At 69.0% G+C, this 56,916-nt stretch carries 51 protein-coding genes (1 of these 51 only partly in view); 26 read left to right on the forward strand and 25 right to left on the reverse strand.

What is annotated here, in order from left to right:
* The first annotated feature begins 176 nt into the window (after positions 1-176).
* The 4 genes from KBI44_07660 (at position 177) to KBI44_07675 (ending at position 5,209) form a co-directional block, all read left to right on the forward strand.
* Positions 177-545: a DUF423 domain-containing protein gene (locus tag KBI44_07660; protein MBP9144342.1), complete on the forward strand. Its 369-nt coding sequence runs from the start codon at positions 177-179 to the stop codon at positions 543-545.
* 14 nt (positions 546-559) lie between these two features.
* Entirely contained in the window at positions 560-1,384 is an 825-nt protein-coding gene (locus tag KBI44_07665; protein MBP9144343.1) for an ion transporter, read from the forward strand.
* 50 nt (positions 1,385-1,434) lie between these two features.
* On the forward strand, positions 1,435-2,871 hold the full coding sequence (locus KBI44_07670) for an aminopeptidase P N-terminal domain-containing protein (protein ID MBP9144344.1): 1,437 nt from the start codon (positions 1,435-1,437) through the stop codon (positions 2,869-2,871).
* An 82-nt stretch (positions 2,872-2,953) separates the two neighbouring features.
* Positions 2,954-5,209 carry a VCBS repeat-containing protein gene (locus tag KBI44_07675; GenBank protein MBP9144345.1) on the forward strand — a complete coding sequence of 752 codons (2,256 nt, stop codon included), beginning with the start codon at positions 2,954-2,956 and terminating at the stop codon, positions 5,207-5,209.
* On the opposite strand, the gene KBI44_07680 is transcribed toward KBI44_07675, so the two are convergent.
* Positions 5,206-6,942 (reverse strand): hypothetical protein, encoded by a 1,737-nt coding sequence (locus KBI44_07680; GenBank protein ID MBP9144346.1) that lies wholly within the window; start codon positions 6,940-6,942, stop codon positions 5,206-5,208. The genes KBI44_07675 and KBI44_07680 overlap by 4 nt on opposite strands.
* 85 nt (positions 6,943-7,027) lie before the next feature.
* On the opposite strand from KBI44_07680, the gene KBI44_07685 reads away from it, so the two are divergent.
* Positions 7,028-8,422, forward strand: a complete 1,395-nt coding sequence (locus KBI44_07685) for a VCBS repeat-containing protein (GenBank protein MBP9144347.1) — start codon at positions 7,028-7,030, stop codon at positions 8,420-8,422.
* A gap of 7 nt (positions 8,423-8,429) precedes the next feature.
* On the opposite strand, the gene KBI44_07690 is transcribed toward KBI44_07685, so the two are convergent.
* The 5 genes from KBI44_07690 to KBI44_07710 are packed head-to-tail and all read right to left on the reverse strand — an operon-like array spanning position 8,430 to position 12,648.
* Positions 8,430-9,215 (reverse strand): hypothetical protein, encoded by a 786-nt coding sequence (locus KBI44_07690; protein MBP9144348.1) that lies wholly within the window; start codon positions 9,213-9,215, stop codon positions 8,430-8,432.
* Positions 9,212-9,676, reverse strand: a complete 465-nt coding sequence (locus tag KBI44_07695; GenBank protein ID MBP9144349.1) for a hypothetical protein — start codon at positions 9,674-9,676, stop codon at positions 9,212-9,214. The genes KBI44_07690 and KBI44_07695 overlap by 4 nt, the downstream gene beginning before the upstream one ends.
* A 20-nt stretch (positions 9,677-9,696) precedes the next feature.
* Positions 9,697-10,440, reverse strand: coding sequence for a DUF4388 domain-containing protein (locus KBI44_07700; protein ID MBP9144350.1), 744 nt, complete (start codon positions 10,438-10,440; stop codon positions 9,697-9,699).
* Positions 10,427-10,804 (reverse strand): response regulator, encoded by a 378-nt coding sequence (locus KBI44_07705; GenBank protein ID MBP9144351.1) that lies wholly within the window; start codon positions 10,802-10,804, stop codon positions 10,427-10,429. The genes KBI44_07700 and KBI44_07705 overlap by 14 nt, the downstream gene beginning before the upstream one ends.
* Positions 10,801-12,648 (reverse strand): Hpt domain-containing protein, encoded by a 1,848-nt coding sequence (locus tag KBI44_07710; protein ID MBP9144352.1) that lies wholly within the window; start codon positions 12,646-12,648, stop codon positions 10,801-10,803. Before KBI44_07710 ends, KBI44_07705 begins: the two co-directional genes overlap by 4 nt.
* A 285-nt stretch (positions 12,649-12,933) precedes the next feature.
* Between KBI44_07710 and KBI44_07715 the strand changes: the two genes are divergently transcribed.
* Positions 12,934-14,169, forward strand: a complete 1,236-nt coding sequence (locus tag KBI44_07715) for a cysteine desulfurase-like protein (GenBank protein ID MBP9144353.1) — start codon at positions 12,934-12,936, stop codon at positions 14,167-14,169.
* Here the strand turns inward: KBI44_07715 and KBI44_07720 are convergent.
* The 3 genes from KBI44_07720 to KBI44_07730 all read right to left on the reverse strand — a co-directional run bounded on the left by KBI44_07720 (position 14,166) and on the right by KBI44_07730 (position 18,314).
* Entirely contained in the window at positions 14,166-14,909 is a 744-nt protein-coding gene (locus tag KBI44_07720) for an isoprenylcysteine carboxylmethyltransferase family protein (protein MBP9144354.1), read from the reverse strand. The two genes, KBI44_07715 and KBI44_07720, sit on opposite strands and share 4 nt — an antisense overlap.
* Positions 14,909-15,481 carry a YceI family protein gene (locus tag KBI44_07725; protein ID MBP9144355.1) on the reverse strand — a complete coding sequence of 191 codons (573 nt, stop codon included), beginning with the start codon at positions 15,479-15,481 and terminating at the stop codon, positions 14,909-14,911. The genes KBI44_07720 and KBI44_07725 overlap by 1 nt, the downstream gene beginning before the upstream one ends.
* Positions 15,482-15,629: 148 nt before the next feature.
* On the reverse strand, positions 15,630-18,314 hold the full coding sequence (locus tag KBI44_07730; protein MBP9144356.1) for a tryptophanase: 2,685 nt from the start codon (positions 18,312-18,314) through the stop codon (positions 15,630-15,632).
* Between the two features lie 111 nt (positions 18,315-18,425).
* On the opposite strand from KBI44_07730, the gene KBI44_07735 reads away from it, so the two are divergent.
* The gene (locus tag KBI44_07735; protein MBP9144357.1) at positions 18,426-18,938 is read left to right on the forward strand and encodes an Lrp/AsnC family transcriptional regulator; all 513 of its coding nucleotides are present in this window, start codon (positions 18,426-18,428) and stop codon (positions 18,936-18,938) included.
* A 133-nt stretch (positions 18,939-19,071) separates the two neighbouring features.
* Positions 19,072-21,489: a serine/threonine protein kinase gene (locus tag KBI44_07740; GenBank protein ID MBP9144358.1), complete on the forward strand. Its 2,418-nt coding sequence runs from the start codon at positions 19,072-19,074 to the stop codon at positions 21,487-21,489.
* A gap of 11 nt (positions 21,490-21,500) precedes the next feature.
* On the opposite strand, the gene KBI44_07745 is transcribed toward KBI44_07740, so the two are convergent.
* The 5 genes from KBI44_07745 to KBI44_07765 form a co-directional block, all read right to left on the reverse strand.
* A complete protein-coding gene (locus tag KBI44_07745) occupies positions 21,501-22,247 on the reverse strand; it encodes an MBL fold metallo-hydrolase (GenBank protein MBP9144359.1) in 747 nt (248 codons plus the stop codon).
* Positions 22,238-22,474, reverse strand: coding sequence for a hypothetical protein (locus tag KBI44_07750; GenBank protein ID MBP9144360.1), 237 nt, complete (start codon positions 22,472-22,474; stop codon positions 22,238-22,240). The genes KBI44_07745 and KBI44_07750 overlap by 10 nt, the downstream gene beginning before the upstream one ends.
* Positions 22,475-22,493: 19 nt before the next feature.
* Positions 22,494-22,715: a hypothetical protein gene (locus KBI44_07755; GenBank protein ID MBP9144361.1), complete on the reverse strand. Its 222-nt coding sequence runs from the start codon at positions 22,713-22,715 to the stop codon at positions 22,494-22,496.
* Entirely contained in the window at positions 22,712-22,912 is a 201-nt protein-coding gene (locus KBI44_07760) for a helix-turn-helix transcriptional regulator (protein MBP9144362.1), read from the reverse strand. The genes KBI44_07755 and KBI44_07760 overlap by 4 nt, the downstream gene beginning before the upstream one ends.
* Before the next feature lie 174 nt (positions 22,913-23,086).
* Positions 23,087-24,901 carry an SLC13 family permease gene (locus KBI44_07765; GenBank protein ID MBP9144363.1) on the reverse strand — a complete coding sequence of 605 codons (1,815 nt, stop codon included), beginning with the start codon at positions 24,899-24,901 and terminating at the stop codon, positions 23,087-23,089.
* A gap of 125 nt (positions 24,902-25,026) precedes the next feature.
* Between KBI44_07765 and KBI44_07770 the strand changes: the two genes are divergently transcribed.
* The 3 genes from KBI44_07770 (at position 25,027) to KBI44_07780 (ending at position 27,982) form a co-directional block, all read left to right on the forward strand.
* Positions 25,027-25,626, forward strand: coding sequence for an isochorismatase family protein (locus KBI44_07770; protein MBP9144364.1), 600 nt, complete (start codon positions 25,027-25,029; stop codon positions 25,624-25,626).
* Positions 25,627-25,845: 219 nt separating this feature from the next.
* Positions 25,846-26,850, forward strand: coding sequence for a cytochrome-c peroxidase (locus tag KBI44_07775; protein ID MBP9144365.1), 1,005 nt, complete (start codon positions 25,846-25,848; stop codon positions 26,848-26,850).
* 94 nt (positions 26,851-26,944) lie between these two features.
* Positions 26,945-27,982, forward strand: a complete 1,038-nt coding sequence (locus KBI44_07780) for a hypothetical protein (protein ID MBP9144366.1) — start codon at positions 26,945-26,947, stop codon at positions 27,980-27,982.
* A gap of 111 nt (positions 27,983-28,093) precedes the next feature.
* Here KBI44_07780 and KBI44_07785 read toward each other — a convergent pair whose 3' ends face one another.
* On the reverse strand, positions 28,094-28,489 hold the full coding sequence (locus tag KBI44_07785; protein ID MBP9144367.1) for a DUF3224 domain-containing protein: 396 nt from the start codon (positions 28,487-28,489) through the stop codon (positions 28,094-28,096).
* 156 nt (positions 28,490-28,645) lie between these two features.
* On the opposite strand from KBI44_07785, the gene KBI44_07790 reads away from it, so the two are divergent.
* The 4 genes from KBI44_07790 to KBI44_07805 all read left to right on the forward strand — a co-directional run bounded on the left by KBI44_07790 (position 28,646) and on the right by KBI44_07805 (position 33,011).
* The gene (locus KBI44_07790; GenBank protein MBP9144368.1) at positions 28,646-29,461 is read left to right on the forward strand and encodes a helix-turn-helix domain-containing protein; all 816 of its coding nucleotides are present in this window, start codon (positions 28,646-28,648) and stop codon (positions 29,459-29,461) included.
* A gap of 142 nt (positions 29,462-29,603) precedes the next feature.
* On the forward strand, positions 29,604-31,049 hold the full coding sequence (locus KBI44_07795) for a cyclic nucleotide-binding domain-containing protein (protein ID MBP9144369.1): 1,446 nt from the start codon (positions 29,604-29,606) through the stop codon (positions 31,047-31,049).
* Positions 31,046-31,324, forward strand: coding sequence for a hypothetical protein (locus tag KBI44_07800; GenBank protein MBP9144370.1), 279 nt, complete (start codon positions 31,046-31,048; stop codon positions 31,322-31,324). Before KBI44_07795 ends, KBI44_07800 begins: the two co-directional genes overlap by 4 nt.
* Before the next feature lie 25 nt (positions 31,325-31,349).
* Entirely contained in the window at positions 31,350-33,011 is a 1,662-nt protein-coding gene (locus KBI44_07805; GenBank protein MBP9144371.1) for an FAD-dependent oxidoreductase, read from the forward strand.
* A gap of 99 nt (positions 33,012-33,110) precedes the next feature.
* On the opposite strand, the gene KBI44_07810 is transcribed toward KBI44_07805, so the two are convergent.
* Positions 33,111-34,721, reverse strand: coding sequence for an amidase (locus KBI44_07810; GenBank protein ID MBP9144372.1), 1,611 nt, complete (start codon positions 34,719-34,721; stop codon positions 33,111-33,113).
* A 221-nt stretch (positions 34,722-34,942) separates the two neighbouring features.
* Here KBI44_07810 and KBI44_07815 point away from each other — a divergent pair, with 221 nt between their 5' ends.
* The 3 genes from KBI44_07815 (at position 34,943) to KBI44_07825 (ending at position 40,139) form a co-directional block, all read left to right on the forward strand.
* Positions 34,943-35,512, forward strand: coding sequence for a sigma-70 family RNA polymerase sigma factor (locus KBI44_07815; protein ID MBP9144373.1), 570 nt, complete (start codon positions 34,943-34,945; stop codon positions 35,510-35,512).
* Positions 35,509-38,190 (forward strand): serine/threonine protein kinase, encoded by a 2,682-nt coding sequence (locus KBI44_07820; GenBank protein ID MBP9144374.1) that lies wholly within the window; start codon positions 35,509-35,511, stop codon positions 38,188-38,190. Before KBI44_07815 ends, KBI44_07820 begins: the two co-directional genes overlap by 4 nt.
* Positions 38,191-38,348: 158 nt before the next feature.
* Entirely contained in the window at positions 38,349-40,139 is a 1,791-nt protein-coding gene (locus KBI44_07825) for a hypothetical protein (GenBank protein MBP9144375.1), read from the forward strand.
* 94 nt (positions 40,140-40,233) lie between these two features.
* Here the strand turns inward: KBI44_07825 and KBI44_07830 are convergent, their stop codons facing one another.
* Together KBI44_07830 and KBI44_07835 are read right to left on the reverse strand one after the other, a co-directional pair.
* Positions 40,234-42,492 carry a hypothetical protein gene (locus tag KBI44_07830; GenBank protein ID MBP9144376.1) on the reverse strand — a complete coding sequence of 753 codons (2,259 nt, stop codon included), beginning with the start codon at positions 42,490-42,492 and terminating at the stop codon, positions 40,234-40,236.
* 105 nt (positions 42,493-42,597) lie between these two features.
* Positions 42,598-42,804 (reverse strand): hypothetical protein, encoded by a 207-nt coding sequence (locus KBI44_07835; protein MBP9144377.1) that lies wholly within the window; start codon positions 42,802-42,804, stop codon positions 42,598-42,600.
* 213 nt (positions 42,805-43,017) lie between these two features.
* On the opposite strand from KBI44_07835, the gene KBI44_07840 reads away from it, so the two are divergent.
* Positions 43,018-43,443, forward strand: coding sequence for a response regulator transcription factor (locus KBI44_07840; protein ID MBP9144378.1), 426 nt, complete (start codon positions 43,018-43,020; stop codon positions 43,441-43,443).
* 191 nt (positions 43,444-43,634) lie between these two features.
* Entirely contained in the window at positions 43,635-44,168 is a 534-nt protein-coding gene (locus KBI44_07845) for a DUF4333 domain-containing protein (GenBank protein MBP9144379.1), read from the forward strand.
* A 7-nt stretch (positions 44,169-44,175) separates the two neighbouring features.
* Here KBI44_07845 and KBI44_07850 read toward each other — a convergent pair whose 3' ends face one another.
* Complete coding sequence (locus KBI44_07850) at positions 44,176-45,516, reverse strand: PQQ-dependent sugar dehydrogenase (GenBank protein MBP9144380.1); 1,341 nt, start codon at positions 45,514-45,516, stop codon at positions 44,176-44,178.
* Positions 45,517-45,621: 105 nt separating this feature from the next.
* Complete coding sequence (locus KBI44_07855; GenBank protein MBP9144381.1) at positions 45,622-45,924, reverse strand: hypothetical protein; 303 nt, start codon at positions 45,922-45,924, stop codon at positions 45,622-45,624.
* Between the two features lie 266 nt (positions 45,925-46,190).
* Between KBI44_07855 and KBI44_07860 the strand changes: the two genes are divergently transcribed.
* The 6 genes from KBI44_07860 to KBI44_07885 all read left to right on the forward strand — a co-directional run bounded on the left by KBI44_07860 (position 46,191) and on the right by KBI44_07885 (position 51,363).
* Positions 46,191-46,394, forward strand: a complete 204-nt coding sequence (locus KBI44_07860) for a cold shock domain-containing protein (GenBank protein MBP9144382.1) — start codon at positions 46,191-46,193, stop codon at positions 46,392-46,394.
* A 203-nt stretch (positions 46,395-46,597) separates the two neighbouring features.
* Positions 46,598-47,563, forward strand: a complete 966-nt coding sequence (locus KBI44_07865; protein ID MBP9144383.1) for a transporter — start codon at positions 46,598-46,600, stop codon at positions 47,561-47,563.
* Between the two features lie 195 nt (positions 47,564-47,758).
* Entirely contained in the window at positions 47,759-49,324 is a 1,566-nt protein-coding gene (locus KBI44_07870) for an FG-GAP repeat protein (protein MBP9144384.1), read from the forward strand.
* 149 nt (positions 49,325-49,473) lie between these two features.
* Positions 49,474-49,923, forward strand: coding sequence for a disulfide bond formation protein B (locus KBI44_07875; GenBank protein ID MBP9144385.1), 450 nt, complete (start codon positions 49,474-49,476; stop codon positions 49,921-49,923).
* Positions 49,920-50,573 carry a thioredoxin domain-containing protein gene (locus tag KBI44_07880; GenBank protein MBP9144386.1) on the forward strand — a complete coding sequence of 218 codons (654 nt, stop codon included), beginning with the start codon at positions 49,920-49,922 and terminating at the stop codon, positions 50,571-50,573. The genes KBI44_07875 and KBI44_07880 overlap by 4 nt, the downstream gene beginning before the upstream one ends.
* An 88-nt stretch (positions 50,574-50,661) precedes the next feature.
* Positions 50,662-51,363 (forward strand): DUF4386 domain-containing protein, encoded by a 702-nt coding sequence (locus tag KBI44_07885; GenBank protein MBP9144387.1) that lies wholly within the window; start codon positions 50,662-50,664, stop codon positions 51,361-51,363.
* Between the two features lie 9 nt (positions 51,364-51,372).
* Here the strand turns inward: KBI44_07885 and KBI44_07890 are convergent, their stop codons facing one another.
* The 5 genes from KBI44_07890 to KBI44_07910 all read right to left on the reverse strand — a co-directional run.
* A complete protein-coding gene (locus KBI44_07890) occupies positions 51,373-52,626 on the reverse strand; it encodes an ABC transporter permease (GenBank protein ID MBP9144388.1) in 1,254 nt (417 codons plus the stop codon).
* A 30-nt stretch (positions 52,627-52,656) separates the two neighbouring features.
* Complete coding sequence (locus KBI44_07895; protein ID MBP9144389.1) at positions 52,657-53,895, reverse strand: ABC transporter permease; 1,239 nt, start codon at positions 53,893-53,895, stop codon at positions 52,657-52,659.
* Between the two features lie 11 nt (positions 53,896-53,906).
* The gene (locus KBI44_07900) at positions 53,907-54,626 is read right to left on the reverse strand and encodes an ABC transporter ATP-binding protein (GenBank protein ID MBP9144390.1); all 720 of its coding nucleotides are present in this window, start codon (positions 54,624-54,626) and stop codon (positions 53,907-53,909) included.
* Positions 54,627-54,691: 65 nt separating this feature from the next.
* The gene (locus KBI44_07905) at positions 54,692-55,978 is read right to left on the reverse strand and encodes an efflux RND transporter periplasmic adaptor subunit (protein MBP9144391.1); all 1,287 of its coding nucleotides are present in this window, start codon (positions 55,976-55,978) and stop codon (positions 54,692-54,694) included.
* 211 nt (positions 55,979-56,189) lie between these two features.
* Positions 56,190-56,916: the 3' end of an exo-alpha-sialidase gene (locus KBI44_07910; protein ID MBP9144392.1), read on the reverse strand. It continues 794 nt past the right edge of the window; the window shows 727 of its 1,521 coding nt (coding positions 795-1,521); its start codon lies off the right edge, out of view; it ends in the stop codon at positions 56,190-56,192.

The raw sequence follows: 56,916 nt of genomic DNA on the forward strand, positions 1-56,916 counted from the left end.
GCCGGGATCCTCGAGGAGCTGTGGGCCGAGTTGCATCGCTTCACCCGCGGGGCGCCCGCGGCCGACGACCAGACGGCGGTGCTCCTGCGGCGCCTGACCTGAACCGGGTGCTGCCTTCGCGCAGAATGGGCTGGCGTGGAATGTCTGCAACGCAGATCGATCGGGGAGACCTCGTGATGCACCGGAAATTCATCGCTTTGGGCGCACTTTCGGGCGGCATCGCCGTCGCCCTCGGAGCCTTCGCCGCGCATGCCCTCAAGGGGCGGCTCGATGCGCAACTGCTCGTCACCTTCGAAACCGGCGCGCGCTACCAGATGTACCACGCGCTCGCCCTGCTCGCCGCGGGCCTCTTCGCCGAACGGGTCCCGAGCCGCCTCGTCGCCGCGAGTGGTGTCCTCTTTCTCGCCGGCACGCTCCTGTTCTCCGGCAGCCTCTACGCACTGGCGCTCACCGGAGTGCGCGGGCTCGGCGCCGTCACGCCGTTGGGCGGCGTGGCGTTCCTCGCCGGCTGGCTCTGCCTCGGCCTCGCGGCCAGTCGGCGCTGAGGAGAACCCTCGTCATGGCGGATCCCGAGGAGTCGGCCTTCCCGGCCTGGCGGCACCGGCTGCACGAGGTCATCTTCGAGGCCGACACCCCGGCGGGGCGCCGGTTCGACGTCGGTCTGCTGTGGGTGATCGTCGCGAGTGTCGCCGTCGTGGTGGCCGAGAGCGTACCCGAGCTGCGGGCCGCCCACGGCGAGCTCTTTCGCGCCGCGGAATGGGGTTTCACCGCCCTCTTCACCCTCGAGTACCTCCTGCGGCTCGTCGCGGTCCGCCGCCCCCTCGCCTGGGCGCGCAGCGCCTTCGGCATCATCGACCTGCTCGCCGTGCTGCCGACCTACCTCGCGCTGGTGCTGCCCGGCGCCCAAACGCTGCTGGTGCTGCGTGCCCTGCGTCTCCTGCGCATCTTCCGGATTCTCAAGCTCGCCGAGTTCCTGCGCGAGGCGGCGATGCTGCGCACGGCGCTCGCCGGCAGCCGGCGCAAGATCCTGGTCTTCCTCGGCACCGTGATGATCCTCGTCCTGATCATCGGCTCCCTGATCTACATGGTCGAAGGGGAGGCGGCCGGCTTCGTCTCGATTCCGCTCTCGATGTACTGGGCGATCGTCACGCTCACCACCGTCGGTTACGGCGATCTCGCCCCGCAGAGCGGCCTCGGCCGGTTCCTCGCCTCGATCGTGATGCTCCTCGGCTACTCGATCCTCGCCGTGCCGACGGGGATCTTCACCAGCGAGCTGCTCGCCGCGCGGCGCGGCAAGGTCTCGACCCAGGCCTGTCCGGCGTGCGGCGTCGACGGCCACGACGCCGACGCCGTGCACTGCAAGTTCTGCGGCTCGCACCTCTGATTCGTTGCCGGGCAGGCGCCGGCGGGCAGAATTGATAGATTCTGCGCCCCATGAGATATCCGGCGAGAATCGAGACTGTTCTGGCGTCGTCCCTGTTCGCTCTGGTCGCGGCGGCTGTCGCCTCCGCGGCCTCTCCGGCCCCGGAGGTGACCCCGGCCTTCTTCACCAGCCACCGCCAGAGCTTCGTCGCCGGGCTGCCGCCGGACGCTATCGCGGTGGTGCGGACGGCGCCCGAGACCTCGGTCGAGACCTCGCCGGACCCTTACCGGCAGAACTCCGACTTCTGGTACTTGACCGGCTTCGGCGAACCCGATGCGGTCGCTGTCCTTCGCCCCTGGGCACCCGCGGGCGAGCGTTACATCCTGTTCGTCGCGCCGCGGGATCCTGTGAAGGAGACCTGGACCGGCTATCGCGCCGGCGTCGAGGGCGCCAGGCAGGAGCTCGGCGCCGAGGCAGCCTTCCCGGTCGAGGAGTTCGCGAAGAGGTTCCCGGAGCTCGCTTCAGGCGCCCGGTCGCTCTACTACCTCGACGGCGGCGACGCCGCCTTTCGCGACCGCCTGCTCGCGGCCTGGAACGCGCCGAACGCCAACGCCACCGCGCCGCGGCCAGCGGCGGAGGCCGGACCGATCGTCCATGAGCTGCGCCTCATCAAGGATGCGACCGAGCTCGCGCTGATGCGCCGGGCCGCCGAGCTCTCGGCCGAGGCCCACGTCGCCGCGATGCGCGAGGTGCGGCCGGGCCGAAGCGAGTACAACCTCAAGGCGGCGATGGTCGCGACCTGCCTGCACGGCGGCGCGGGCCGGATGGCGTACCCGCCCATCGTCGGCTCGGGACGCAACTCGGTGATCCTCCACTACGAGCCCGCGGACAAGCCTCTCGACGACGGCGCCATGATCGTCAACGACACCGGCTGCGAGTACGGGATGTACGCCGCGGACGTGACGCGGAGCTACCCGGTCTCCGGCAGGTTCACCGCCGAGCAGCGCGCGATCTACGAGATCGTGCTCGCGGCGCAGAAGGCGGCGATCGCCGCCGTTCGGCCCGGAATCCCGTACCGCACCATGAACGAGATCACTCTCCAGGTGGTCGTCGACGGCCTGATCCGTCTGGGTCTGCTGACCGGAGATCGCGACGAGCTCATTGCGAGCGGCGCCCATCGCAAGTTCTACCCTCACGGCTCCGGTCACTGGATCGGCCTCAACGTGCACGATCCCGGAAGCTACGGCTTTCCGCCCGGCGTCTCCCGGGAGGAGCGCTACCGCTCGGCGACGACGCCGCTGCGTCCGGGGATGATCTTCACCGTCGAGCCCGGCATCTACATCCCCGAGGGCTCGACCGCGGACCGGCGCTGGTGGAACATCGGCGTGCGCATCGAAGACGAGATCCTGGTCACCGCAACGGGCGGCGAGTGCCTGTCGTGCATGGCGCCCCGCGAGATCGCCGAGATCGAGCGCGCGATCGCTGGCCGAGCTCTTCCGACTCCCTAGCCCGACGCCGGGAGCGGCGAAGCCGCGAAACCGATCGCCGCGTGCCCACCGTAGGCGCTCTCGTCCTGTAGGCTCGTCGGCGATGGTGGCCGGTCTGCGCGCATCGATCCTCCTCGCGGCATCGGCGCTCCTGCTGCTCCCGCCTGCCGTCGTCGCCCAGGCGGTCGCGGCAGGGAGCGTCCCGCGGGCGGGTGCTCCGCTGCCGCCGCCGGGCGAGATGGCGCGCCTCAAGGCCGCGATCGAGGCGGGTGACACGGCGGGTGCGCGGCGGCGGTTGCTGCCGCTCGTCGAGCAGCATCCGGAGTGGGGGCGCGCGACGCTCCTGCTCGCCACGACCTACTTCCGGGAACGCCGCTTCGAGCTCGCGCGTCCGCTGTTCGCGCGCGCCATCGAGCTCGATCCCGAGGAGCCCTTTGGCCGGCTCGCGCTCGGCTGGTGTCATTTCTACCTGGGCGAGCTCGCGGCGGCCGAGGCGGCGATGAGGGCGTTCCTCGAGTTGGCGCCGGAGCACGCCGAGGGCCACTACGCGCTGGGCCTCGTCGAGCTCGAACGCAACGAAGTCGCGGCCGCGCGGCGGAGCCTCGAGCGCAGCGCCGCGCTCGCCGCCGAGAGCGGCGACAGAGTCGTCGAAGAGCGCGCTCGCGCCCGGCTGGGCGATCTCGACCGGCGCCAGAGCGGACCCGCGGGCGTCCATCCCGTCTCTGGCCCTGGCCCCGGCGCCGGGCCCGCGAGCGCGACGGGTCTGCGCTTCACCCTCCTTCCCGACGCCGCGGGAATCGACCTCGTCATGACCTCGGGCCGGATGCCGAGCCGGGAGATCGCCGAGGTGAACGGCGGTGGCGTGGCGCTGTTCGACTACGACAGGGATGGGGACCTCGACATCTTTCTCGCCAACGGCTCGACCCTCGAGGCCACGGAGCTGGGTCCGGGCTCGCGCCTCTACGCGAATCGCGGCAACGGCACCTTCGAAGACGCGACCGCGAAGGCCGGGATCGATCTGCGTCGCTGGGCGACCGGAGTCGCGGTCGGCGACTACGACGGCGACGGCTGGGACGATCTCTACGTCGCCTGTTTCGGCCGCAACGTCCTGCTGCGCAATCAGGCGGACGCGGCTTCCGGCCGGCGGTTCGTCGATGTCACCGCGCAGGCGGGCGTCGGCGACCCGGGCTGGTCGACGAGCGCCGCCTTCGGCGATCTCGACGGTGACGGTGACCTCGATCTCTACGTCGTGAACTACCTCGAGTTCGATCCCCAGCAACCGCCGGCCCGCACCGGCAACGCCTTCAAGGGGGTGCCGGTGATGGCGGGGCCGCGCGGACTGCGTGCTCAGCCCGACACGCTGTACGAAAACCGCGGGGATGGGACCTTCGCGGATTCGAGCGCGGTCGCCGGAGCGCGCGTCGACGGCGGACTCGACTACGGCCTCGTGACCCTCATCCTGGACTTCGATGGCGACGGCCGGCGCGACATCTTCGTCGGCAACGACTCCACCGCCAACCAGCTCTATCGCAATCTCGGATCGCTGCGATTCGAGAACGTCGCGGACCGTGCCGGCATCGCCGTGAGCGACCACGGGGTACCCCAGGCCACGATGGGTTTCGCCGTGACGGACGCCAACGGCGACGGCCGGCCGGATCTCTTCAACACTGCCTTCTCGGACGACACGAACACGCTGCGGATCAACCTCGGTGACGGCCTCTTCGACGACCGTTCGGCGCAGTACGGGCTCGCCGCGGTCAGCCGCCCGTTCCTCTCGTGGGGGTGCGGTTTCTACGACTTCGATCTCGATGGCGACGAGGATCTGTTCGTCGCCAACGGACACGTCTATCCAGAGCTGGACGGACCCGACCTCGGCGCTTCCTGGGCGCAGGAGCCGCTGCTGTTCGAGAGCCGGGGCGGGCGCTTCGAGCGCGCCTCCGCCTCCGCCTCCGGAGCGGGCGAATGGCTGGCGCGCCGGGTCCACGGTCGCGCGGTGGCGTTCGGTGATCTCGACGGCGATGCCGACGTCGACATCGTCATGACGACCCTGAACGGCTCGCCCTGGGTGCTGCGCAACGAGGCGCCACGGGGCAGAGCGCTGGCCGTCGAGCTGCGGGCGCCGGCGCCGAACCGGCACGCGTTCGGCAGCGTCGTGGAGCTCGAGACCCCCTCGGGCGTGGCGCGGCGCTGGATCACCGGCGGTGGCAGCTACCAGTCGGTCGACGAACCCGTGGCCTTCTTCGCGCTTGCCGGCGCGGCGCGCGGGACGCTGCGCGTGCGCTGGCCGGACGGCACCACCACGGTCGTCGAAGGGGTGCACGGCGACCAGCGGCTGGTGGTCGCCAAGCCCCCTCTCTAGCCCCAGTCGGAGAGATCCGCCGTCTCGAAACCGTCGATGAAGACGATGGTCGCGCCGAGCGGTGGGAAGAGCGTGAAGCGAAACAGTGGTGTCACCGCCTCGGCCTGCCCGCCGCCGGTGTCGGCGACGTACCAGCGCCCGAAGAGCTCCCGGCCGGCGAGCGCCGGATCGGCCGGAATCGCCAGGCTCACCGAGCCGTAGCCCTGGCCGGCTCCCACTCCGTCGAGGACGACGATCTCGAAAGCGAAGTCGCCCGACCCGGGGGTGACGAGGCCGGGATCGGTGTCGCTGATCGCCAGCACGGCGGTGGCGCCACCGAGGCCGCCCTGCAGGGCGACGGTGAAACCGGGATTGCCGAGCACCGGCGGTTCGAGGGCCACTGGGCTCGGCACGAGACCGCCCGAACCGGGAAGGCCAACCCCTTCGATCACCGCGGCGCGTCCGGACTCGGAGAAGAGCTTCGGCCGGTCGAAGGGCGGCAGCTCCGGCACGAGGCGGGGATCGGTGAGCGGGCGCTTGAGAAAGGCGGCGAGCGCCGCTTTCTCTGCCGGAACGAGGTTCAGGACACGCACGAACGGGTCCTTGTTATCCGCCTCGAAGTCGCCGCCGCGGTCGTAGAAGTCGACCACCTGCTCGATCGTCGCGAAGCGCCCGTTCTTCATGTAGGGCGCCCGCAGCTCGAGGTTGCGCAGGCTCGGGGTGCGCGTCTTTCCGAGGTCGGTGTCGTCGTTGGTGATCGCGAAGCGGCCGGGATCTTCGGCCGGCGGGCGCACGCCGATGTAGTGGAAGTCGTGGTCGCTCATGATCGCGAGGCGGTGGCAGCGGTCGCAGCTCGCCGACACGAAGACGTCGCGTCCGGCGCTCTCGAGCGGCGTCAGGGCTGCATCGTCGCCACCGATGAAGGCGTCGAACGGCGCCTGATTGGTGAACTGTGTGCGCTCGTAGCTCGCGATCGCCATGGCGACGCGGGGTGCGGTGATGTCCGGCGTGCCGAAGGCCTCTTCGAAGAGCGCGGCGTAGGCGCGGCCGTCGATCCAGTCGAGGAGCGCCGCAGGCGCGCGTGCGGCGAGCGCGAGCGGCGACGCGGCCGCGAGGCGGGCGAGGATCTCCGTCCAGGTCCGGCCGACATGGGCCATCTCGACGTCGCTCACCGGCGGGCCGACGGACTGGCTCTCGAGCGCGCCGCCGGCGGCGAGGACGACCTCGGACGTTACCGGGTCGAGGAACTGTCCGGCCGCGCGGCCGTCCCAGAAGAGGGTCGGAGAGTAGCCGGCGTTGAGCGAGGAGGGCGCGCGTCGCCCGGTCGCCTGTTCGGTGAGACCGAAGTGCAGACTCGGCGAATACAGGCCGTCGGCGCCGCTGCGCGGCACGCCGGGGGATCCCAGAACGTCATCGGCGCCCCCGAAGAGGCCGTCCGGGCCGGGGTGGATCGCGAGCGGGCTCGCGGCCGAGCGCGGGTCGGTGCCTCCTGCCGACGGGATGTGGCAGGTGCCGCAGGCCACGGTGCGCGGCGAGGAGAGCTGCTCGTCCCAGAACAGCGCTTTCCCGAGCCGCACTTTGCTCGGCGTGAGCGGGTTGCCCGGCGGCACCGGAGGTGGAACGAGCTGCGCCTCGACGGCAGAGCTCAGGACGCCGAACGCGGAGGCGACGACGGCGATGGCCGAGATCGAAAGTCTCGCCGTCCGGAGGAGGCGGATCTTCCAGGGCAGAAAGCAGGTCGGAGCGCTGGGCATGACAGGGCAATTCTATCTCGCCCTACCGTGCACCGGCGCCCGGTGCGATAGGCTCGGTCGCCCACTTCGCCGAAAGAGACCCGACATGCCAGCGACCCGTCTCGACGCTCCTTCACCCCTGCCCTTCGCCGGCCGCCAGCGCTTGGCCGCCGCGCTGGCGGGAGCGATCTGCCTGTTCACGCCGCTCGCCGGGCGCGCCGGCGACTGGGTCGAGTTCGTCGAGGCGACAGCGACCCGCCTGGTGGCCGCGAGCGCCGTCGGCGCCAGCGATGTCGAAGAGAAGGACTTCGCCATCGGCGATCTCGACCGCGATTGCCGCACCGATCTCGTCGTGGTGAGGAAGACGCCGTTCAGCAACGCCGGCGGCCGTCGAAACGTCCTGTTCATGAACGAAGGCGGCGTCCTGACGGACCGCAGCGCGACGCTCGCGCCGGCCTTCCTGGACGCCACCGACGATCGTGACGTGCAGCTCGCCGACTTCGACGGCGACGGCTGGTTGGACATCGTCACCGCCGGTACCTTCAGCGAGCCGCCGCGCATCCTGATGAACCAGGGGCGCGACCAGAAGGGCGTCTGGCTGGGTGTCGCGTACGACCCGGGGCGCATTCCGGCCTTCACCCCGCCGCCGAAATTCTGTTCCGTCGCCGTCGGCGACGTGAGCGGTGGGCTGGGACCCGATCTCTATTTCACGGACTACGAGAACGGGCTCGAGGATCGACTTCTGATCAACGATGGCGGCGGCTTCTTCAGCGACGAGACGTCCACTCGTCTCACACCGGCGATGGCGAGCTCGGTTTTCGGCACTTCGTCGCAGATCGCCGACTTCAATCTCGACGGCTCGAACGACATCGTCAAGGTCAACTCGAGCGGCAATGCTCCGCCCCCCGGCACCAGCCCGCACATCTCCATCCTCTACAACGACGGCTTCGGCGCGTTCACCTTCCAGGACGACATCTACGACGTCGCGCCCTACCAGGTCGCCGCGGCCGATTTCACCCAGGACGGGCGCCTCGACCTCCTGGTCGTCGACGACGGCCAGGACCGTTACCTGGTCAACACCGGCAACGACGCCCAGGGTCACGCCGAGTTCACGCAAAGCACGGTCGGCAGCAGTCCCGGCACCGCCTTCTTCGGTGGCAGCAGCCGCTTCGCCGATTTCGACGGCGACGGCATCCTGGACGCCATCGTCGCCGATGTCGATACCGACATCGCCGGCTTCGGCGGCCGGCTGGTGCTGCTGCGCGGGCAGGGGACGCCGCCGAACGTCGCGCTCGTCGATCCGCTGGCTGGCGCCACGCGCAGCTGGACGGCGCAGGGGACCTTCGATGCGGTCGGCATGCACGTCGACCAGGACGGTAACCTCGACCTGGTCGTCGGCGCCTTCGATGGCACCCGGGTGTTCCTCGGCGTCGGCCCCCGCGTCTTCGCCGACGGCTTCGAAGCCGAAACCGCGGGCTGCTGGACCCAGGCCGTCCCCTAGCCGGCAATCAGCTTGCGGTTGACGCCTTAGCCCACACACTTTCGGGGAGCGGCGCACCGAGTGCGTCGGCGGCGCTCTGCGACAGCCTCTCGACGAGCTCCGGGTCGTCGACCAGGCGATCTTCCTCGAACTTGAGCGTCGTAATCCCGGCGCGGGTCAGGAGCTGCGCGTCCACCCGGAGATAGACGCGGTAGAGGTCGAGCTGCGCCTGCTCGGGCGAGACAGAGCGTTCGAAGAAGAGTCGGTTCAGGACGCGGAGATTCAGCGTTCGGGACGCGAGCGACGGCGGCGTGTTCATCGGGGTCTCCTCCTCCGGCAGCGCCAAGGGGCGGAACGGAGCGACCGCGAGTGAAGTCGCCTTGGCTCGCGATGGCGATGGCATGGGCTCTGACGCCGAGGTGCGTGGCGCGACCTCGGGATCGGCGTCTTCGTTCGCCTCCAGGGTAGGTCCGATGGGAGGAACGGCGGCGGGCCGCGCAGGTGCGCCGCGAAGGAAGGCGCCGAACGTCCTGCGTTCGTCATCGTCGATCGTCCCGGCAGAGCGCAGGTATTCCGCCATCGACAGCCGCCGTTCGACGACGAGGTCTGCCGCCAGGAGGTCGCCGAAGGCGCGGTCGCGCGACTCCGGAGTGAGACCGAGCTGCGCGCCGATCTGGGCGACCGAGTGTCTGCCGGAGAGCGAGAACAGCACCGCCCAGGCGCTGCTCGGAAGCCGGAGATTGGCAGGCAGCTCCTCGGGACGCAGAGCGAGCTGGTAGACGGCGCTCGCGAGAATGTGGCCGGGGACGCTCAAGCCGCGCCCCGCTGGTCAGCGGACAGCGCAATGACGAGGAGCGTCGAGGCCCCTCGCCAGCGAATCGGCAGGACGAAGCTCGTCGGCGGAAGTTGCAGCAGGGGCAAGTCGGCCGGACCGAGCGATGCCGGTACGGAGATCTCCCACTCGCCGGCAAAGGCCCGACTGGCATTGCCCGAGAGGATGTTCGACAGCTCCCTGCACATGTCGTTCAGGGTCCGTTCGGAGACTTCCGACTCGCCGTGCGCCTCGAGCAGCCCTGCGAGCATGGCCACCGGAGACGTCAGGTACAGGCAACCCTCGTAGATGCCGCGGATGCGCACCAGACTCGCGTAGTCGAGCAGCGCCGGATCGCCGAACTGCAAGTAGGGCGGATCGACCGTCGGCGGCTCGTCCGGGGCGAGCTTGGCGAAGAAGTCCAACGTGATCTGCTTGAAGAGGTGAAACTGCTCTGCGTCCATGGTCTCTCGCTTCGCGAAGCTCAGACGGGGCGGTGCCGGCGATCGAGCAGCACGGAGTGCTCGAGCAGGAGCGCCGGCAGCGTGTCGTCGAGGCTGTGAGTGGGTGGAGCGTCGGGTCGGACCCGGAGCAGCGGATCGTCGATCGACAATAGGTGGAAGAAGGCATCCCTGCCGGTCCGGGGTCCGGCGAGGGCGTGCCAGGGTCGACCGCGGGCAAGCCAGATCTTGCCTGCGTCCCGCGTCGCCTCCACGGCAATCGAACAGGTCTTGCGGTCGGCGGAGAGGACCTGGAGAAGGCTCGCCAGGGAGACGCCGCGCAGCACCCCTCCCGTATGCGCCGCGAGCAGGTCGTCGACGCGCCGCAGGAGGTAGTGGACGTCCGGCGGCTTCTCCACGATGGCCTCGAAGTGGGGGAGAGGCGGAGAGAATCTCTGGGGTGTCGCGGTGAGGCCGAGAATCGGGGCGCCCGGCGCTGCGAGGCGAAGCTCGGCCACGAAATCGGCCTGCCGGTGAGCGCCGGGGATCGAAGGATCGACCACCAGGAGCGCGGGTCGATGGTCGCGCGCCGCGCCGAGGGCCTCGTTCGCGGTCGCGACAGCCACCACTCGAAACCTGCCGTCGTGGAGTTCGAGGCTCGCTGACAGCATCTCCCTCACCAAGGGTTCCGGTTCGACGAGCAGGATCACGACCCTGACGGTGGACTCCGGCTCGCGCGGGCCCACAGGTGCGCGCTCGATCGGCGCCAAGGTGTCAGCTCCGATCACGGCGCGAGTGCTCCGCGATCAATCGGATGGCGTCGACCACCTCGTCGGCAGTGAACGGCTTGGTGAGGAATCCGCAGGCGCCGCGGCGAACCGCCTCGATCGCGTCACGATGGGAGTTCAGAGCCGAGATGACGAGGATCGTCGCCGTGGGCTCGAGGTCGCGAATTGCGGCAATGGCACCCAGGCCGTCGAGTCGCGGCATCGTCAGGTCCATCGTCACGAGCTCGGGCCGATGTTCACGGAAGAGGGCAAGCGCCTCGGCGCCGTCCTCGGCGAAGAGGACCTGCCCGATATCCTCGCTCTCGAGGCTGCGGGCGATCGCGTTGCGCATCACCAGGGAATCGTCGACGACGAGGAGCCTCATCGCGCGCCGGCCTCGACGAGCGTGGGGAGGAGGATCTGGAAGGCGCAGAAGTGCCCGTATTCCGAGTGCACGGAGATCGAGCCGCCGGCCTCGGCGACCCGGTTCCGAACGAGGTCGAGACCCACGCCTCTGCCGGCGTGGACGGTGGTTTGCTCCGCGGTCGAGAATCCCGGAAGAAAGAGGAGCTCTGCGAGCTCGGCCGGCGAGGGGTCCGGCAGGCTGCCGGACTCCGCTCGCCGCCGCAGGCGATCCCAGTCGATACCGCGGCCATCGTCCTGGAAGATCCACTCGGCCCAGCCCTCGTCGTGCTCGCGAACCGCGAGCTGCAGTGTCGCGACCGGGGGCTTGCCGTGGCGAACCCGCTCCTCCGCCGGCTCGACGCCGTGGATCATGGCGTTGCGGGCGAGTTGCACGAGCACATCCCGCATGAGTCCGGTCCAGCGCGCGGGAAGGTCGGTCTCGCGAGCTCTCGACACGAAGCGCGCCGGGCGATCGAGCTCGGCAGCGAGCTCTCCCACCAGGCGGGCGATGCCGGACAACAGACCGACTTCGGCGGTGGCGCGAGTTGGCTCGCCGGCCGAACCGGAGAGCGTCCGGAAGTGAGACATCACCTCACGAGTCTCGACCAACAGGGCTCCCAGCAGGTCGATTCGATTCTCCGCCGCAATGAGCGCCTCCTGGTCGGCGGTCCCGCGGCGAATCGAGTCGAGGGCGTCCTCGAGGGCGTGGAGCTCGCGTTGCGCCGGTGAGAATCGAGCCAGCCCGGCCTCCCCTTTGAGCGCGTGCACCTCGCGAAAGGCGGCGTCGACCTCGCTCGGGATCGGAGCCTGAAGCCGCCAGGTCTCGATGCCGCGCCCCAGGGCCTCGCGCATGCGCGCCATGCGCTCGACGAGCCCGGCGAGCGCCTCCGGCGCCACCTCCACGAGCGAGAGTGCCAGGCCGAGCCGGCGTTCCGATCGCTCGCGCTCGGTCGTGACGGCGCGCGCCAGCTCCTCCGCCCGGGTCACGTCTTCCACTCGAACCAGGATTGTCGGCGCGATGTCGGTCTGCTTGCCGCGGGTGAAGCGAAAGGCCAGGACTCGCGGCTCGCCGGTGGTCGGGAGGCGGGCTTCGACGCGCGCCAGCGGGTTGATCCGGGCCACCAGAGACTCGATCACGTTTGGGTCGAAAAGCGTCGTGAGGAACCCCTGGGCGAGCTCGCACCGTTCAGCCTCGAGAAAGTCGCCGAGCAGGTCGGCGAACCTGCGGCCGGCGATTCGCTGCGTGCCGAAGATCGACTCGACGGAGCGCGAGTACTCACCCAGCACGATCTGGTCACGGCCCACGAGGAGCAATCCGTCGCGGATCGTGTCCAGGATCTGGCTCATCTGCGCGTTGCGCAGGATCGTCAGCTTCGAGTCGGCGACGAGTAGGGTCTCGAAATCGACCAGTCGCGCCCCGAGCCCGAATGGCGAGGGTCCCTCGAAGGTCACCACCAGCGGCTCGTACACCAGATCCGGGTGGCGATCGAGCCCGAACCGCACGGCCTCCTCGATGCCGATCGGCGCCGGGAGCAGAAGGGCTCCGCCTCTCTCTTCGAAGCGCTCCATCATGAGGCGAATCGGGCGTGGCAGGTAGAGATCGCGGCCACAGTACCGGCCGATCGTCTCGAGGAAATAGCGCCGCGAGACCGCCGAGCGCACGATTCCCTGTTCGGTCAGCAGGACTCCGGGCAGCTCCGGGCGATCATGAAAGAGCTCGGCGAGTCCCTTGCCCCGGGAATCGAGATCCAGGGCAGCCTCGAATCCCGGCAGGTCGCCGATCGACGAGGACGGTGAGATGGATCGGAGTGAGCGTTGCGTCACGGGGTGTCCTGGAGGTCGCGAGAGAGGCGGCCGGCGAGAGGCAATCTACTGTCCGGGAGCAAAGACCGCGTGTCGAGAGTGTGACGGAGCCCGACCAGCAACCGGCCGCGAGTGCCCGTCGGGCGTTGCGGCGCGCGAGATTGCCGAGATCGAGAGCGCGAGCGCCGCCAGGGGAACCCCCACGGACGCCCCGGTCCAGGCCCAGCGCCCGCCTTTGGCTCGGCTGGCGGCTCCCTTGCCCCACCGTTTGTGGCAGCATGGAGACCTTCCGACGCGAGGTTCCCGATGCCCTTCACCGCCTCCGACTGCCAGCGCGCCCGACTCGAGTTTCCCGCCCTCGCCCGACGCCAGGGCGAGCTCCCGATCGCCTACCTCGACGGACCGGCGGGGTCGCAGGTGCCGACGCCGGTCATCGACGCCATCGCCGGCTACTATCGTGAGTCGAACGCCAACACCCACGGGCAGTTCGCGACTTCGCAGCGCTCCGACGAGCTGGTGCACCTCGTGCGCGAGAAGGCGGCCTCCTTCCTCGGTGCCGCGGACTGGCGGACGATCTCCTTCGGCGCCAACATGACGACGCTCACCTTCGCGCTCGCCCATGCCGTGGCGCGAGCCTGTTCGCCCGGCGACGAGATCGTCATCACCCAGCTCGATCACGAGGCCAATCGCGGCCCCTGGCTGGGGCTCGCCGAACGCGGTCTGGTGATCCGCGAAATTGCGCTGCGGCCCGACGGCACGCTCGATGCCGAGAGCCTCGCCGCCGAGATCGGACCGCGCACGCGACTGGTCGCGATGGGGCTCGCCTCGAACGCCCTCGGCACGGTCAACGACGTGGCGCTGGCCCGCGAGCTGACGCGCGCCGTGGGCGCCTGGCTGCTCCTCGACGCGGTGCACTACGCCCCCCATTTCGCGGTCGACGTTGCCGCTCTCGATGCCGATTTCCTGCTCTGTTCGGCCTACAAGTTCTACGGTCCCCACATCGGCCTGCTCTACAGCCGGCCGGGTCTCCTCGACACTCTGGCGACCGACCGCCTGCGCACCCAGGACCCTGCGGGTCCGTTCCGGATCGAGACCGGAACGTTGCATCACGCGGCGCTCGTCGGCGTCGGAGCGGCGATCGATTTTCTGGCGTCCTGGGGCCGTGGTGACGATCTGCGCCAGCAGCTGGTCGACGCCATGAGCGGCATCGGGGAGTGGGAAGGGGCCCTCGCCCGGCGCTACTGGAGCGCGGTCCGGGCGATCCCGGGAGTCACCGTGCACGGTCCGGACTTCGGCGCTTTTCGCCGCGCGCCGACGGTCTCGATCACGCTCGGTGGCGCGACGGCCGAGGCCGTGGCGCGCCGGCTCGCCGAGCGGGCGATCCAGGTGTGGGACGGTGATTTCTACGCCGTGCGCGCTGTCGAAGTGCTCGGTCTTGCCGCCGTCGGCGGTCTCCTGCGCACCGGTTTTCTGCTCTACAACACCCCGGAAGAGGTCGACCGCCTGCTGACCGGCCTGGCCGAGGTCGCGGCGACAGCCTAGGCGGTCTTGCGCCGCCCCGGCACCATGTAGGGAACCTCCGCCTGAAAGCGGCGAAAGCTCTCGCCGTGGCGGCGCAGGTAGCGGCGCTCCTTGAGCCGCGGGCCGACGACGCAGTAGGTCGTCCACAGGAGAGCGAGCGCCATCCGGTCGGGTGTCCAGACCGGGCCGGTCCAGAGGGTCAGGGCGAAGCCGAGATAGACCGGCTGCCGCGTCCACCGGTAGAGACCGCCGGTGGGAAACGAACCGTAGACCGGCTTCTCGCCCCGCCACACTGCCGTCCAACCCAGCGAACCGGTCTGCAGCGGGAACCCGGCATCGTAGAGGGCCTTCAACAGGAAGATCCAGCTCGCCGCGTAGAGGCCGTTGCTCACGAGGGCTGCCGCGCCGTGCGGTTCCCACCAGACGATGCCGGAGGGCGACCAGAGGAGGAACGTCAGGGCGATCTGGACCGCGGCGATGGCGGCGAAGGTCGTGGTCGAAAGCGCCCCACCGAGCCCGCCCGGGGCGAGGCGAGCAAGGAGCGCCCCACCGCGCCGGCCGAGGAGGAAGGAGTGCAGGATCGGGAACTGGAAGATCAGCAGGGCGTTCGCCAGCCAGGCGGCGGCGCCGTGCGCAGTGCCGATGGAGAACCGCATGCCCTGATGGAGATTCAGTACCATCGCGCCGACGCCGGCCACGAAGATGCCGTGGGCGGCGAGGCCGTAGAGCGCGGCGATGAGCCGCCGCCGTCCCGGAGTCATCACTCCTCCCACGTGCCCTCGGCCCGCACCAGGATGTCGACCGTCTTGGCCGCGCGGGCAACGAGGAAGCTCGGGTCGTGAAGACCCCATTCGACATAGGGAATCGGGAACGCGAGCTCACCGCGCACCTTGCCATCGGCACTCTCGACCGTGGTCGAGATCGTCATCGGGTGGTCCGCGCCGTGCAGGCTCATGACCCCCACGATGCGCAGCTCGCTCTTGCCCGGGTCGGCGACCACTCCCTCGACACGGCGCGCCCGGAAGACGATCGTGGGGAAGCGGGCCGTCTCGAGCACCTCGGCGTGCATCGTCTCGTCGCGGTCCTCGTTCCCGGTCGCGGCACGGGTCGCATCCACGATGATCTCGCCGGAGGCCTCGCCGGACTCGGTATCGAACCGGATCGTGCCCGAAGTCAGCACCATCGTCCCATGCACCTCGTGAAAGGTCGTGCCGAGCGTGAAAGTGACGGCGCTCGCGGCCGGGTCGAGCCGGACGGCGCGTTCCGCCGCCAGGGCCGGCAGCGCGACCGCCGCGCAGAGGATCAGGGTCAGCAGGTTGAGCAGGCGATGCATGGCAGGAGCTCCTGTCGGCGATGCCGAAATGGCGAATCGTCACCGGTCGGATCCGCATGCCGGTTCGATGCCATCGTGCCACCGCCGTATGACAGCCCCATGAACGGGGAGAAACCGGCGCCCGTCCCCCTGCCTTGCGGTCGCGCCCTCAGTTCACCGGTTCGAAACGGCCCTGGAAGAAACGCAGGGTGGGGGGCTCGTGGACGAACCTCAAGCCGCCGATCGAGTCGCGGCGCTGGTAGAGGCGGACGATGCCGTCGGCCACCGCGCGCAGGTGGTCGTCGGAGTAGACCCGGCGCGGCAGCGTCAGCCGCACCAGCTCCAGGGCCGGTCGGTAGTTCGCACCCGTCTTCGGGTCGCGGCCCTTGGAGACGTTGCCGCGCTCCATCGCCCGCACGCCGGTCTCGACGTAGATCTCGCCCGCCAGCCGCTGCGCCGGGTAGAGGTCCTGGTCGACGTGGGGCAGGAAGCGCTTGACGTCGAGGAAGACCGCGTGGGTCCCCGTCGGCTCGACCACCGGCACGCCTCCCGCCTTGAGCCAGCCGGCCAGGCGCGCCGTCTGCTCGACGCGCGAGCGGATGTAGCGGTCGTCGACCATCTCTTCGATTCCCCGCGCCATCGCCGCGAGGTCGCCCGCCGGAAGTCCACCGTCGCGCACCCCGCCTTCGTAGATCCTGAGCTTCGCCTCGGCGCTCCGCGCCCAGGCGGCGTTGTCCTTGAAGGCCAGCAATCCGCCGATGTTGATCAGGTAGTCCTTCTTGCCGGAGACGGTGCAACCGTCGCCGTAGAGCATCATCTCGCGCAGGATGTCGCGCACCCGGGTGTTGTGAAAGCGCGCGTCGTGCTTCTGAATGAGGTAGGCGTTCTCCACCGCCCGCGTGGCATCGAACATCACCGGGATGCCGTGGGCGCTGCAGTAGGCGTAGACCGCTCGCAGATTGTCCATCGACACCGGCTGGCCGCCGGCGAGGTTCACGGAGTGCTCGAAAGAGATGTAGGCGACCGCGGCGGCGCCGTGCTCGGCGACCACCGCCTCGAGCTTGGCGAGGTCGATGTCGCCCTTCCAGGGGTAGTCGCTCTGCGGGTCGTGGGCCTGGTCGACGATGACGTCGACGAAGCGGCCGCCGGCGAGCTCTTGATGCACTTTGGTGGTGGTGAAGTACATGTTCCCGGGAACGATCTGGCCGGGCCGGATCATCACCTCGGAGAGGATCTGCTCGGCCGCCCGCCCCTGATGGGTGGGGAGCGCGTAGGCGTAGCCGTAGGTCTCGCGCACCGCGGCGACGAAGCGGTGGTAGGCCTCGCTGGTCGCCGGGGTCGGAATCGCGGCGTCGTAGGCCGCCCACTGTGTCGTGCTCATCGCCGAGGTGCCGGAGTCGGTGAGCAGGTCGATCGCGACGTCGGCCGAGCGCAGGAGGAAGGTGTTCCAGCCCGCCTCGCGGATCGCCCGCTCGCGCTGCCCGCGATCGGTGCGGGCGATCGGTTCGAGCGTGTGAATGAGATAGGGCGCGCATTCGAACTCGAAAGGCTCGAGATCGGCGAAGACCGAGCGGAAGCTCAACTGGTCGTGCCACTGCGCCCCGTCGGCGGTACCGGTCTCGACCTCGAGTGGCGAGATGCGGTCGCGCTGCCGGAAGAGATGGATCAGCGCATCGGCCACCTGATCGAGCTGCTCGTTGGTCATCGCCAGGCGCGGGATCTGCAACGGCAGCAACTGGTCGCGGCCCACCAGCCCCTGGGCGAGGGCGCGCACGCCGGAAGTCTGGTAGAGGGCACAGGCGAGCGCATGCTGGGGATGCGGGCCGCCCGCCGGCAGGAAGGAGTCGGCGCGCACATAGGCGCCGTCGCAGCCGCGTTCGCAGGGGATTCCGGCCGTTTGCAACCGGGCGGTGAAGCGCTCGGTCTGGTGCATCGCCCACTGCACTTCGGACTCGTCGGTCATCTCGGCGAGGCCGCGGGCGAGCACCTCCATCGTCCGCCCGGCCATGCCGCCGTAGGTGTGCAGCCCTTCGTAGACGACGACTTCGTTGAGGAAGAGCTCGAGGTCGGCCGGGTTGTCGGTGGCGAGGAATCCGCCGGTATTGCCGTGCGGATCCTGGGCGCCGTCCATCAGCACGATGTGGGCGGTCTTGGCGATCAGCTTGGTGAGGTCGGCCACCGAGCGATCGGCCATACCGGATTCGTGACGCTGGATGTACCAGGCGTTCTCGATCACCCGCGAGAGGTCGAGCACCAGGCGCAGCCCGTGGCGGTCGGCAAGGGCGCGCACGGCTTTCAGGTTGGCCAGACTGAACGGATGCTGGCCGTCGGCGAAGCACTGCGCGCCGAGGAAGGCCGGCCGGGACTTGGCGATCACCTGCTCGAGCCGGGCGAGATCGAAACTGCCGGTGAAGACCGGCTCGGCGTGGTCGCGCGCGTCGTGGATCTCGATGCCGCGCGGGGCGTGCAGGTCGACCCGGCCGCGCGCGTTGCTCGCCAACACCGAGCCGGGAGGACAGAGCGTCTTGACCAGGAGCTTCACCGCGCCGAGCGTATTGTGAGTGGGGCAGACGTAGGTGTGGCCGAGCACGCGGTTGATCGTGCGCTCGAGGGTCTCGAAGTTGCGCGCGCCGGCGTACGCCTCGTCGCCGACGAGCTGGCCGGCGAGCTGCTCCTGCGACATCGCGCCCGTTCCGTAAGAGACCATGTCGAAGGTGATCTGCGAGGGCGTCAGCTCGAAGACGTTGAAGCGCGCCGCCGCAAGATTGCGCTTGCGTTCGTCGGGCGCGGGGAAGGCGATCGGGCGAACGGTCTTGATCTTGTGCGGCTCGTGGGTGGGCACGGGAATGGGCATGGTGGTCTCCTCTGGCTTGTGAAAAGTTTAGAGCGGCGGGTTCGCCCTCCTGAATGGAGTTCGTTAGGCGATTTGGCCGAAATGGCGCGTAAAGAGAGGTAGAATGCATTTATGAGTTACGAATCAACAAAGCAGCTCGACGCCACTGGTTGGCGACTGCTGCGCGAGCTGCAACAGGACGGGCGCGTGAGCTTCGCCGAGCTCGCCCGGCGCGTCGGACTCTCGACGCCGGCGGTGGCCGAGCGCGTGCGCAATCTCGAGGCAGCGGGGATCGTCCGCGGCTACCGCGCCGAGATCGATCTCGCCAAGGTCGGACTGCCGATCCTGGCGGTGGTGCGCATGAGCGTGATGGGGGACGTACTCGGCCGCATCACCACCATGGCCCGCGAGCTGCCCGAAGTGCTGGAGTGCCACCGCACCACCGGCGCCGATTCGTTCATCATGAAAGTCGCGGTCTCGTCGGTCGAGCATCTCGAGAAGCTGATCGACCGGCTCACGCCCTTCGGATCGACCTCCACGTCGATCGTGCTCTCTTCGCCGGTCGCCGGTCGGATCCTCGAGGCGCCTTCGCCACGCGGCCTGGCAGAGAGCGGGTCGCCCTCGCGACCCGCAAGATCCGGCTAGACCGTCCCTGAAGGGGCGGCGCGCGCCTCTGCCGGGAGAGCGGCAGGCGGAGAGCCGGGCCGGGCCGCGGACCGGCTCTCCTTCCCCTCGCTACAATAGGGCCAGCCATGCTGCGCAGCCCACGAGGATTGCGGTGACGACGCCCCCGGACCGCCCCGGCTCGCCCCACGAACCGACCGACATCGGCGAGTTCCTGCGCGACGGCCCCGCGGCAGGTCCCGGGACGCCGTCCGGACCGCAGCCGCCCCTGCCGCAACGCATCGGCCGCTACCGGATCCTCGAGCTCCTCGGACAGGGGGGGATGGGAACGGTCTACCTCGCCGAGCAGACGGAGCCGATCCGCCGCCAGGTGGCGATCAAGCTGATCCGTTCCTCACGCTTGGACGCGCAGTTCACCCACCGCTTCGAGGCCGAGCGCCAGGCGCTCGCCCGGATGAGTCATCCGTGCATCGCCCAGGTCTACGAGGCCGGAGACACCGAGGACGGTCAGCCGTTCTTCGCCATGGAGCACGTGCCGGGAGAGCCGATCACCGACTACTGCGATCGCGAGCGGCTGTCGATCGACGCGCGGCTCGATCTCTTCGTCGCCATCTGTCGCGGCATCCACCACGCCCACCAGAAGGGAGTGCTGCATCGCGACATCAAGCCGGCGAACATCCTGGTCGCGACCGAGCAGGGTCGCCCGGTGCCGAAGATCATCGACTTCGGAGTCGCCAAAGTGCTCGATGGCGAGGCGTCCGATTCGCCGGCGACGGTCTTCGGCGTGGTCATCGGAACACCGTCCTATTTGAGTCCCGAGGCGATCGCCGCCTCGACGGCGGCGGATAGCGCCGATCCGGACACGCGCTCCGACGTCTATGCACTGGGAGTGCTGCTGTTCGAGCTCCTGGTCGGCGAGCGTCCGTTCGGAAGGTCGGGGGAGAGCCTCCTGCAGATCCTGCGGCAGGTGACCGAGGGCGAAGTGCCGACGCCCTCCGCGCGCTGGCGCGCTCTCGCTTCGCGCGAGTGCGAGTCGCGCGCCGCCCTGCGGGCGACGAGCCCGGCGGGAGCGTTGCGGGCGCTGCGCGGCGACCTCGACGGGATCACTCTCAAGGCGACCGCCCGCCAGCGCGAGATGCGCTACGACTCGGCTGCCGAACTGGCGAACGACATCGAACGGCATCGCCGTTTCGAGCCGGTCCTCGCCGGGCGGCCAGGACGTCTCTACATCCTCGGGAAGTTCGCGCGGCGTTATCGCGCCGCCGTCGTCGCGACCGGCGTCGTGATTCTGGCGCTCGCGGCCGGCGTCGCGGCGCGCACCCTCGAGGCCCAGCGCGCCAACCGCGAGGCGGCGGCGGCTCGCCAGGCGCAGGCCGAAGCCGCGGAGGTCGTCGAGTTCCTGGTCGACCTCTTCGAGGTGAACGATCCCGGAACGGCGCGCGGCAGCACGATCACCGCGCGCGAGCTGCTCGACCGCGGCGCCGGAGAGCTGCGTTCGCGGCTCGACGGCCAGCCGCTGCCGCGCGCCCGCCTGTTCGACACCATCGGGCGTGTCTACCAGCAGCTCGAGCTGCACGAGCCGGCGGAGGCGTCGATCACCGAGGCCCTGGTCCTGCGCGAGCAGAGCCTGGGTCCGGTGCACCCCGAGGTCGGCACCAGCCTCGTCCATCTGGGCGACCTGCAGTGGGTGCGCGGCGACTATCCCGCGGCCGAAGCGACGCTCCGGCGCGCGCTCGCGATTCGCGAGCAGGCGTTCGGAGACGACGACCCGGCGGTCGCGGACGTGCTCGACAACCTCGGCTCGGTGCTGGAGATCCAGGCCCGCTACCCGGAAGCCGAGGCGATGCATCGCCGGGCGCTCGCGATCCGCGCGCGTGAGCTCGGGCCGGACGCGCTGCCGGTCGCCTCGAGCCTCGACGACCTCGCCGTCTCGCATCTCGATCGCGGCGACGGCGCGACGGCGGAGCCGCTCTTCCGCCGGGCGCTCGCCATCCGCGAGTCCCACCTCGGGCCCGACGACCCCCAGGTCGCGACGACCGCCAACGGCCTGGCGATCGCGCTCTTCCAGTTGCGGCAGTTCGAGGACAGCGCTGCGATGCATGGCCGTGCGCTCGCCATCCGCGAGAAGGTGCTCGGCCCCGAGAGCTCGGCGGTCGCCCAGTCGCTCAACAATCTCTCCAGCGTCCAGATCGAGCTCGGCCGGTTCGCCGAAGCCGAGGCCGCGCTCCTGCGGGCGGCGGCGATCTGGCAGAAGAACCTTGGCCCGGACCATCCGCGCATCGGGATCGTGCAGCTCGGCCTCGCCGATCTCTACCTGCGGCGGAGCGAGGCGACCCGCGCGGAGCCACTCCTGCGGAGCACCGTCACCCTGTTCGAGCGCACCCTGGATGCAGGGCACCCGCGACTCGCCGTGGCGCTCCATGCGCTCGCCCGCTGCCTGTTCGCTCTCGGCCGGGCCGAGGAGGGCCGCCCGGTCTGCGCCCGCGCCCTCGCCCTCCGCGAAAAGGCGCTCGGCCCCGACGACCCGATGACCGTCGAGACTCGAAACCTCTGCGCCGCAGAGACGCGGTAACCGTCGCCGGTCTACCCGATGCGCGACGTCGAACGCTGCTCTTCGCTGGCCGCCGATTCCCAGGCTTCCCCTTCGCGCAGGTGAACGACAGCTGCCGTACTTCCGCAGTCGCGCAGGCGGCGTTCGAAGGAGTCGACGGTCTGCGCGGTGCGCAGCAGGGGTGAGCGCGGGGCGATGCCGAGGTGGATGGGAATGATCGTCGCCGCACCGAGGTCGGCTGCGGCCGCGACCGCGCCGTGTTCGCCCATGGTCATCGGCAGGCGGAAGGTCGCCACTGGCATGAGCGCGACGTCGATGCGGAACTTCCGCCCGATCTCGGACATGAAAGGGCGATGGTAGGTGTCGCCCGCGAAGTAGGCGCAGACTCCTTCGAGCTGAACGACGAAGCCGATGGTGCGGGCGAGGTGGAGCGCCGGGACTGCGGTCACGACGGCGGCTCCGACCTCATGGCTTTGCCAGGGGCGCATCGGCTGGTAGTTGCGCGCCCCATTGAGCCACCGCGTCGCGAGGGAGCCGGGAGGTCCGAGAACCGGGATCGCGCCATCGAGGCTGCGCAGGAAGCTGCGGTCGGTGTGATCCCAGTGCCGGTGGGAGAGGAGCACAGCATCGATCTCGCGCATCTCGTCGCGGCGGAACGCCGGCGGATGCAGCCTCGCATAGGCGAGGTTGCCGGAGGTGCCGAACCAGGGGTCGGTGAGCAATCGAGAGCGCGCCCCTTCGACCACCACCGTACTGTGGCCGACCATCGTCACTCGCACGGTCCGGTCTCCAGACCGCGCAGGAGCCGCCCCTTGGCGCGCGCCGCCAGGAGGACGAAGGCGAGCGCCGCTCCCAGAGCGACGCCGCTCGAGAGATCGAGGACGTCGCTCCAGGCGCCGTCCGTCCAACGCCGGAGCAGGAAGTTCAGGAAGAAGAACAGGAGCAGCCAGAGAAGTCCGAGGCGGGTCAGCCCGCGGGGATCGAGTTGGGCGAAGGGCATCTTCATCGGTGTTCTCCAGCGGGCATCAATCGGTCAGGAAGTACCAGGTCATCAGCACGAGCTTGATGACCGCGAAGGTGGCGACGACGGCCAGCAGGTCCCAGCTCCAGAGATCATCGACGTAGAAACGGTAGGCGAACAGGCCGAGCGCGACGAAAGCGCCGAACACGCCTGCAGCGCTGGTCGAGCGGCGCCGGTGGGTCAGGAAGCGTTCGTCGATCTGCCAACCCAGCAGCGGGATCCTCATCGTTCGGTCTCCAGGGTGAAGATGTCGTCGGTAGCGCAGCCGAAGAGGCGCGCGAACTGCAGGGCGAGTGGCAGGCTGGGTACGTAGCGGTTGCACTCGATCGAGTTGATGCTCTGACGCGAGACGCCGACCGCATCGGCGAGCTGCTGCTGGGTCCAGCCACGCGCCAGCCGCAGCTCTCGGACCCGGTTGTGAATGGTGGGAATCATGTCAAGTCAGCTTTCCATGGCGATTATCGGCTGCGGTTTCGCCCGTGTCAAGTCGGCTTTCCATGGGCCGTGGTTGGCGCTCGGCCCCACGGACCTGCCGACCATCGCGAGGCGTCCGACCGGGGGCGTCACGGCGGAGAAGCCGCGACCGCTGCCGCGCGGTCAGAGACCGTAGCGGCGCGCGAGCAGGATCGACAGCGTGACGAGCATGATCAGGACGAGCGGCGTGCCCACGCGGAGGAAATCCCGGAAGGTATAGCGGGCGGCGTTCATGACCAGAAGGTTGGTCTGGTAGGCCATGGGGGTCGCGTAGCTCAGATTCGCGCCGAAGAGGATCGCGAGGACGAACGGCTCCAGTGGGCTGCCCAGCTGCTGCGCCGTCGCAATGGCTATCGGCGTTCCGACGGCAGCAGCGGCGCTGTTGGAGACGAAGTTGGTGAGCAGCGCCGCGAACGCCATGAAGACCGCGATCTGACCTGCGGGCGGAACGAGCTCGACGACCATCGTGAGACCCCGTGCGACCCATGCGGCGGCTCCGGTCTCGACCAGGGCACTGCCGAGCGCGATGCTCGAGGCGACGAGCAGCACGACGGAGGGGCTGATCGCCCGGCCGAGCCCCTCGAACTTCAGGCAGCGGGTGAGAAGCATCGCCACCACGCCGAGCAGGGCCGCGATGTGAATCGGCAGCCAGCCGGTTGCCGCTGCGAGGATGACGGCGGCCATGATGGCGAGCGCCCACAGAGCTTTGGGTGAGCGCGGGAGAGTGGTGCTGTTGTCGAGCAGGAGGAGCCCTGGGGCCGTGCGGAGACCGGCGATCCGCGCTTCCGACCCCTGCACCAGCAGCACATCCCCGGTCGAAAGAGGAATGTCGGCAATGGCGCGCCCATCCTCCAGCAACCCTTCAGTGCCTTGCCGGAAGCCGACGACGATGACGTGATGCGCCTCGGCAAAGCGCGTCTGGCGCAGGGTCTGGCCGATGAGCGATGAATCCTGGCCGATCACCACCTCGGCGAGCATGGAGTCCTCGTGCCCGCTGCCGGTGTCGACGAAGCGACCGAAACCCGCGCGGTCGAAGAGCTCGACCTGGAAGGTCGACGCCAGGTCGTGCAGTCCCTTGGGGCTGTCGTTCAGGAGGACGACATCGCCGGGCACGAGCTCCAGGGTGGGCTCCGGCGGCAGGATCTGCCCGTCGCGGAGAACTCCGGTCGCGGGGATCTCCCGCCCCATGGTCTTCGAGAGGTCGGCGATCGCGCGCCCTGCCAAGCGCGGGTTGTCGCCTGCGACCGGAACGCTGGCGCCGTAGAGACGCGGCGTGCCGGGATCCCGCACAGTGGTGTCGGGCAGCAATCTCGGCGCGATGAGCCAGAGATACGGCAGGGCCACGGCGAAGGCGAGCAGCGCGATCGAGCTGAAGTCGAAGATACCCATCGGTTGCATCCCGAGGTCGGCCGCGATGGACAGAATCAGCAGGTTCGTCGAAGTGCCGATGCCGGTCAGCATGCCGCCGGCGAGGATGCTGAAGTTCACCGGCATCAGGGCCTTCGAGGCCGGGTATCCGACCCGGTCGGAGAGGCCGAGCAACATCGGCAGCATCAGCACCAAGACCGGCGTGTCGTTGACGAAGCCGCTGGCGAGCCCGGCGAGCACGAGCGTCAAGAGCAGGCCGAGCGCGAGATTCCACTTCCAGATGCGCGCCAACCAGCGCACCGCAGGCTCCATCGCCCCGGTCAGGGTCAGGCCGCGACCGAGGATCATCAGGGCACAGATCGCCACGAGAGCCGGATGGCCGAAGGCGTGGAGAATCTCCGCGTCGGTCAGATCTCCCGACTCGCTGACGAAAGGAAACCGGTTGAAGATCACCAGCAACGCGACGAGGAGGCCCAGTGAGACGAGCTCCATGCGGAGCTGGGGCCGGGTGTAGAGATAGAAGACGGCGAGGGTCACCGCGAGCACGGCGATGGCGTGTGGATCGGGCATCGGCGGGGGCGTCGCCCGGACTCTGACGCGAATGCCGCGCCGCCGCAAGACGGACGTCGGCACAGGTCGGTCGGTGATGGGGGGCCGCCGAGCCAGTCGCGGTCGGCGATTGCTATTCTTCCGCCATGGAACTCGCCCAAGTCGACCGCAGTATTCTGGTGGTGATCGACCTGCAGGGGAAGCTGGTCGAGAAGGTCCACCGCTCTCCGCTCGTCCTGGCGGCGACCCACCGCCTGCTCGAGCTCGCGCAGCTGTTCTCCGTGCCGGTGGTGCTCACCGAACAGTATCCGCGCGGGCTCGGCCCGACCCACCCCGAGATCTTCGCCCGCTTCGAGGCGCTGACGGTGCCCAAATGGCGGTTCGAGAAGGGCGCCTTCGGCTGCTTCGGCGAACCCGGCTTCCAGGAGTCGCTGGCCGAGGTGCGCCCCGGCCTCGCTCCGGCCGACCGCCAGCTCGTGGTCGCCGGCATCGAGGCGCACGTCTGCGTGATGCAGACCGTGCTCGAGGCGCGGCGATTGGGGCAGTCGGTACACCTTTGCTGGGAAGCCGTCTCGGGTCGCGGCGCCGAGCATCGCCAGGCCGCGCTCGAGCGCATGCGCCAGGCCGGCGCGGAGGTGAGCAACCTCGAGTCGGTGGCTTTCGAATGGGCGCGCCACAAGGACCACGCCCAGTTCAAGGCGATGTCGGCCATCTTCAAGCAGGGGCAGATCGGCGGCGACGACTGATTCCAGCCAGCAGGATCAGGTTCACGCGCCGACGCAGGCGCGAAGCCTTGCGCCGGGCGCCCCCCTAGGCGGGGCGGACGAGCCTTCCGATGCGCCCGGACCGCCCGTCCGGGCGGGCTCCCCACCTGGGCGCGGTGCGACACTGGAGGACGGAGTTCGGCTCCGCCCGCACAGTCGCGGTGCCCGGGAGGCGTTCTCCTTTCCAGGAGGAAACACCCCATGAAGCTGCGCACCACGTTGCTCGCTCTCCTGCCCCTTGGCTTCGCCGCCCTCGCGGCGATCGCCGGGGCGCAACCGGCCGATGAACCGATTCGACCGATCCAGCCGGCCGAAGTCACCCGGCCCGCGGTCGTCGAGCTGGGCAAGAAGCTCTTCTTCGACCCGCGGCTCTCGAAGTCGGGCTTCATCTCCTGCAACTCCTGCCACAACCTGAGCCTGGGCGGCTCCGACAACCTGCAGACTTCGATCGGCCACAACTGGCAGCGCGGACCGATCAACTCGCCGACGGTGCTGAACTCGAGCATGAGCCTGGCGCAGTTCTGGGACGGGCGGGCGAAGGACCTCCAGGAGCAGGCCGGCGGACCGATCGCCAATCCCGGCGAGATGGCCTTCACGCACCGTCTCGCCCTCGATGTCATCGTCTCGATCCCGCAGTATCGCGAGGAGTTCGCGCGCGCCTTCGGCGCCGGGCCGATCGTGATCGATCGCGTGACCGAGGCGATCGCCGCTTTCGAGGAGACCCTGGTGACGCCCAACTCGCGCTTCGACCGCTGGCTCATGGGCGATGCGGGCGCGCTCACCGCGCCGGAGCTCGCCGGCTACACGCTCTTCAAGGACAGCGGGTGCGTCGCCTGTCACAACGGGCCGGCGGCGGGTGGCACCTCGTTCCAGAAGATGGGCGTGGTGGAGCCCTACGTGACCGCCAATCCGGCGGAGGGGAGGATCGGCGTGACGCACGAAGCGATCGATCGGTTCCGCTTCAAGGTGCCGACGCTGCGCAACGTCGAGCTCACCTATCCCTACTTCCACGACGGCGAGGCCGAGACGCTCGCCGAAGCGATCGACGTGATGGGTCGGCTCCAGCTCGGCAACACCTTCACGCCGGAAGAGACCGCCCAGATCGTCGCCTTCTTGAAGACGCTGACCGGCGACCAGCCGCGCTTCGAGATGCCGCTGCTGCCGCCCTCGACCCCGGAGACGCCGCGCCCGGTGCCGTTCGGATAGCCGGCGCATCGCCTCTGCCGGCCGAGGCACGCTCCGGGCGCGATGGCCCGCGTCCGGCCCGGAGTGCGTCTCCTCTGGGTGGGAGGATCGAACGTTGAAGAAGCTGCTGAGTTGGATTCTGGGCGGAATCGGCCTGGCGGTTCCGCCCGCCACGGCGGGCGGCCGAACCGTGACGGTCTATCCGCCCAATGTCGAAGGGCTCACTGCGCTGCGTCTGGAGATCCGCATCGACGGTGCGGTCGCCGGCTTGCTCGCCGCGGACAAAAGCGCCGCCGAGGTCGAGCCGAGCGTCACGATCCCGCTTGCGACCGGCTTTCACGCTTATGCGCTCGCGGGCGAAGCGCTCTTCGCGGACGGGCGCAGCGAACCTGTTCGCGGCGAAGGGATCGTGGCACGGGACGAGTTCGTCCGCGAGCGTCTGGAGGGCCGTGCAGCGAAGGCGGATCCGGTGGGAGCGCTCGAGTCGCTCCTCGCAGAGTTGCGCGCGCTGCCGGGAGCGCCGGCGTTGCCGCGTCTCGAACGTGGACCGCGGGGCCCCTTCGAGAGCGCCCTCGCCGCGGCCGAGGCGCGCTTCGACCTCGTCCTCCCGCCGACCTGCGCGACACTCCTGCGTCGTTTCGGTCCGTTCCTCTACGTGAGCCGTGGCGACGGTGGGGAAGAACCCCGCGCCGCCCTCTCCGCGCCGGAGAGCTTCCTGACCGTTCCTGAGTGGAGGAGGCAGGTGCGGCGAGCGGCGCTCGAGGCGGGCGACACGCCGGTCGCGCGCGAGCGGATGGCCCAGCTCGAACGGGACGTCGTGATCGGGCACTCCTTCGACACCGTGTGGACGCTCCGCGCCGGCAGCCATCCCCCTTGCCCGAACGGCAGCGCGAGCCTCGCGGGGGAGTTTCTCTACGAGAACGATCCGGCCGAGGACATCTGGGTCGAGGGCACGGACACCCACGCCGGATACTTCGGCGATCGCGAACCGCGCTGCGGCGATCGCACCGAGCTTCTGCACGACAATCTCACCGCTGCGTTCGTCTCCGGATTCGCCGACGCCGCCGCCCTGAGTCGGGATGGTGCCCTTCGGCTGCGCCTCGACAGCGACCGCTCGACGCCGGGAGGTCTCGCCTTCACAATCGGAGACTGAATCCGGGGCCCTCGTGGGCCAAGGCCTCTCGCCGTGAGGCTCGCGGCGACGGTCGGTTGGCTGCAGCAGAGGGCTCCGATGAGACCCTCTCCAATGCTCGCAGCTCGCCGGTCAGGGCAGCGAGTACTCGAAGTTGTAGAAGTGCGCCTTGCCTTCGATGTCGATCTGCAGGGTGCCTGCAAGCCCCGTGAGCTCGCCGGTTCCCGAGTCGGGAACCACGGTGATCATCAGGCTCTGGCCGCCGTGCGCCATGCTGCCGGAGTGCTGCAGGACGAAACTCCCCTGGCGCCCTCCGAGCGTGCCTTCGACGCGCTCGATCGCCACGTAGCCCGCCGATCCGGCGACGCTCGTTCCGGCGGTGAGCATCTCTCCCGCGCCCGTCCCTTCGAGGTCACCGTGAAAGGTCTTGGCGAGCGTGAAGCGCCCGAGTGTCGTGCCGCCGGCATGCTCCGTCTGGGTGACCGGGGCGAGCTTCACCTCGAACGCTCCCTTGGCGGTGAGTTTCATTGCGGTACTCCTTTCGTTGGTCGCGGTCGCGGCGAGAGGCACGATCAGTATCGATCCTAGCGCTACGGCGGCGACGAGGTGGACTCTCCCGGAACTGCTCATGGTTCGCATTCCTCCCTGGCGAGCCGATGCTAGGGTGCAGCGGAGGCTCCGGTATTGAACAAACCCGACAGGCTCCGTCCCAAGCTCGTCGATCCCCGCGGAGTCCTGCACCAGCGCATGACGGCGACCAGTCCGGGCTATGGCCGCTTCTGGCCGGACGAGGATCTCGCGCCCTTCGTCGAGCACCTGTGGACGGTCGCCTGGGATCTCGAAGTGCCGACGGTGAGCGAAGTGCTCGCTCATCCGTCGGTTCAGCTGGTCGTCGAGCGTGACGCTTCGGCGGTCGCCGGAGTCTTCACCGGCCGCTTTGTGCGCCGGCTCGAGGGGAGCGGCCGCGTCCTCGGCGTCAAGTTCCTGCCCGGCGGCTTCCGGCCGTTCCTGGACGGCCCGGTATCGGCGCTCACCGATCGTCGCCTCTCCCTCACCGAGATCTTCGGCAGCGCAGCGGACGATCTCGAGCGGCGCGCGCTCGCGGCGCCCGGCCCCGAGCAGGCTTTTGCAGTCATCCAGGAGTTCCTGCGCGCGCGCCGTCCCGTCGCCCGCGAAGCGATCGGGCTCGTCGGTCGCATCGTCGAGCGCGCCGCGAACGACCGCGGAATCACCCGCGTCGCCCAACTCGTCGCCGGGTCCGGCCTCGCTCCGCGTCAGCTGCAGCGGCTGTTCGACGAGTATGTCGGCGTGCGCCCGAAGTGGGTGATCCAGCGCTACCGGCTGCACGAGGCGGCGGAGCGCATCGCCGCCTCGCCGGAGCACGACTGGGCAGAGCTGGCGCTCGAGCTCGGCTTCGCCGACCAGGCGCACTTCGTGCGCGACTTCCGCCGCTTCGTGGGCAGCACCCCGGCGGCCTACGCGCGGTCCTTGCCGCGCTGACTCGCGCTGCCGGCGCCCACTCCGACCTGCGCGCTGGCGGAGTCGGAAAGGACGTGGTCGTGAGTGGCGTCGTCGTCGCAGCCGGGCGGGCCGGCCACAAGCCCTCTCCCGCAGGGACGGCCGATTGGGCTAGCATCCGGCCATGGCCCCCGAGGCCCTCGTGGCCCTCGTCGACCGGCTCGTCGCGCATCGCGCACTCACTGCGGTGCCGCGGGCGCAGCTCGTCTGGCTGGCGGAGCGCAGTGAGATACGGCGCTACGCCGTCGGCGAGCTGATCGAGCAAGCGGGAAAGCCGATCAACTCGCTTTGGGTGATTCTCGAGGGCCACTTCGACATCAGAGTCCATCGCGGTGGCGGTCTGCGCCGTGTCATGGAGTGGCGCGGCGGCGACATCGCCGGGCTCCTCCCATTTTCGCGCATGCGCAAGGCTCCGGGCGAGATGCGCGCCATCGCCGTAACTGAACTCCTCGGTCTTTCCCGCGCTAGTTTTCCCGATCTCATCCGCGAGTGCCAGGAGCTGACCGCCGTCTGCGTGCACGTCATGCTCGACCGCGCGCGACACTTTCGCTCGAGCGACCTCCACGACGAGAAGCTCGCTTCGCTCGGGCGGCTCGCGGCGGGACTCGCGCACGAGCTCAACAACCCCGCCTCGGCCGTCGCCAGCAATGCCGTCGCCTTGGTCGAGCGCCTCCCGGACACGGAGACGGCCTTTCGCTCCCTGGGCGGCTGCCGGCTCTCCGAGCCCGAGCTCGCGGCGTTCATCACCTTGCGCGATCGCTGCCTCGGCGGTGCGCCGACCGCCCTCCGGTCGCCGCTCGACCACGCCGACCGGATCGAGGAGCTCGGCGATTGGCTCAAACAGCGGGGGATCGATCGCGCCGAAGCGGAGGACCTCGCCGAGACCGGGCTCGGGATTGCAGATCTGGCGGCGGCGGCGGCGATCCTCCGGCCCAATGCGCTGGTGGCCGCCCTGCGCGCACTCGCGGCCGGTTGTGGCACGCGCCGGCTGGCGTCGGAGATCGAGCGTGCCGCAACCCGGGTGCACGAGCTGGTCGCGGCGGTCAAGGGCTTCACTTACATGGACCAGGCAATGACGCCCAAACCGGTCGATCTCGCGCGCGGACTCTCCGACACGCTCACTGTGCTCCGGTCCAAGGCGAAGGCGAGGTCGGTGCAACTCCGGGCGCGGATCGAGGACAGCCTGCCCCCCGTTGTAGGCCTCGGCGGCGAGCTCAACCAGATTTGGGCGAACCTGATCGACAACGCCATCGACGCGGTCGCTCCCGGCGGCGAGGTGGAGGTGAGCGCCGTGCGGCAGGCGGAGAGCCTGGTGGTGCGCGTCGTGGACAACGGTCCGGGCATTCCGGAGGCGCTTCGGGCCAGAGTTTTCGAACCGTTCTTCACCAGCAAACCGGTGGGCGAGGGCACCGGACTCGGGCTGGTGATCGCACACAACCTCGTGCTGCAGCACAAGGGCGAGATCGACATCGACTCGTGTCCCGGGCGCACCGAGGTCCGGGTCAGTCTCCCCTTGCCGGCGAACACTGACGAACAGACCCGGACGACGGGGGGGGGAGGCTCGAAATGACCCGATTCCTGCTGGAGATCCCGCACGACTCGGACAAGGTCGCCTGCAACCGGGCGATTCGCATCGTGCTCGAAAGCGGGTCGCACTTCCTGTCGAACGCCGACTGGGGCTGCCTGGACGGCGATCATCGCGCCCTCATGGTGGTCGACGTGGAGAGCCGCCAGGAGGCCCAGGCGATCCTGCCGCCGGCGTTGCGGACCGATGCCCGGATCGTGCAGTTGAACAAGTTCGCCATCGAGCCCGGCGGCCGGAAGATCCGGCAGCAGGGCGGCTGAAGTACCGGGTCGGGAGGCCGCCGCCGTGTCGAAGCCGATCATTCTCGCCGTCGACGACGATCCGGATGTCCTGGCCGCGGTCGAGCGCGATCTGCGCGAGCGCTATCGTGAGGACTACCTCGTTCTCAAGGCGCGCTCGGGCGCAGAAGCCCTCGCGGCGGCGAGTGACGCGCTGACGCGCGGGCGCACGATCGCGCTCTTTCTGGTCGATCAGCGGATGCCGGGAATGACGGGTACGGAGCTTCTCGGCGAGGCGCGCAAGCTCTTCCCCGAGGCGCGCAAGGTCCTGCTGACCGCCTACGCCGACATCGAAGCGGCGATCGCGAGCATCAACGAGATCGGTCTCGATCACTACCTGCTCAAGCCGTGGCATCCACCGGAGGAGAAGCTCTACCCGGTGCTCGACGACCTGCTCGCCGCCTGGCGCGCGCAGAGCCGACCACCGTTCGAGGGGATCCGGCTCGCCGGCGCGCAGTGGTCGCGTCAGTGCTACGAAGCCAAGGACTTTCTGGCGCGCAATCACGTCCCGTATCAGTGGCTGGACGTCGACCGCGACAAGGCGACGGGCGAGCTGGTGATGCAGCTCGCCGGCAGTCTCACGCGCCTTCCGGTGGTGCTCTTCCCCGACGGCAGCCACCTGGTCGCACCGACGGCGCTGGAACTCGCGGCACGGGTCGGACTCGCGACCCGAGCCGGCCGGCCGTTCTACGACCTGGTGATCGTCGGCGGCGGACCTGCGGGACTGGCGAACGCGGTCTACGGCGCCTCGGAGGGTCTGGCGACGCTGCTCGTCGAGCAGAGTGCCCCGGGCGGGCAGGCGGGGACCAGCTCGCGGATCGAGAACTACCTGGGCTTTCCGGGCGGCGTTTCGGGATCCGACCTGGCCCAGCGCGCCACCGCCCAGGCGCGGCGGTTCGGCGCCGAGCTGCTGACCGCACAGCGGGTGGAGGCGATACGCCGCGAAGATCCGTATCGCGTGGTGAGGCTCGCCGACGGCAGCGAGATCGCGAGCTATGCCGTGTTGCTCGCCACCGGAACGGCGACGAACCGGCTCGAAGCCCCCGGTATCGAGCCGCTCCTCGGCGCGGGCGTCTACTACGGCGCGGCGACGACCGAAGTAGCGGCCTATCGCAATCAGGACATCTGCATCGTCGGCGGCGCCAATTCGGCGGGGCAGGGGGCGGTCTTCTTTGCCAGAAGCTGTCGGAGGGTCACGATGCTGGTGCGGAGCTCCGGCCTCGAGACTTCGATGTCGCAGTACCTTATCGACCGCATCGCGACGCTGCCCAACATCACCGTCTTGCCGCGGGTGACGGTGACGCAAGCGCTCGGACAGGATCGCCTCGAAGCGGTGACGGTGCGGTACGAAGAAAGCGGACAGACTTCGACCCTTCCCTGCGCGGCGCTCTTTCTCTTCGTCGGCGGAGCGCCACGGTCCGAGTGGGTCGCCGGCTTCGTGCAGAAGGACGATCGCGGTTTCATCCTCACCGGACCGGATCTGCCGCGCGAGGGAGCCCGGCCGCGCGGCTGGAAACTCGATCGCGATCCACTGCTGTTCGAGACCAGCGTCCCGGGGGTCTTCGCTGCCGGAGACGTGCGAGCCGGCGCCAACCGCCGCGTTGCCGCTGCGGTTGGGGAGGGATCTGCGGCGATCTTCTCGATTCAGCGCTATCTCGAAACCGTCTGACTCGTTCCCGCGCCGACCGGAGGGGTCGAGTTCGAACTGTGGCCGGTCCGACCGGCCGGAGCCCGCTACCCATCCGGAAGGCCATTGGAGGTGCAGCCGTCAGGGCATCCCGTTCGGCGGGAGGCGCTTGCGGGTGGCCTGCTCGAAGGCGTAGCCGAGCGCGAGGAGTCGGGGCTCGGCGCAGGCGCTGCCGGTGAAGCTCACGCCGAGCGCCAGAGGGGCCGGATCGAAGCCGTCCGGGAAGGGCGGATCGGGGATCGTTGCCACCGTGCCGAACGGCACCATGACGGTCGGGTAGCCTGGGCGGGCGGCGAGGTTGGCGCCGCGCGGGCCGGGGAAGAGCAGGGCGTCGAGGCGGTGCGTCGTCATCGCCTCGTCGATGCCGTGCGTTGCCGTGAGCGCCAGGTCCTTGGCGCGGTCCGCCTCGTAGCGCTCGCGGTAGACGTGCGGGTCCATCGCGTCCGAGAAGTCGAGCAGCGCCTGGCCGTACTTGAGCGTGCCGGCCTTCTGGTGCTCGCGGTTCCACTGGCGCAGCTCGGTCAGGCTCTTCACGGGCGCAGCGGGACCGAGCGAGGCCAGCCAGAGGTTGAAGTCGCGCTCCATGCCGTAGGCGAAGTCGATCGAGCAGCGCTTCGTCTTAGCCTCGTCGAGGCTGCGGCAGATGTTCCAGAGCAGGAAGTTGCGTTCCGGGTCGGCGTCGACGACGCTGGGGATGTCGGCGGGGTCGACGACGATCGCGCCCTCGCGCCTCAATATCGCGATCGCCTCCTCCATCGCGGCGGCGTGCGGCGCGTCGAGTCCCCCCTGAGGCTCGGCGTTGCCCGGTGCCTTCGCCGCGTCGTAGAAGTAGGCGCGCGGGATGCCGATGCGCGCGCCGCGCAGGGCGCCGCGGTCGAGGTACTTCGTGTAGTCGGTCTCGCGCGCACAGCGCGAGGTCGATGGGTCGTTCGGATCGGCCTGCGCGCCCTCGAGGGCTCCCAGAAGGATCGCCGCGTCGGTGACGCTCCTCGCGATCGGACCGGCGGTGTCCTGGTCGGCGGTGATCGGGATGATGCCGTGCCGGCTGATCCGGCCGACGGTCGGCTTGACCGCCGCGAGTCGGTTGGCGTTCGCCGGGCTGAGGATCGACCCGGAGGTTTCGGTGCCGACGTTCGCGACCCAGAAGCTCGCTGCCGTTCCGGTGCCCGAGCTCGAGCCGCCGGTCGCGAGCGCCGGGCGGCCGTCGAAGGTGGGCTCACGCGGATCGCGCCGTGGATCGTACGGGTTGAAACCGTAGCCGTTGAGGGAGTTGTAGTTGGTCGGCATGCCCGGCGGCCCGGCCACCCAGTTCGCGAGCTCGGTCATCTGCGTCTTGGCAAGGACGATCGCTCCCGCGGCGCGCAGATTCGAGACCAGCGTCGCCTCGTACGGCGGGACGAAGCCCGCGAACGCCAGCGCGCCGCCGGTGGTCGGCATGTCGATGGTGTGGATGTTGTCCTTGAGCGCGATCGGGATGCCGTGCAGCGGTCCGCGCACCTTGCCGGCGCGGCGTTCGCGGTCGAGGGCGTCGGCCTCGTCGAGCGCCCGCGGATTGACGGCGATCGTGGCGTTGATCCGGTCTTCGTAGAAAGCGATGCGCAGCAGGTGCTGCGTCACCAGCTCGCGCGACGTGACGCTGCCCGAGCTCATCGCCTCCTGCATTTCGGGGATCGACGCCTCGACGACATTCACCGGGCCGCCGGCCCACGCCGGCGCCGCTGCCAGCAGCACGGCCCACCACCCTGGATTCCAGCGCGACCGACTGCCTCGTTCTGCCATCGTCCCCTCCGGGAGCCCGCTGCTTCTCGAACTCTACTCCGAGGGGCCGGGAGCTCATTTGGCCGCTCGCGGCGGCGTCGGATACCATCGCCGGAACCTCAGGAGTCCATGTGCCCGTTCTCGAGCCGCCGAACGTGCAAGCTGCTTTGACCGCCTGTCGCACGGGCGCACCCGAGGCCATCGATCGCCTGGTCGACGCGCTGTATCCGGACTTGCGCCGTATCGCGAGCGCCCAGCTGCGCCGGCTGCGGCCAGGCCGTACCCTCGACACGACGAGCCTGGTTCACGAGGCCTATCTCAAGATGGTCCGAAGCGGGGAGTTCGCCGACCGCGCCCACTTTCTCGCCGCTTCGGCCCGGGCGATGCGACATATCCTGGTCAATGCGGCGCGACGCAAGCTCGCCGGGAAGCACGGCGGGGGGCGCGACGCGGACCCGCTCGACGACCGCGACCTCGCCGTGGAACGCGCTCAATACGAGGAGATCCTCGATGTCGGCGAGGCTCTCGAGCGGCTCGGGAAGCTCGACGAGCGTCTGTGCCGCCTGGTCGAATGCCGCTTCTACGCCGGGATGACCGAGGAGGAGACCGCGGTCGCCCTCGGTGTGTCGGATCGCACGGTCCGGCGGGACTGGCTGCGGGCGCGCGCCTGGTTGAAGGTGGAGCTCGGGCTGATTCCGTCTTCGGCAGGAGGAAGCGCGTCATGAGCGCCGACGAATCCCGCCCTCCCGCACCCGGCAGATCCGCGCTCGACCCCGACTTCGCGGAACTGCTCGGTCTCGCACCGCAAGCGCGGGCCCGCCGCCTGGAAGGGATCGAAGACGCCGGACGGCGCGCCGAGCTTGCGTCGTGGCTTGCGGCGGCGCTCGAGGACGACGGGTTCCTCCGCCCCGGCGGCGCTTTGCGCGGCGAACTGCTCGACGATGCGCTCGCCGACGAGGATGGCCCTCTTCAGCCGGGCTCCGAGCTCGGTGCCTATCGCATCGTCGCGGAGATCGGTGCCGGGGGGATGGGCCGGGTCTATCTCGGCGAACGCGCCGACGGGCTCTTCGAGCGCCGCGTGGCGATCAAGGTCGTCCATCTCGACCACGCCTACACCGATCTCGGGCGGTTGCTGCGCGAGCAGCAGATCCTGGCCGAGCTCGTCCATCCCCATATCGCCCAGCTCTACGACGCCGGTCTCACCGCCGACGGCTCGCCCTACATCGTGATGGAGCATGTCGCCGGCGAAGCGATCGACGACTATTGCCGGCGTCGCGGCCGCGACGCACGGGGCCGCCTGCGCCTCCTGGTGGATGTCTGCGCCGCGGTGGCGACGGCGCATCAGCGCCTGATCGTCCACCGTGATCTCAAGCCTTCGAACATCCTGGTCGACGCCTCGGGTACGGTGAAGCTGCTCGACTTCGGCATCGCGCGCATCCTCGAACCGGAGAGTCTCCCGTCATCCTCGTCAGCGGTGGATTCGACCGCGGCGCCGGCGCTCTCACGGAGCGCGACGCAACTCCGGCCGGCGACGACACTGCACCATGGCCGATCCTGGCTCACGCCGCAGTACGCCAGCCCGGAGCAGCTCGCGGGCCGGCCGGTGACCACGGCGTCCGACGTCTACCAGCTCGGTCTCCTCGCCTGGGAGCTGCTCGCCGACCGGCGGCCGGAGCGCGGGGTCGCCGATGGAGAGCGCCAGGAGCGAGAGCTTCCGCCGCCGTCGCGATCGGCCTCGGGAGTGCGCCTCGATCTGCCGCTCGCCGACCTCGATGCGGTGGTCGCGAAGTCCCTGGCCGTCGATCCCCGCGAGCGCTATCGGTCGGCCGATCGGCTCGCGGACGATCTGCTCCACCTCCTCGAGGGGCGGCCGGTGCTGGCGCGCAGGTCGAACCGTCTCTACCGGCTGCGCCGCTTCGTCGGGCGCCACCGCCTCGCGAGCGCCGTCGCCGCGACCGTGACGGTGCTGGTCATCGGCCTCACCGCCGCTTTCACGGCGCGCCTTGCAGCCGAGCGTGATGCGACCCGCCTGCAGGCCGATGAGGCTGAACAGGCCCGGCTCGAGACCGAACAGGTCGTCGTCTTCCTCACCGATCTCTTCCGCTCGACCGACCCCTACTCGCGCCCCGGCGTCGGCAGAGCGTCCGAGATGAGCGCCCGCGAGCTCCTCGACCGCTCCGCCGGTCGTCTGGACGACGCGCTTTCCGACCAGCCGCTGGTGCGCGCCCGCCTGCTCTCCGAGCTCGGCACGATCTACCGCCAGCTCGGCCTGCTCGACGCGGCGGAGCCGCTGCTGCGCGAGAGCCTCCGGTTGCGCGAGAGCACGCCCGGGGCCCGCCCCGCCGACCTCGCCACGAGCCGCCTCTCGCTCGGTCGCCACGAATCGCAGCGCGGCCGCTTCGAGGAGGCGGCGGTGCTCATCGATCTCGCGGTCGCCGACTACCGTCGGCTCGACGACCGTCGCGGGCTCGCCTCGGCGCTCGAGGTGCGGGGAAATCTCGAGAACTCGCGCGACGAGCGCGGCGCCATCGACACACTCAACGAATCCCTCGCGCTCTGGCAGGAGCTCGGGGTCGTGGAGCGCGAGGGAGACCTCCGGCTGTTTCTCGCCAACGCGCACGCCAAGGCGGGACGGGTCGCCGAGGCCCGCACGCAGCGCGAGGCCGCACAGGCGCTCCTCGAAGCGCGGCTGGGACCGTCGCATCCGTCGGTTGCGGCGGCGCTGGTCGGCGTCGCCGACCTCCACACGCTCGAGGGCCAGAATCGACTCTCGCTGCCGCTGCTCGAACGCGCGCTGGCGATCTACGAGGCGAGCCTGGGGCCAGACGATTTCCGAGTCGCGACGGTAGCCAACAACCTCGGCGTGGCCCACAACCAGCTCGGCGAGTACGAGGCGGCGCGGGCGTACTTCGAGCGGGCGCTTGCCGGCTACGAGCGCGAACGCGTCAATCATCCGGACGTTGGCCAGATTCTCAACAACCTCGGCACCATCGAATGGGCGCTGGGCCGGCCGGCGGCAGCGGCCGTGCTCTATCGCCGCGCCCTCGCCCAGCTTCGCCGGACCCTCAAGGAAGAGCACATCGCGATTTCGCGCACGGTCTTCAATCTCGGCGAGGCTCTGCTCGCCCTCGGCCGGACCGAGGAGGCGCGGCCTCTCCTCGAGCAGAGTCTGACCAACCTCGGCGCGAAGCTGGGCGCGGATCACGTGATGCTCTCCTGGCCGCAGATCTACCTCGCCGGGATCGCCGAGAAGAGCGGTGAGCTCGAGCGCGCCGAAGGCCTGCTGCGCCGGGCCGTCGCGCTGCGGGATGCTGCCGCCGCAGGCCTCGATCCGAAGGACGTGGAGACCGCCCGCGAAGCGCTCGCAAGCTATCTCCGTCGTCACGGTCGCTCTCCACCGTAGCTGCTTGGACGGCACAGTCCGCCTCATCCGTTTCCGCAGCTCGGGCCGGCTGTCCGGATTCTCCGCGGTTCTTGTTTCTCTCTGTAGTGAGTCGGCGGGCGCTCGAGGATCGACTTCGACCGGCGTCTTCCGGACTCCATCACCACGGAGGATGGAACATGAGCTCGCAGCTCCTTGCAACTGTCTATTCGCGCGCCCGGCAGCCGCACCGCGGGGCGATTCTGGTTCTCGCGGTGATCGCCGGCGTCGCGCCGTTTCTGGTGCAGGATCCCGCTGGGGCCGCCACCTACCATGTGGGCGGCGCGGGCTGCACGCACCCCACGATCGCCGCGGCGCTGCTCTCCGCCGCCTTCAGCCCCGAGGACGATCTCATCATCTTGACCCGTACGGTCAGCTACACCAACGTCCAGCTGACCCTGACCAACTGGAACCCGGCGACCACCGGAACGCTCACCCTTGCCGGCGGTGTCGACGACTGCGGAGGCCTGACCTTCTCAGGGACCACGACGCTCGCCGGCAACGGCTCGGACCCGGTCATCACGGTGAGCACCACGGCCAGTCAGGTCTCGAACGTGACGCTCTCCCGCCTGCGGATCCACGGCGGAAGCCGCGGTCTCGACGTCAGCGGTGACAGTGAAGTCGGACTCTTCAACTCGGAGCTCTACGCCAACGGCACGGGCCTGCGAGTCACCTCCGGCGGCCGCGTCGAAATCGACACCTTCGTCGGAATTCACGACAACAGCGGCGCGCTCTTCGGCGGCGGCATTCACTGCGCCGATCCCACCAGCGAGGTGACTCTTCACGGAGTGGTCTACAGCAACCAGGCCACGAGCGCCGGGGGGGGCATCTTCGCGAGCAACTTCTGTCAGCTGAATCTGGCCGAGGGCGGTTACGTCCAGTCGAACGCCGCGCCGCTGGGCGGCGGGATCTATCTCCAGACCGGCGCGAGAATGGACGGTGGCGGTGGCGCGATCTACGGCGCGCGAGTCACCGGCAACATCGCGAGCAACGCAGGCGGTGGTTTCTACATCCAAGGCGCTTCTGGAGGCGCCCGCGCGACGCTTTCGAGCGTCCTGATCGACGACAACACGGCCGCGAACCTGGGCGGCGGCGTGGCGCTCGTCGGCGGCGGCCTCATGGACCTGGAACGCTCCTCGGCATCTTCGAACTGCCCCTCGCCGCCGCGATGCGCTTCTCTTTCCGGCAACTCGCTGTCGGCGGGCGGCCTGGGCAGTGCGGCCTACGTCGCCGGCGGATCTCACCTGACCCTCGCCCACGCTTTCATCGAACAGAACAGCGGGCCGGGCGAGGCGGGATTCGTGCTTTTCGCCGAAGGCGCAGGCTCGGCGATGTCCCTCGAGGGCGTGCAGCTGTGGGATAACCGTACGGTCTCGCTGTTCCAGGCCGAGAATGCGGCTCACATCGAAGCCGGATTCGTGTCGGCGGCGAGGAACGACTACCTCATCGGCGGAGTGCCGCCCTACTGGAACAGCCGCGGCGCTCAGGCGAGTGGCGGCGCCACGGTGGAGATCTTCACCAGTATCCTGGACGATCAGCGCCCGTTCACCACGACCACCGGAGGCATCGTGAATGTGGGCTGCGTGTTGCTCGACACCCTGGATGGGGCCACCATATTCAGCAATACGATGGTCGGAGCGGATCCGCGATTCTTGAATGCGGCGGCCGGGAACCTTCGGCTACGGCTCGATTCTCCCGCGATCGACTCGTGCAACGAGGAAGTCTATGCACCGGTCTACCTAGACCTCGACCTCGAGCAGCGCGGCTTCGACTTCACCTCGATCCCCAACATCCTCGGTCCCTACGACCGCGGCGCCGACGAGATCCGTCCGCTCTTCGCCGACGGCTTCGAGTCGGGCGATCCCTCCCAGTGGTCCTCGACGGTGCCGTGTGCCCAGGCCTTGGAGAGTGGGGCCTGCGCAGCGCCCTGACCGAGCGCGAACGGAGTCTCCGCGATGGGGGTCTACCGTCCACCCGAGGGGCTTTGGCTCTCGCCCGGGGCCGAGGTGCCGGGCACGCCCGGACTCAGCTCCCGGGCGCCGGGTTGTCGCAGTCGATGATCTCTCTCTGCAGGGGCGCGAAGTCGGGGTCGTTGATGCCGAGGAAATTGACGTTGCCCCAATCGTTGAAGTCGGCGAGCGTGGTCAGAATGCCGCCGCAATCGGCGTTCTGGGTGCCGGACGGAGAGGCCGAATTGATGTCGAAAACGACCCCCACCTGGATCCCTCCGGTGCCGTTCCAGTCGAACGGGAAACCTGGGCCGCAGATGCCGTTGTTCTCGTTCAGGCTGTTCTCGTTCAACGAAATGCGCTGGCCGCGCGAGTAGTCGAGCACGCCGTTCGAGGGCGGCGTGCAGTCGTTGTCGACGCCGGGGAACTGGTACTTGTAGTTCAGCACCGAGTTGTAGTTCGGCTTGTAGTTGCAGCTGGTGTTTCCGCCGTGCTGCAGGCCCAGGTTGTGCCCTAGCTCGTGTGCGATGGTGTTGGCCACGTTGCCGTCGGAGCCGGCGCACTGGAGCGAAACGACGAGATCGTCGCCGGGGAGTTCGGCCTGACCGGAACTGCCGCTGCTGGTGTTGTAGCGGTGCGGCAGAAGCGTGTAGTGGAAGTAGCCGTTTCGATTCGCAGCGAAGTTTGCGGCCTTGTGCGCCAGGTACTCGGTGCCGCCGACGCCGCCGGCGATGACGCCGTCGGGATCGGCGATCAGGTTGCCGCCGGCGAAGGCGCCCCCCTGGCCGTAGTCGTGGATGAAGTGGATGCCGGCCGTTCCGTCCGGGTTGGCGTTCGGGGCGTTCGAGAACATCGCGGTCACCGCTGCGAGCGCCGCCGCGGTCGGCCGGTGGGAGTGCGCCGCGCAGTCCAGGGCGTCGGTGAACCAGTCGTATTCGAGCAGGATGTTCTTCTTCAGCGGGTTGGTCCCCAGCGCGGGCAGGTTCAGTCCGGCGAGGGTGCCGAGCGTTTCGTCGCCGTCCTGGATGCCGTCGCCGTCGGTGTCGGCATTCGCCGGGTGGGTGCCGGTGTTGCGCACGTCGACGAAGCGGCCGGTGTTCGACTCGAAGCAGTCGTCGAGGCGGTCGTTGTCGGTGTCGGTTCCCTGGCGGCAGGCGCTGTCCAAAATCGAGAGCCAGGCACGGGTCGAGCCGCGCTCGAAGCCGGAGGCGAAGATCGGATCGTCGAAGAGGACGAAGGCGGACTCGTAAGGGTTCTGGAAGTCCCAGGGTCCCGGAGAGGACTCGCTGGCGTCGTACCACTGGCCGGCGCCGAGCGGCACCGTGCTGTCGGACCAGGCGATAGCGGATCCGTCGAACGCCTGAAGCCAGAGTCCTTCGTGGAGCGCCAGCCAGTAGATGCCGGGCCCCAGCGTGAGCGACGGCCGCAGCTCGATGCGCACGCGCAGCAGATCCCCGTCGGCACTGTTGAGTCCGGTGTCCTCGATCTGGGGCGTCGAGTCGGAACCGCTGGCGATCACCGTCCCCGGGGCGCCGGCGCTGTTCGTGTAGACCGCCCAGCTCAGGACCTCGGAGAAGGCGTCGCCGTATCCGTTGTCGATCCGACCCGCGTCCATGATCCAGGCATCCAGGCTGCCCAGGTGAGTGGCGGCGGCGAGCGTGAAGTCGTTGGCGGTCACGCCGCCCGAAACGTCCGTGCCGGCGGCGCCTGCGGCCACCGCGCCTTGCTGCCAGGCGAGAGGACCACCGAAGAGGGCGAAAGCCTGGTCGCCGAGGCCGGTCAGCCAGCTGCCTGGCGTCGATTCGTCGACCGAGTAGCGCGCCGGCGAGCCCACGATGTTCGAGTGGATCTGCCACCAGAGCTCGGAGCCGTCGCCGGCCGCGCCCCAGGCGCCCTCGTGCAGCGCCAGCCAGTAGGTGCCAGGAGGGAGGACGACCCGGCCGTCGAACTCGAAGCGGGCACGGACGATGTCGTAGCCGAAAGCGTCCTGCAGACCGGTGTCGGCGCGACCAACCGTGCTGTCCCGTCCCGAGAAGAGGAGCGTTCCCGGGTTGCCTCCCGAATTCGAGTAGATCGCCCAGCTGAGCAGGCCGCTGAAGCTGTCGAGCGCGCCGTTGTCGTTGAGGACGTCGTCGGACAGCCAGACGTCCGCGGCGTCGAGCCGCGCTGTCGTTGTGACGATGAAGTCGGCGGCGGAGACGCTCGACGAGAGACGTTCGCTGTTGGCGACCGCAAAATCCGTCTGGTCCCAATGGAACGGGGTACCTCCCCGGAGCGGTCCTGCCGTGGACAGAAGCAGACCGAGAGCTGCGACGTACCCGAGGCGAACGTGCATCCTCTCCCCTTCACACCTGTATGGACTGGCACTGGAAAGGGGGACCGTACCACGCGAAGTCCGCGCTGTCGGGCTTTCCGCTACCGGCGAGGCGTTTGGATACGCCTACCGGAAATCGCGGATCAGGACGGCGTCGCGGCTGCTCTTGCCTGCCGAGAGCGCGATGCGGCGGCTGTCGGGCAGCCAGTGGGCGAAGAAGATGTCCTGCGCCGGGAGGTTCGCCGCTCCGCCGCCGCATCTCCTGTCGGCCGCTGTGACCGATTTGTAGAGAGTTCCGCGCAGATTGCTGCGGCGGCGTCGTTCGGACCTCATCTTCGAACGTCGTGCATTCGAGCTCGGCCGCGCTCGTCGGACTGCCGTCGTCGGCGCTTCACAGAGTGCGCCGGACCTCTCCTGGCGAGGGGCGCGGCTCGCTCTCTGCACAGCGACGGGAGACTCCCGCGGGGAGATGGCACGCCGGGTGCAACCTGTCGAACCGGCGAACGACGATTTCAATTCGCCCAGCCCCTCACTACGGAGGTCGACATGGCGATGCCCCACGTGGATCTGACGCACTCGTACCCGACGGAAGACTGGAATCTCACCGACGCCGATGCATCGCGACCGAGAGCCTTCCTTTACGTGATCGATCGCGCCAAGGAGTCCCAGGTTCTCGCGGCGATCCGGGCCGCCTGCGGCTGCGACATTCATGTGCAGCCGGCGGCGTTCCACCTGGCGCCTCAGCAGCTCGCCTCGCGGCGCAGCGGGCGCGTGCCGCCCGAGGTGCTGACCCGCCGGGAGACCGAGGTCCTGTGCCTTCTGGCCAGGGGCAACACGAACCGTCAGGCGGCCGATCTCCTTGGTCTCTCGGTTCGCACCGTCGAGAACCACCGCGCCAACCTGCTCGAGAAGCTCGGAGTTGCCGGCCGGGTGGAGATCGTCCGCTACGCCACGGAGTTCAATCTGATCTAGTCCGCAACGCGGACGCAGGCCGGTGTGGCCCGTCGAGTGCCCTGCGAACGAGCAGAGGGGGAGAAGCCGTCAGATTTCGGGCGGCCTCTCCCCCTCCTGATTCTTTGGCGCCCGATGTGAGTAGACTTGTCGCCCGTTTCTCCAACGCAGCGGAACCGGGCAGCCAGTTGCCCAGTCTCAGGGGATCTTCCATGCCGCAACGCGAGGTCGTCGTCCGTCCGTCCCGTCGTGTCGCCCGAAACGTCCTGTTGCCCGTCGCGCTGCTCGCCCTCGGCGGTTGCGGCATCTCGCTCGACATCGCGGGCGTCGAGAAGTCGATCCACGACGGTGTCGCCCAGCAACTGGGCCTCGCGATGACGTCGGTCTCCTGCCCGCAAGAGAGCCGGGCGGCAAGAGCGGGAGACACGTTCGAGTGCACCGGCAAGCCCGAGATCGGCGGCAGCCTCCGGGTGCAGGTCACGCAGAAGGACGATCAGGGCAATATCGAGTGGAAGGTGCTCCAGAGCATCGGCCTGTTCGACATGCAGGCGGCCGAGGAGGCGGTGGAGAAGGGGCTCGCCGACCAGGTGGGGGCCGAAGTCGAGGTGTCGTGCGGCGACCGCTGGCAGGTAGGCGAGGTCGGGGACACTTTCGAGTGCGAGGGCGAGGATGCCGACGGACCGATTCCGCCGGTGATCATCACGATCAAGGACGCCGACGGCAACATCAGCTGGTCGATGGACTGATCGCGGTTCAGGGCGCGACGGCGCTCCAGCTGGCCGTGCCGGCGCTCTCGAAGCCGTCGAGGAAGAGATCGGCGAGGCCTGCCCAGGCCTCGCAGCCTCCGCCGTTCGGATGGATGCAGTCGATGCGTCCCGACCAGCCCGAGAGCAGATAGAGCTCGCCCGTCTGGTCTTCGCCGAAGCCGAACGGCCCGAGCGCCGAAGTCGTGAGCTCGACGCTCGACCAGCCGGGAGCGGTCGCCGGATGGGGCGCGCCGATCGCTGCCGCCCAGACCTCGCCATTGCCGGCGTCGCCGTAGACATAGCGGTTGCCGAGGTCGCTCGCGAGCGCTCCCCCGCGATAGCGGTAGCCCCCCATGATCGAACCCCAGGTGCCGCCCGAGTTGGCCTCGACGCGCACCGGATTGCGGAAGCTCGCGCCGCACCCCTGCGGCGGTGTGCCGCAGCCGGCGGCGTCGAAGCCTTCGCGACAGGGCCATCCGAAGTTGACCGGTGCGCCGGCCGTCACCTCGCCGGACGCCAGCAGATTGATCTCCTCCCAGTCGTCCTGGCCGACGTCGCCGATGTAGATGTCGCCGCTGCTGCGGTCGAACGAGAAGCGAAACGGATTGCGCAGTCCGAGCGCCCAGATCTCGTCGAGCCCCGCGACTCCCGTCAGCGGGTTGCCGGCCGGAATTGCATAGTTTCTCAGTGGATCGGCCGGAAAGGCGTCCGGGCCGTCGACGTCGAGGCGGAGCATCTTGCCGAGCAGCTGGTTCGTGTCCTGGCCGCTGCCGGCGGTCGAGTCGCAGCCGCCGCCGCCGTCGCCGAGGGTGACGTAGAGGTAGCCGTCGGGGCCGAATCGGAGGTCGCCTCCGTTGTGGTTGCCGTCGGGGTGCGCAACGACGAGGACGATCTGGCTCGACCCGACGAGCAGGAGGTCGGGATCGCCGGGGTCCCGCGTGTAGCGCTCGACGACGATGTCGCCATCGGCGATGCCGCCGGCGCCGTCCCAGTCGCGGCTCGTGTAGTAGAGAAAGACGAAGCCGTTCGCCGCGTAGCCGGGATGGACGGTCATCGCCAGCAGGCCGCGTTCGCCGCCGAAGTTCACCTTGCGTTGTGGCGCCGGGACGGAGACATCGTTTCGCAGGTCCAGCATGGGCGTTCCCGAGACGGCCGGCGAGCTGCCGTCCCAGACCCTCACCTGCCCGGGCTGCGTCGCGATCAGGCGATGGGACAGGCCGTCGGGTGGGTCCACGAAGGCGACCGGCGCGTCGCCGACGTCGACGAGCGGCGAGAAGGCGACGGTCGCGGCGAGCGGGGGTGCAGGGAGGAGGCAGATTGCGAGGGCGGCCAGGCGCGACAGCGGCATACGGGATCTCCCCTTCGAGTCGGAGCGCGCAGCCTAGCGGGAAGGAAACGAGGCGTCTGTGAAGAAGGTCCCAGTGGAGCCGCCCGCGATCGTCCGGCCCGGACGTCAGCTTCGGGAGGTCTCCTTCTGATACTGCTCGATGAGCTCGCGGATGCGGCGCGCGTCACCCTTGGTATGGCCGTGACTCTCGATCGGATTGGCGCCACCGGAGGAGTCGATGCGGATGTCGGAGAACAGCACACCGGTGGCAATCTGCACGGAGGCTACGTTCGGAATCGCGATGCTCTCCTCCGTGCTGCCCAGGAGCCGCGGCTGAATGCGCGTCACGCGGTCCGGGCTCACCTCGATGCGGGTGGGGAAGATGCGGTTGCCCTTGGTCAGGCGGCTGGCGGTGAACGACTCGGTCATGGTGCCTCCCTTTCTCCACTCTACACGCGGCGATTGTGAGCAGGCGCCGGACATCGACCTTCGTGCGGAGACGAGGGGGCGCCGCCCTCGCGGGCGCAGCGTCGGAGCGTTGGGTCACTATCGCCCGAAGCCGATTCGTGCCATTGTGCTCGGTGGAGGAGGGCTTCTTGGCAGCGCTAGAGTCGCGCGCCGGAGCTCTTCCAAACTTCCACGGCAGATCGGTCCCGCATTGCAGGCTCGATCCCGTAGATCCAAGGACAAGTCAAATGAAGGGCACAGTGAAGTGGTTCAACGCAGAGAAGGGTTTCGGTTTCATCACGCGTGAAGATGGCGAGAAGGACTGTTTCGTCCACCATTCGGCGATCGCCGGCGAGGGCTACAAGAGCCTCAACGACGGCGAAGCGGTCGAGTTCGACATCGTCCAGGGCCCGAAGGGTCCGGCCTCGGCGAACGTCCGGCGCATCTCCTGACCTGAGCGACCCCAATCCGCCCGGCCTCACCGCCGCGCGCGATTCGTAGTACTTCCCGACAGATTCATTCGCTCCGCGCGGTTCGGCCCAGGTCGAGCCGTGCGGAGCCCTGTTCGCCGGACCGGTCGACCGGTGCGAGAACGATGGCGGTCGGTGGTCGGCGAGCGAAGCCCCGTGCGCCGGGCGTGACCCCCCAGTGGAGGATGCGGTCGCTGCGCGCTGCACTACAATCGGCTCGTGCAGGTCCCGACGTGAAAACTCCGACAATCTCCATCGCCCGCGCCTTCATCCTGGTTCTGGCTCTCGCGACCACGGCTGCGGGCGCGCAGGAACTGGAACCGCGGGCCTACTCACCGGCGCCGGTAGGGGCCAACTTCCTGCTCTTCGGCTACACCTACCAAACCGGCGACGTGCTGTTCGATCCGTCGCTGCCGTTTTTCGACGTGGTCGCCAACGTGAGCTCGGCGAATCTCTCTTACGGGCGCTCTTTCAACCTCTTCGGCCGGACAGCGACCGTGGCTCTCGCGGTTCCCGGCGCCTGGGGCTCGATCTCGGGCAACGTCTTCGAAGAGCAGCGCAGCATCACGCGGTCCGGGCTGGCGGACGTGCGCGGCCGCTTCGTCGTCAATCTGATGGGCGGGCCCGCTCTGAGCCCCAGGGAGTTCGCCGCCGCGCCACCCAGAACGACGCTGGGGTTCAGCCTGGGGGTCACGGCGCCGACCGGCGAGTACGATCCAGAAAAGCTGATCAACCTCGGCGCCCATCGCTGGGCCCTCAAGCCGGAGCTCGGTCTCTCCCACCCCAGGGGCCCGTGGACACTCGAAGCTGCCGCGGGAGTCTGGCTCTTCGAGGACAACGACGACTTCTTCCCCGGCGGTGTGGTGCGCTCGCAGGATCCGCTGTGGACGGTCCAGGGACATGTCGGCTACACCTTCAAGCACCAGCTCTGGGTGTCGATCGACGCCACCTTCTACGCCGGTGGCGAGACTTTCGCCGACGGCGTCGGCGGCGACACTCGCCAGGAGAACAGCCGCATCGGAGCGACGCTCTCGCTCCCCCTGAAGCGCGGCCACACGATCAAGCTCCTGGTAGCCAAGGGAGTCACGGCGCGCGTCGGCTCGAGCTTCGAAACCTACAGCGTCGCCTACCAGTTCCTCTGGTTCGACTAGCAGCGTCGCCGGGCGCACGTCTCCTTCGGGCGATGGCTGACGCGGAGCGGGAGAATCGCCGGTCGCCGAGATTCTCGAAGTGGAGCAGCGGAGCGATACCGCCGCGGCGGGACAGGTCGAGGTCCCCGCTCTTTCCCGGTCGAGACCGGTAACGCGCGACCCGCTGCGGAGACTGATGGAGCAGGAGGATTCCCGATGCCTGCACGCGCTACCACCGCCGTACTCTGCCTCGCCGTCGGCTGCCTGTCGCCGCTCGACGCTCAACTCACGCCGACCGGCCATCAGCGTTGGAACCAGGGTGATCTAGGCAGCTTGGTCGAAGCGGGAGACCGCTTCGGCGCCGCGCTCGCCGTGGGCGACTTCGACGGCGACTCCTACGACGATCTCGTCGTCGGCCTTCCCGGCGAAGACGTCGGCGCGGTCGTCGACGCGGGGAGCGTGCTGATCGTCTACGGCGCGCCTTCGGGACTCGACGGCGCCGGCGCGTTGCCGGTCTTCTCTCTCCACCAGGACGTCGCCGGAGTGCTCGGGGTCGCGGAGGCGAGCGACCAGTTCGGCGCCACCCTGGCCGTCGGGGACTTCAACGGCGACACCTTCGACGACCTCGCCGTCGGAGTACCGTTGGAGGACGTCGAGATCTCGCCCGGCGTGATCGTCGCCGACGGCGGCGTCGTGCACGTTTTCTACGGCTCGCTCGGCGGCATCATCACCGCGGGCAATCAGGCGTTCGCCCAGGAGAACCTCCCGGCCGCAGCGGTGAGCCAGACCGGCGACCAGTTCGGTGCGGCGCTCGCGACCTGCGATGTCAGCTTCGTCCAGGACGCGGTGGACGACCTCGCGATCGGCATTCCCGGGGACAACTTCGGCGGGCTCAACAGCTCCGGCGCCGCAGCCGGCCTCATGGGCTCGCCGGGGGGGTTGACGGCGAGCGGCGCGTCGTACTTCGGGGCAGCCGGCTTTTCCACTCCGCCGGCTCCCGGCGACCGGTTCGGATCCGCTATCGGTTGCGGTACCTACGGCTCCGGCGAGAGCTCCCGTCTGATCGCGATCGGCGCGCCGTTGGCCGAGGCGAGCGGAGCGGGCAGCTCGGCCGGGATCGTCCGGGTGACGACCGAGAGCGGCTCCTGGGAGACCTCCTTCCCGAACGCCGGCGGCCGCAGCGGCGCGAGTCTGGCCTTCATTCCCTCGCCCGACACCCTGCAGTTCGACCTGCTGATCGGCATCCCCGGATCGACCAGCGGCGTGAACGAGGAATCGGGCCGGGTCTATAGCGAAACGACCGGACGGGGCTTCGCACAGGGACTCGCAGGCCTCTCCGAGGCCTCCGAGCCGTTCGATCGGTTCGGCGAGGTCATCGCCACGGGAGACTGGAACGGGGACGGCCGTCCCGACGTCGCCTACGGAGTCCCCGGAGAGAATCTGCGCGACGGGCTCCCCGACACCGCGCTCGACGCCGGCACGGTCCATGTACTCTTCGGCCAATACGGTTTCGCCGGAACTGCGGCCCACCAGGTCTGGAACTGGGACGATCCAACTCTGGGCTTCGCCGCGCACTCGAACGACAAGTTCGGCGCCGCGCTCGCCGGCGGCGACTTCGATGGCGACGGCGTCGACGACCTCGTCATCGGCGCTCCGGGCGCCGAGTGGAACGACCAGGCCGGGACCGGCCTGATACAGATTCTCTACGGCGAGGCGCGGCTGGTCTTCGCGGACAACTTCGAGTTCGGGTCGATCTTCTACTGGTCGGGGGACACACCCTGAGCGCTCCGCCAGGCGATGCCTAGCCCCGGACCCCGCCGCTCGTGTTCGACGCGGGCGGCCTGGAGCGATGCCAGACCAGCAGATCCCGAGAGGCTCTACTCCGAAGGCTTCGGCACCGGCTAAGATCTCCGGATGACCCGGATCCGCCCATGACCGTTCGCGAGCGCCGTCCCGCCGGGAAATCGGATCTCGATTGGATCCTCCTCTTCGCGGCCTGGATGATCGCCCTCCTCGCCACGGCCGGCAGCCTGTTCTTCAGCTACGTCATGGAGTTCGCCCCGTGCGTGCTCTGCTGGTACCAGCGGATCTGCCTCTTTCCGCTCGTCGTCATCCTCGCCCGGGGCCTCCTTCCGTTCGACCGCGGCGCGGTGCGCTACGGGCTGCCTCTCGCCATCCTCGGGTGGTTCGTGGCGGTCTACCACAACCTGGTCTATGCCGGCGTCGTACCGGAGAGCCTCCAGCCCTGCGCCAAGGGCGTGTCGTGCATGGAGGAGTACATCAGCCTGTTCGGCTTGCTCTCGATACCCTCGCTCTCGGTGATCGCCTTCACGATGCTGGTGGCCATTCTGTTCACGCTCCAGAGGAGAGCCTCGCCATGAAACGTCTGATCGTCGCGGTTTCCTGCGTCGTCGTCGTCGCCGGATTTCTCTTCGCCGCCTCCTGGTTCAAGGGGCGGCGAGCCGAGCAGCTGGGTTTCCTGGCGCAGGAGTACGCCTCGACCTTCGTCCGACCCCATTCGCCGACGCTCGGCGCCAGCGATGCCAAGGTCTTCATTGTCGAATTCACCGACCCCGCCTGCGAAACCTGCGCCGTGTTCTCGCCGATCGTCAAGCGCTTCATGGCGACCTACCCGGGAAGGATCCAGCTCATCGTCCGCTATGCCCCGTTCCACGAGGGTTCGAGCGGCGCAGTGCGTATCCTCGAGGCGGCGAAGATGCAGGGTAAGTTCTGGGAGGCGCTCGAGCTTCTCTACCAGAATCAGCAGGTCTGGACACAGCACCACCAGGTCCTGCCGGACCGGATCTGGCAGCTCCTGCCGCAGGCCGGAGTCGATCTCGAACGCCTCGAGATGGACATGGCCGACCCGCGCATCACCGCCGTCATCGAGCAGGACCTCGCCGACGCAGCGACGCTGGGCGTGCGCAAGACGCCCGGCTTCTTCGTCAACGGCAAGCCGCTCGAGCCCTTCGGCGAACGCCCGCTCGCGGCCCTCATCGAGGCCGAGGTGAGAGCGCAGTATCCAGAATGAGCCGCGGGCAGAGTGAGCCGCGGGCCGACTGCGCAGAAGGCGAGGTCGCTCGTTTCAGGCGGTCCCGTCGAGGAAAAGGGGGGGGGACGTGAGCACGACGAAACGGCAGGCACGCCACGCCGGGCTTCTCTATCTGCTTCTCGCGCTCTCCGCTCCGCTCGGACTGCTGATCGTCCCAGGGAAAGTGCTCGTACAGGGAAACGCGGTAGCGACGGCCGACAACCTGCGATCCGCGGAGGGGCTGGTTCGAATGGGGATCGCGAGCGAGCTCCTGCATCAGGCGATCGTGATCTTCCTCGTTCTGGCGCTCTACCGCCTGTTCAAGCCGGTAGACGAGTCCCTGGCCCGGCAGGTCGTGGTCCTCGGTGCGTTGGTCTCCGTGCCGATCGTCTTCGTCAACGTGCTGAACGAGATCGCCGCGCTGACCCTGGTGAGCGGCGTCGATTTTCTCACCGTCTTCGCTCGGCCGCAGCTCGACGCCCTGGCCTACCTCTTCTTCCGTCTGCACGGGCAGGGAATCACCGTGGCCTCGATCTTCTGGGGGCTCTGGCTCTTCCCGTTCGGGCTCCTGGTGGTGAGATCGCGTTTCATTCCGCGATTCCTGGGCTACCTCTTGTGGGTCGCCGGCGCGGCCTACGTTCTCGACGCCTTCGTCACGCTGATCCTGCCGCGCTACGTCCCCCAGGTTTCGCCGGTCACGGGCCTGCTGGTGATGGCGGAGGTGCCGATCATCTTCTGGCTCCTGATCTGGGGGGCGCGTCCGCAAGCAGGAAGCGCTCCCGGCGCCTAGCCTGCACGGCTACTCCCAGCGCAGGGCGTCGATCGGCGCGAGCTTCGAGGCCTTCATCGCCGGCCACATGCCGAAGGTGAGGCCGACGACGGTGCAGAAGATGAGACCGTTCACCGCCCACTCGATCGGCACGTGCACGGGGAAGCCGGTGAAGATCGTCACGAGGTTGCCGAGAGCGAAGCCGATCACGACTCCGAGCACCCCGCCGAAGTTGCAGAGCACGATCGCCTCGAGCAGGAACTGAGCCAGAACCTGATTGCGCTTCGCCCCGAGCGCCTTGCGAATGCCGATCTCGCGGGTGCGCTCGGTGACCGACACCAGCATGATGTTCATGATGCCGATGCCGGCGACGACGAGCGCGATGATGCCGATCACGAAGGCGCCGAGCTTGACGCCTCGTGTCGCCTGATTGAACTGCTTGATCTGGCTGTCGTTCGTGAAGATGTCGAAGTTGTCGTCCTCGCCGGGCGGAACGCCGCGCTCGACGCGCAGCACCGCCCGGGTCTCCTGGATCGCCTCGTCGAGGAGCTGCGGGGTGAGCGCCCGGACGGTGATGTTGACCGAGCGCTCGCGATTGCCGTCGCTGTCGCGCCAGCCGTAGGTGCGGATCCAGGAGCTGATCGGGATGAGGATGTAGTTGTCGTAGTTGCCGCCGGCCGCCGACTTCTTCTCCTCGAAGACGCCGACGACCGAGTACCGGTGGCCGTCGATCTTCATCTCCTGGCCGATCGGGTCGATGAACGGAAAGAGCTGGTCGGCGACCGCATAGCCGATCACCGCGACCCGCCGGAGGACCCGCTCGTCTTCGTCCGTCAGGTTGCGCCCCAGGCCCACGAGGTGCGTGTTGTTCGGGGCGTACTGCCCATCACCGCCGACCACCCAGAGATTGGATTCGGTCTTTTCGCCCTTGTAGCTCGCCTCGGCGCCGAAACGCCAGAGCTCGGCTCCGACGAGGTCGACACTCTTCACCTTCTCGCGGATCGCCACCGCGTCCTCGACGGTGACCGGTGGCCGCGCCTGGATCTTCCGCCAGTCGCGGTTGCCCGGTCCGAAGTTCCCGGCCGGCCATTTCTGCACCTGGAAGGTCTGCGTCCCGAGCACCGAGAGCTCACTCTCCATGGTCGATTGGATCACCGAGATGCCGGTCATCACGGCGATGATCGAAGCGACGCCGGCGACGATGCCGACCAGGGTGAGGACCGAGCGCAGCTTGTTGGCGCGGATCGCATCGAGCGCCATCGGCAGGGTCTCGCGTAGTCTCATGGCGTCTTCTCCCGGTTGCGCCCTATCGGTTCATTCGTAGCGCAGCGCGTCGATCGGATCGAGGCGCGAGGCGCGGTAGGCCGGCACGACGCCGGCGGCGATTCCGGTCAAGGTCGAGACCAGGAGGGCCACGACGACGATGCCCGGCGAGATGCTCGCCGGCATCAGAGTACGGTTGATGACCTCGGTGACGACCGCGGCGAGCAGCAATCCCATGAGGCCGCCGATCAGGCAGATCGCAGCCGACTCGAAGAGGAACTGGACGAGAATGGCCCGCTTCCTCGCGCCGATCGCCTTGCGGATGCCGATCTCCCGGGTGCGCTCGGTGACCGAGACGAACATGATGTTCATGACGCCCACTCCACCGACGAAGAGCGAGATGCCGGTGATGACGATGCCGATGAGCAGCACCACCCCCATGACGTTGTTGAACATCTCGAGCAGCGAGTCCATCTTGTTGATCGAGAAGTCGTCCTTCTCTCCGGGGGCGAGCTTCCTCACCTTGCGCATCTCGCCGACCACCTCGTACTCGAAGTCGCTCACGAGTACCGAAGGAGGGGCCTTGACAGCGATGTCGATGTTGCGCTGCGCGCCGCCGAACACCTTGGCGAACGTGGTGATCGGGACGAAGACCTGCGAGTCGAAGTTCGGCCCGCCGAAGAAGCCGGCGCTGCCCTGCTTCTCCATGACGCCGATGACCCGGAAGCTCGACCGGCCGATCTTCATCTGCTTGTTGAGCGGATCGACCCCGGCGAAAAGCCGGGTGCGGATCTCGGAGCCGATGACGCACACCCGGCGATTGGCCTGCACGTCGAACGGCGTGAGGAACCGGCCGCTCTCGGGCACCGATGTCGACACCAGCATCTGCTTGTCGGTGGTGCCGATGACGTCGACGTTGTCGATCGTCTCCGAGGAGAACTTGACGCTGCGCTCGGTATGCGTCGTCGGGTTGATGGCGGCGGCGTGCGGCAGCCGGCTCTCGAGCCTCTCGACTTCGCGCAGGCTCACCCGCGGCCGGTTGCGGAAGTCGAAGAAGTTGCCGCGGATGATCCACGGCATCCGCGAGACGTAGACCACGTCGGTGCCGAGCGCGGAGACGCTCTCGCGGAAGTTGTTGGCGAGGCCGTTGGCGGCGGTCATCGTGGTGATGACGCCGAGCACGCCGATGACGATGCCCAGAGTCGTGAGGACGCCGCGGGCCTTGTTGGCGCGGATCGCCCCGATGGCGAGCCGCAAGGCTTCGAGCGTGTCCTGGCCACGGCGGCGCATCGCGCGCTCCCTCAGGCCCCGGCCGACGCGGTAAGAGTCGTTGGGAGCGTCGGCGGCGCGGCCAGAACGGGAGCAGTGAGCGGAGCTCGCGCCCGGTCGTCGGCAGCGGCGAGATCGCTTTCCATGAGGCCATCGCGCAGCCGGACGATCCGGCGCGCCCGGCGCGCGACATCGTCCTCGTGGGTGACCATGATGATCGTATTGCCGCCGCCGTGGAGCTGATCGAAGACCTCGAGGATCTCTTCGCCCGTGCGCGTGTCGAGGTTTCCCGTCGGCTCGTCGGCGAGCAGGATCGACGGCCGGTTGACCAGCGCGCGGGCGATGGCGACGCGCTGGCGCTGTCCGCCCGAGAGCTCGTTCGGCTTGTGGCGCATGCGGTCCTTGAGCCCGACCTTCTCGATCGCCTCTTCGGCGAGCCGCCTGCGCTCGGCAGAGGCGACGCCGGCGTAGACCAGCGGCAGCTCGACGTTCTTGAAGACGTCGGCCCGCGGGATCAGATTGAAGGTCTGGAAGACGAAACCGATCTTGCGGTTGCGGATGTCCGCCAGCGCGTCGTCGTCGAGTCCCGAGACGTCGACCCCGTCGATCAGGTACCGGCCGGAGGTCGGGACGTCGAGGCAGCCGATGAGGTTCATCATCGTCGACTTGCCCGACCCCGATGGTCCCATGATGGCGACGTACTCGTTGTGCGCGACGGAGAACGAGACGCCGCGCAACGCCTGGACGAGAATGCCCTCGAGGTCATAGGTCTTGACGACGTCGTGGAGCGCGAGGGCCGGACCCCGATGGGCCGCGGTCACGAGCTCTTCTCTCCGGAGCCGACCTTCACCTTGGCGCCCTCCTTGAGGTCCCGGCTGATCGCGCGGTAGCTGCCGGTGACCACCTGATCGGCGGCAGCGATCCCCTCGACGAGCTCGATGTGGGTGTCGCTCTGGATGCCGGTCTTGACCTGCCGGGCGTGAGCAACGCCGTTCTCGACGACGAAGACGATCTGCACGAAACCGTCCTTGTCGGGGGTGAAGGCGGCAGCGCCGCCGGCGTCGCCGGCAGTGGCAGCGGTGGCGGACGAAGCGGGAGCGTCGGCCTTCGCCGCCGCGCCGAGCTGCTCCGGGGTGCGTACGGCGACGCTCTGGATCGGCACGCCGAGGACGCTCTCGCGCACTTCGGTGACGATGTCCGCGCTCGCCGTCATTCCGGGGCGCAGCTGGCTCCCGGGGTCGAGGATCGCGACCTTGACCTCGAACTCGGTCTTCTGGTCGGTCGTCCCCTGGCCGGCGATCTTGGCGCTGCTCGCGATGTCGGTGACCTTGCCCTTGAACGTGGCGCCGGGGAGAGCATCGACTTCGATCGTCGCCTCGTCGCCGAGCGCGAGCTGGACGATGTCGTTCTCGTCGACGTCCACCAGCGCCTCCATGCCGGCCAGGTTGGCGAGCTCGAGGATGGTGTCCTCCTGGAACTGCGAGCCGAGCGCGATCTCGCCGACCTCCTTGTTGAGTTTCGATACGGTACCGGCCATCGGCGCGTAGATCGTCGTCTTCGACAGCGCGTCGCGCGACTGCTTGAGGGCGGCGCGGTTCTGCGAGACGCGGTCCTGCGCGGAGCGCAGGCGGGCCTTGTCGACCTCAACGGCCGAGGCCGCGGCGTCGAGGTTGGAGGCCGACTCGAGGCTCTTGCCGTGAAGGTCCTGGATACGGGCGAGATCCTTCACCGCTTTGTCGAGGTTCTCGCGGACGACCGCCGCGTCAGCCTCCGACGACCGCAGATTGGCTTCGGCGCTCTCGACCTCGGCCAGGTAGCGCTCCCGGTCGAGCTCGAGCAGGAACTGGCCGCTCTCGACCCAGTCCCCCTCCTTGACCGCCAGGCGGGTGATCTTGGCCGACACATCGGCGCTGATGTTGATCTGGGTCACCGGCTGGATGCGGCCGGTGGCGACGACCGTCTGGACGATCCTGCGCGCCTCGACCGGCATCGTCTCGACCTCGATCAGGTCGGACTTCCCGCCCCGGGACATGAGCGCGAAGGCGCTCGCTGCAAGGACCACCGGGATGCCGGCGAAAAGGGCGATCTTCTTCTTTCTGGACATGGTTCGAGGGCTCCGTTCCGTGACGTCGGGATCCATGGCCTCCCCCTGGAGAGCCGTCTGGGTCACCTCGGCCCGCCGAGGCGGGGCCGGAAGCGACCTGGTCAGGAATGAGTTACGGCGATTCCGGCCGGAGGTTTCCGTGCCGCGATCACGACGGGTGCAGAAGTGGCCCCTTGCCGCCGGGCGCGGGCGGTCCGGCGCGCCTGCAGAGCTAGGGCACGGTGGCGCTCCAGGCGCTCGAGTCGCCTGACTCGAAGCCGTCGCGGAAGAGGGGGGAGGCGAGACGCTGGACCCAGACGTCCTGCTCGCCGCGCCGGGAGTCCTGGTAGAAGGGGAAGACGCCCGCCGGACCCGCGGCGATGCCGTTGTAGTCGCCGATGAAGGCGGCGGCGCCGCCCTCGGTCGGCAGGACCGGCACGAAGCTCGCCGCGGTGAGCCGGATGTTCGGTCCGAAGGTGGCGCCGCCGTCGGTCGAGGATGCGTAGTAGAGGTCCAGATCGACGTCGTCGTTGCGGCGGTCGTACCAGACGACGTGGACGTCGCCCTGGCCGTCGATCGCCACCCAGGGGAAGAACTGGAGAGCGCCCGGAGGATCGTCGTTCACGCGCGCCGGAAGGCTCCAGGTGTCGCCGCCGTCGGTCGAACGGATGGCGAGGATGTCGGCATCGCCCAGAAGCTGGTCGTTCCAGACCACGACGAGGTCGCCGTTCGGGGCCGCGGCGGCGGCGGGGAGGTTGAGCAGCCGGTACCCTCCCGCTGGCGCGGGAACGGAGGAGGGGAGCGGCTGCATCGCGACGATCGCTGCGTCGGGCGTCCAGGTCTCTCCGGCGTCGTCCGAGCGCGACATCCAGAGGAACTGCTGGAAGCTGTCGCGCCAGAAGACGTAGAAGGTGCCGTCCGGAGCGATCACCGGGCAGGCGCCGTTGCCGCCGACGGAG

The sequence above is a fragment of the Thermoanaerobaculia bacterium genome, assembly GCA_018057705.1.
In the GTDB taxonomy this organism is placed as follows: domain Bacteria; phylum Acidobacteriota; class Thermoanaerobaculia; order Multivoradales; family JAGPDF01; genus JAGPDF01.

Excerpts from the sequence above, each read along its gene's own strand:
- KBI44_07660 (MBP9144342.1), top strand. The coding sequence starts at position 177 with ATGCACCGGAAATTCATCGCTTTGGGCGCACTTTCGGGCGGCATCGCC.
- KBI44_07665 (MBP9144343.1), top strand. The coding sequence starts at position 560 with ATGGCGGATCCCGAGGAGTCGGCCTTCCCGGCCTGGCGGCACCGGCTG.
- KBI44_07670 (MBP9144344.1), top strand. The coding sequence starts at position 1,435 with ATGAGATATCCGGCGAGAATCGAGACTGTTCTGGCGTCGTCCCTGTTC.
- KBI44_07675 (MBP9144345.1), top strand. The coding sequence starts at position 2,954 with ATGGTGGCCGGTCTGCGCGCATCGATCCTCCTCGCGGCATCGGCGCTC.
- KBI44_07680 (MBP9144346.1), bottom strand. The coding sequence starts at position 6,942 with ATGCCCAGCGCTCCGACCTGCTTTCTGCCCTGGAAGATCCGCCTCCTC.
- KBI44_07685 (MBP9144347.1), top strand. The coding sequence starts at position 7,028 with ATGCCAGCGACCCGTCTCGACGCTCCTTCACCCCTGCCCTTCGCCGGC.
- KBI44_07695 (MBP9144349.1), bottom strand. The coding sequence starts at position 9,676 with ATGGACGCAGAGCAGTTTCACCTCTTCAAGCAGATCACGTTGGACTTC.
- KBI44_07705 (MBP9144351.1), bottom strand. The coding sequence starts at position 10,804 with ATGAGGCTCCTCGTCGTCGACGATTCCCTGGTGATGCGCAACGCGATC.
- KBI44_07715 (MBP9144353.1), top strand. The coding sequence starts at position 12,934 with ATGCCCTTCACCGCCTCCGACTGCCAGCGCGCCCGACTCGAGTTTCCC.
- KBI44_07720 (MBP9144354.1), bottom strand. The coding sequence starts at position 14,909 with ATGACTCCGGGACGGCGGCGGCTCATCGCCGCGCTCTACGGCCTCGCC.
- KBI44_07725 (MBP9144355.1), bottom strand. The coding sequence starts at position 15,481 with ATGCATCGCCTGCTCAACCTGCTGACCCTGATCCTCTGCGCGGCGGTC.
- KBI44_07730 (MBP9144356.1), bottom strand. The coding sequence starts at position 18,314 with ATGCCCATTCCCGTGCCCACCCACGAGCCGCACAAGATCAAGACCGTT.
- KBI44_07735 (MBP9144357.1), top strand. The coding sequence starts at position 18,426 with ATGAGTTACGAATCAACAAAGCAGCTCGACGCCACTGGTTGGCGACTG.
- KBI44_07750 (MBP9144360.1), bottom strand. The coding sequence starts at position 22,474 with ATGAAGATGCCCTTCGCCCAACTCGATCCCCGCGGGCTGACCCGCCTC.
- KBI44_07755 (MBP9144361.1), bottom strand. The coding sequence starts at position 22,715 with ATGAGGATCCCGCTGCTGGGTTGGCAGATCGACGAACGCTTCCTGACC.
- KBI44_07765 (MBP9144363.1), bottom strand. The coding sequence starts at position 24,901 with ATGCCCGATCCACACGCCATCGCCGTGCTCGCGGTGACCCTCGCCGTC.
- KBI44_07770 (MBP9144364.1), top strand. The coding sequence starts at position 25,027 with ATGGAACTCGCCCAAGTCGACCGCAGTATTCTGGTGGTGATCGACCTG.
- KBI44_07775 (MBP9144365.1), top strand. The coding sequence starts at position 25,846 with ATGAAGCTGCGCACCACGTTGCTCGCTCTCCTGCCCCTTGGCTTCGCC.
- KBI44_07785 (MBP9144367.1), bottom strand. The coding sequence starts at position 28,489 with ATGAAACTCACCGCCAAGGGAGCGTTCGAGGTGAAGCTCGCCCCGGTC.
- KBI44_07795 (MBP9144369.1), top strand. The coding sequence starts at position 29,604 with ATGGCCCCCGAGGCCCTCGTGGCCCTCGTCGACCGGCTCGTCGCGCAT.
- KBI44_07800 (MBP9144370.1), top strand. The coding sequence starts at position 31,046 with ATGACCCGATTCCTGCTGGAGATCCCGCACGACTCGGACAAGGTCGCC.
- KBI44_07820 (MBP9144374.1), top strand. The coding sequence starts at position 35,509 with ATGAGCGCCGACGAATCCCGCCCTCCCGCACCCGGCAGATCCGCGCTC.
- KBI44_07825 (MBP9144375.1), top strand. The coding sequence starts at position 38,349 with ATGAGCTCGCAGCTCCTTGCAACTGTCTATTCGCGCGCCCGGCAGCCG.
- KBI44_07830 (MBP9144376.1), bottom strand. The coding sequence starts at position 42,492 with ATGCACGTTCGCCTCGGGTACGTCGCAGCTCTCGGTCTGCTTCTGTCC.
- KBI44_07835 (MBP9144377.1), bottom strand. The coding sequence starts at position 42,804 with ATGAGGTCCGAACGACGCCGCCGCAGCAATCTGCGCGGAACTCTCTAC.
- KBI44_07840 (MBP9144378.1), top strand. The coding sequence starts at position 43,018 with ATGGCGATGCCCCACGTGGATCTGACGCACTCGTACCCGACGGAAGAC.
- KBI44_07845 (MBP9144379.1), top strand. The coding sequence starts at position 43,635 with ATGCCGCAACGCGAGGTCGTCGTCCGTCCGTCCCGTCGTGTCGCCCGA.
- KBI44_07850 (MBP9144380.1), bottom strand. The coding sequence starts at position 45,516 with ATGCCGCTGTCGCGCCTGGCCGCCCTCGCAATCTGCCTCCTCCCTGCA.
- KBI44_07855 (MBP9144381.1), bottom strand. The coding sequence starts at position 45,924 with ATGACCGAGTCGTTCACCGCCAGCCGCCTGACCAAGGGCAACCGCATC.
- KBI44_07860 (MBP9144382.1), top strand. The coding sequence starts at position 46,191 with ATGAAGGGCACAGTGAAGTGGTTCAACGCAGAGAAGGGTTTCGGTTTC.
- KBI44_07865 (MBP9144383.1), top strand. The coding sequence starts at position 46,598 with ATGCGGTCGCTGCGCGCTGCACTACAATCGGCTCGTGCAGGTCCCGAC.
- KBI44_07870 (MBP9144384.1), top strand. The coding sequence starts at position 47,759 with ATGCCTGCACGCGCTACCACCGCCGTACTCTGCCTCGCCGTCGGCTGC.
- KBI44_07875 (MBP9144385.1), top strand. The coding sequence starts at position 49,474 with ATGACCGTTCGCGAGCGCCGTCCCGCCGGGAAATCGGATCTCGATTGG.
- KBI44_07880 (MBP9144386.1), top strand. The coding sequence starts at position 49,920 with ATGAAACGTCTGATCGTCGCGGTTTCCTGCGTCGTCGTCGTCGCCGGA.
- KBI44_07890 (MBP9144388.1), bottom strand. The coding sequence starts at position 52,626 with ATGAGACTACGCGAGACCCTGCCGATGGCGCTCGATGCGATCCGCGCC.
- KBI44_07895 (MBP9144389.1), bottom strand. The coding sequence starts at position 53,895 with ATGCGCCGCCGTGGCCAGGACACGCTCGAAGCCTTGCGGCTCGCCATC.
- KBI44_07905 (MBP9144391.1), bottom strand. The coding sequence starts at position 55,978 with ATGTCCAGAAAGAAGAAGATCGCCCTTTTCGCCGGCATCCCGGTGGTC.